This window comes from Bifidobacterium sp. UTBIF-78 (assembly GCF_006408945.1).
Classification (GTDB): domain Bacteria; phylum Actinomycetota; class Actinomycetes; order Actinomycetales; family Bifidobacteriaceae; genus Bifidobacterium; species Bifidobacterium myosotis.
Genome location: NZ_JFAO01000011.1, coordinates 1 through 57671, shown reverse-complemented (window position 1 = coordinate 57671; position 57671 = coordinate 1). Strand labels below are relative to the sequence as shown.

Sequence of the window (57671 nt, the reverse complement as noted above, 5' to 3'; positions counted from 1 at the left end):
CGCCCAGATGGGCGTCGGTGGCGACGACACCTGGGGTGCTCCGGTCCATCCCGAGTTCCAGCTGCCCTCTGACCGTCCGCTCACGCTCGACGTGACGTTGGAGTTGATCTGAGTTTTCGCGGGACGGTGCTGCAAAACAGCGGTTTTGCAGCACCGTCCCAGCCCGTTGTGATGCCGGTTTGCGCTGTCTCTGTGCGAAATCGTTGGAATCGCAGCGATTGTTGATTCTGATGAATGCCACGATATGTGGTTTTGGGGTGTAATTCAGTCATCGGGGCACGGTTGTGCGGCACGGAACGACAAAACGGCGGTTTTTGCTGTTTCGTCCCAACCCGGCGCGATGTTGGGTTTTACGTCCGCGTGTGAAATCGGCGTAATTGCAAGGGTTGCTGAGTCATGTGAATGCCACGATGCGCGATTTTGCGGTGAAATCGGGCTGTCGTGGCACGGGCGCGCGGGACGGAAATGCAAAAAGCCCGATAATCACGTTTCGTCCCGCAATTGTCTCATATGAAGAGACGAAAAAGTCCGACGCATGGAGCAGAGAGGATTCGCCCCACACGCCGGACGTGTAAGCGCCCGCGGCTGGCCTTGTGGGCTCTCGAATGCCGGCGGGCAAGTATTGAAAAAGCTGTTCTTGCTGGGAATTTGGGCTCAGAAGGCTGTGATTGGCCTTCCGAGCCGTCGGCGCCTAGCGGCACCGACGAGGAATCCCCGACGAAACAACCAGCCGTCCGGGGAGGTGCTCTCCCGCGGACGGCACTGAATCACAATCAAATCACAGCACGCCCTGGGCGACCATCGCGTCGGCCACCTTGACGAAGCCCGCGATGTTCGCGCCGGCCATGAGGTCACCCTCATCGCCGTACTCCTTGGCGGCCTTCAGCGACTCGGCGACGATGGACTCCATGATGGACTTGAGCTTGGCGTCCACCTCGTCGAAGGTCCAGGACAGACGGTAGCTGTTCTGGCTCATCTCCAGACCGGAGACGGCCACGCCGCCGGCGTTCGCGGCCTTGGCCGGGCCGTACAGGAAGCCGTTGGACTTGTAGACCTCGATGGCCTCCGGAGTGGACGGCATGTTCGCGCCCTCCACCACCACGGTGCAGCCGCCGGCGACCAGCGCCTTGGCGGACTCCTCGTCGATCTCGTTCTGGGTGGCGCACGGCAGTGCGATGTCGCACGGCACGGTCCACACGCCCTTGCAGCCCTCGTGGTACTCGGCGCCCGGCACGCGCTCGGCGTACTCCTTGATGCGGCCGCGCTCGACCTCCTTGATCTGCTTGACCACGTCGACCTTGATGCTTTCCGGATCGTAGACGTAGCCGTTGGAATCGGAGACGGTCACGACCTTGGCGCCCAGCTGCTCGGCCTTCTGCACGGCGTAGATCGCCACGTTGCCGGAGCCGGAGACCACCACGGTCTTGCCCTCGAAGGAATCATTGCGCAGCACGCGCAGCGCCTCGGCGGTGTAGTAGCACACGCCGTAGCCGGTGGCCTCGGTGCGGGCCAGCGAGCCGCCGAACTGCAGGCCCTTGCCGGTCAGCACGCCGGAGTATTCGTCGCGGATGCGCTTGTACTGGCCGAACAGGTAGCCGATCTCGCGGCCGCCCACATTGATGTCACCGGCCGGAACGTCGGTGAACTGGCCGATGTGACGGCACAGCTCGGTCATGAAGGCCTGGCAGAAGCGCATGACTTCGGCGTCGGACTTGCCCTTCGGGTTGAAGTCGGAGCCGCCCTTGCCGCCGCCCATCGGCAGCGTGGTCAGGCTGTTCTTGAGAATCTGCTCGAAGCCGAGGAACTTGATGACGCCCTCGTTGACGGTCGGGTGGAAGCGCAGGCCGCCCTTGTACGGGCCGATTGCGGAGTTGAACTGCACGCGGTAGCCGCGGTTGACCTGCACCTTGCCGGCGTCGTCCACCCAGGCCACGCGGAACTTGACCAGACGCTCGGGTTCCACCAGACGCTCCAGCACGCCGTTGGCCTCGTACTCAGGATGCTTGGCGATGACCGGCTGGAGCGTATCCAGCACCTCGTAGACGGCCTGCAGGAACTCGGGCTGGTCGCCATCGCGCTTCTCGACCTGTTCGTAGACGCGCTTGACATACTCGTTGGTGAGCATAGTGGAACTCCCCCTTGGGTTGGACTACCAAATAAGACGTTTCCGATTGTAGGCGCGTTGACGGGAAACGCTCAAGGGTTCGGTACGGGATTAGTCAACTGGTGGACATGCGCGGGTCGGTCGCATGCGACAGGCGGGCGTCGTGCCTTGTCTCGTGCCGGTTATGCACGACCGCACGCGCATCGGTCGCTCCGTGGTTCAGTGGGCGAAATAGGTCTGCAGGATCATCGTGGTTTCGGTGCTCACCGGCACTGTGCGATGAATGAGGTTGAGCAGTTCCTCCAGCGCGCCGGGGGACGCCACGCGCACCACCAGCACGAAACTGGGGGCGCCGGCCACCGAGTAGCAGGAGACGATGCCCTTGATGTTCTTCAGCTTCTCCGGAATCGACGATTCGGCGGAATAGTCGAGCGGCGTCACATTGACGAACGCGCTGATCGGCAGGCCGCGCTGCTCCTGGTCGACGATGGCCTTGTAGCCTTTGATGATTCCGCGCTTCTCCAGCTTCTGCACGCGTGACTGGGCCGCGGAGACGGACAGGCCGGTCTCCTGCGCCAGCTGCGCCAGCGTGGCGCGTCCGTCGGCCTCGAGCATGGTGAGGATGCGCTGGTCGATGTCGTCGATGCCGGTCATGGTGCCTCCGTGATTCCCGCGTTGTGTGCCGGTCCTTGGCTGTTCCTGATGCCACTGTACCCGCTGCCGGCCTTGTTGCCCATTGTCGCTGTCTGCTCTGCTGGTCGGATTGGTGGATATCCTATGAAGAGGGATGTGCGGACGCTCGCGGGCATATGCAGGCGTCCACTGCCGGCGTCCACGGAAGGTGAATGCGGCGCATCGAATGCGTGGATGTGTGGCGTGGATGCGTGGATGCACAGACGTATAGACGTACAAGGAGGCTCCCATGCCGCTGCAACTGGTCAGGCAGGATATCACGCGAATGCCGGTGGACGCCATCGTCAACGCGGCGAACACCAGGCTGCTTATGGGCGGCGGCGTGTGCGGTGCGATCTTCCGTGCGGCCGGAGCACACAGGTTGCAGAAGGCCTGCGACCGCCTCTCCCCCATCCGCACCGGTGAGGCCGTGGCGACGCCGGGCTTCGACCTGCCCGCGCGGTACGTGATTCACACGGCAGGGCCGATCTGGCAGGACGGCGGCCATGACGAGGAGAGGTTGCTGCGTGCCTGCTACCGCAATTCGCTGGCGCTGGCGGTGCGTCTGGGGTGCGAGAGCATCGCGTTCCCGCTGATTTCCAGCGGCATCTACGGGTATCCGAAGGCGGAGGCGTTGCGCGTCGCCATCGACGAGATCCGGCGGTTTCTGGAAGAGGAGCCGTGTACGCGGGGTGACGGTGCCGATACCGGTGAGGACGGTGGAACCGACGCGGTGGGCGGCGAGGGTAGTTCCGCTGGTGATGCCTCCGACGACCTCGACGTGTACCTGTGCGTGTTCGACAAGGCGGCCTTCGCGGCCGGAACCGAGCTGGATCGGCGGATTCGGGAGTATATCGACGACCATTACGTCGTCGAGCATTCCGGCAGGCCCAGCGACCGTGCGCAGGAGATGCGCGAGCTTGGATACTGGGGTGGCGTCTCCGCTGGCGATGAGATTGAAGCGGCGGGGGAGGAACCGGAGGCCGTGGAGCCTTCGGCCACGGAACCGCCGGCTGTTGGATCGCCGGTGCCCAGAGGGTTCGATGACGCCGACGAATCGGCCGTTGCTACGCCTATGGCCGCGCCCGAGCCGCGCGGTGCCCGGTCGATCAATGCGGCAGACGCGCGACGAGGCCCGGAGGACGATGTGCTCGCCGATCTGGATGAGCCGTTCAACGTCATCCTCATGCGGCTCATCGACGCCAAGGGCTACTCCGACGTGGACGTGTACAAGCGTGCCAACATCAACCGGAAGCTGTTCTCGAAGATACGCTGCGGCAACGGGTACATGCCCGGCAAGAAGACGGTGCTCGCGCTGGCGATCGCCCTGCGGCTCGATATCGACGAGACGGACGACCTGCTGGCGTGCGCCGGGTACGCGCTGTCGCACAGCGTGAAATTCGACGTGATCGTGGAGTTCTTCATCATCCATGGCGTGTTCGACGTGTTCGTCATCAACGAGACCTTGTTCCGGTACGACCAGCCGTTGCTTGGTCAGTGACTGCCGTTCGTCCGGTTGCGTTCGGAAGTGTCGCTTGCGAAGCGACCCATCGCCCGTCCACTGGTGCGATGCTCGTCTCATCACCGGCAAACCGCCGGGATGAGACGAAAGGACGCATCATGATGATGGGCAATGGAATCAACGGCGAGCGTATCGGCAATACCCGCGATGGCGAGCGTGTCGGCGGCAGCGGCCGCACCGAACTGGTGTTCGTCGTGGACCGCAGCGGCTCGATGGGAGGTCTCGAATCGGACACCATCGGCGGATTCAACGGCATGCTCGCCAAGCAGCGCGCGATTCCCGGCGACTGCTCGGTGACGACCGTGCTGTTCGACAATCGCCTCGAGACCCTGCATGACCATATCAATCTGCACGCGGTCGGCGACTTGACGCCGGACGACTACTGGGTCCGTGGCAGCACCGCCCTGCTCGACGCGATCGGATCCACCATCGACCGCGTAGTCGCCATGCAGCGTCACACCGCCGCCCCCTATCGCGCCGATCATGTGCTGTTCGTTATCATCACCGACGGGTATGAGAATGCGAGCCGCCGATATTCGCTGGCCAAGGTGCGGCGCATGATCGAGCATGAACGCGAGAAGTACCACTGGGAGTTCGTGTTCCTCGGCGCCAACATCGATGCGGTTCAGACTGCGGATGAGTTCGGGATCGCGCCCGAGTGCGCGGCTGATTTCCATGCGGATGGGCAGGGCGTCCAAGCTTCGTTCGCAGCCGTGGCGTGTGCTGCGACGGCCGTGCGTCACGGGCATGGACTCGCAACCGGGGCCGCGGCGGACGCGTTGCGCGGGGTTCGGGAGGATTACCGGTCGCGGTCGCGCCGGTGAAGCCATTGGGGCGCCGGGGTGTCGCTCGGCGCCCCGCTCGGCGCACGCGCCGTCGGCGAAGCCATTTGGGGCTTTGGGGCTTTGGGATGTTGGGGTGTTGGGTCGTGGGAGGTGTCGTGGGAGGGCCTGTTGCCGGAGAGGCGAGGGCGGAATAACTCCGGTGCGCATGGGCAAATTTCGGCATTATTCCGATGGGAGGCTTCTGGAAACGTAATGTTTACATATATGGTCGCTCTGCTGTGTAATAATTCCTATGGAAATGTTTCTGGGTCGTAATAATTCCCGTTATGGCGACTCTGGGGGTCTGTTGAGCGTAGGAGGGTGATCATGCAGCAGCAGTCCGTCGTGTCGCGGTTCGCGTCATCCGAGGCGTCCCTGTCCCGGATGTCCGCGGCGTTCGAGTTGTCCATGGTGGTTCAGTCGTCCGCGACGGTGTCCGAGCCGAAATCAGCAGTGACGCCTGGTGCGTCGCTTGGCAAGGCTTCCGGCGAGGCCTCCGATGCGCCGGCCGCTGCGGCATCCGGCGTGAATCCGCCGCTCTCCCCCGCAGCGTTGGCCATCCCGCGTTCCGGCATCCGCGACGTGTTCGATCGCGTGGAGCAGGTGCCGGACGCGATCTCCCTGACCGTCGGCGAGCCGAGCGCCACCGCTGCGCCGCACATCGTCGAAGCGGCGTGCGAGGCCGCGCGCGCCGGGCATACGCGATACACCAACGTGCTCGGCATCCCTGAATACCGTCGGGCCGTCGCTGAGTATTCCGCGCGGGTGAAAGGGATTTCCTACGATCCGGAGTGCGAGATTCAGGCCGTGGATGGGGCCACGATTGGGCTGTATCTGGCATTGGCAGCCATCGTGGCGCCCGGCGACGAGGTGATTATCCCCTCGCCGTACTTCACCTCGTATGACGCCGAGGTGATGCTCGTGGGCGGCCGTCCGGTCACGGTAGCGCTGCGTCCCGAGAACGGCATGCGCATCAATGCGGCGGACATCGAGGCGGCGATCACGCCGCGCACCCGCGCGGTGATCATCAATTCCCCAGGCAACCCGACCGGTGCGGTCACGTCGGCGGCCGAAATGGCGCGTATCGCCGAGGTCTGCACGCGGCACGGCATCTGGGCCATCGCGGACGAGGTGTATCACCCGTTCGTGTTCGGCGATGATGACGTGTGTGATGACGACGTGCGCAATGCTGATGGAAAGCCGGTGGTGGCGCCCTCCATCGCTGCGGTGCCGGGCATGAAGGAGCGCACGATCGTGGTGGAAAGCCTGTCGAAGACCTACGCAATGACCGGCTGGCGCATCGGCTATCTGCTGGCGCCTGAAAACGTCATCGAACAGACCGGCAAAATCGCCGAACTCATGCACTCATCGGTCAATTCGCTGTCCCAGTACGCCGGTGTGGCCGCGTTGACCGGTCCGCAGAATCACGTCGCCGCGATGCGCGAGGAATACCGTGCCAAGCGGCAGATTGTGCTTGACGGATTGTCTGACTGCCCGGTGCTGCGCCTCGTCAAGCCGCAGGGCGCGTTCTACGCTTTTGTGGACGTACGTCTCACGGGTCTCGATTCGGACGAATTCTCACGTCGTCTTTTGGACGGGGAACGCGTGGCCGTGGTGCCTGGCGAGGCGTTCGGCGAGGCGGGGCGCGGCTTCGTGCGCCTGTCCTATGCGGGCGACGCCGATGACCTGCGCGAGGGCATCGCGCGGCTGCTCGCTTTCGCCGAACGGGTGTGGAACCCGATCACCGGTCGCCATAGCGCGTCTTACCATCCTGTGACCGTGATGGCGTAGACGGCCGTACCGTTTGTCGGCTGGCTTCCGTTGCTGGGGAGCCAGCCAAGGGCGCGCTGACAGGGTGCGGACCGGCATATGGGGCCGGAAAAGGTCGGCCGTTCTTCGAGTTCCGGTGCTGGCGGTCGGCTATCGCATATTGCCGCGCCGTCCATGGATCACGTCAGTTCCAACGATTCGGCCACTTCGTCCACGATGGTGCGCATCGCTTCGCGGGCCTGATCGGGATTGCCGCGCCAGATGCCTTCGGCCACCGCGTCGTGAGCGTCGAGGGCATCTGGCTTGGGCTTCTGCGGGTACATATGCAATTCCACGCGGCCTTTGAGCACGATGCCGATGATGTCCGACATGGATGCGAACAGATCATTGCCGCTGCTGAGCAGGATCGAGGAGTGGAAGCGAACGTCGAGGTCGTGGAAGGTGTCGAGGTCGCCGGCCTCACCGCTTTTGCGTAGTTCGCTGGCCATGACGGGGAACAGCGCACGGGCCTCCATGGAGGCGTTGCGGGCTGCTGCCGCGGCTGCCGCGGGCTCTACCGCCAGCCGCAGCTCGGTGAGGGTCCGCAGCTGCTCCTTGCGCTTGTCGGACATCAGTTTCCAGCGGATCACCTGAGGATTGAGCGCCGACCACTCCCCTACTGGACGCGGCACCAGCCCGACGCGGCGCCGGACGGTGACCGCGCCCATCGCCTCCAGGTATTTGGCCACCTCGCGCGCCACCGTGCGGGAGGTGGAGAACCGCTCCTGAATGTCCTCCAGCGTCACGGCCTCGCCGATGGGCCAGCGGTCCTCCAGCATGGCGACGGCGAGTTCGTCGGTGATTGCCGTGTGCAGCAACGCGCTTTCGTGTGGCTCGTCGGGGGTGCGGTTGACGTGCGCGGCGGTGGGGGTCGGAGTTATGGACGGGCTGGCGGACGGATTTGAGGCTGGGCGCGTAGCCGTATGTGCGGCCCGACTGGTGACCGGGGCGGGGGGCGTCGTCGCGATGGTGTCGCTGGTGCTTTCATTCATGGCTGCTCCCTCCCTGCGTGCTGGTGTCATCGCGGCCATGTGCTCCGGGCCATGTTCGCCGATGTATCGTGTGCCTGCTGTTTCGTTATATCTCATCATAATTGTCAGAAAAGTCATGCCATTCCGAAAATAAGTAGTACTTTTAATTTGACAAGTAAGATGAATGAGATGTATGGTAATACTCATCAACCATTGTGGTTCAACAAAGCAGTTGAAAGGACAATCCAGATGAGCATTCACGTCGTAGTGATGGGCGTCGCCGGATGCGGCAAATCCACGGTCGCCGAAGCCATTCGCGACCAGCTGGGCTACGTCATGGCCGAAGGTGATGATTTCCATCCGCAGGCCAACATCGACAAGATGAGCGCCGGCATTCCACTGACCGACGAGGACCGTTGGCCGTGGCTGCGCGTCATCAACACCTGGATGGTGGCCCGCGAGGCGCTCCACCAGAACACCGTGGTGTCCAGCTCTGCGCTCAAGCGCGCCTACCGCGACCTGTTGCGCGAGAACGTCGACGTATTCTTCGTGCACCTTGCCGGCTCCCAGGAGCTGATCTACAGCCGTCTTTCGGCCCGCAAGGACCACTTCATGCCGCCGTCGCTGCTCGCCAGCCAGTTCAAGGACCTGCAGCCGCTCGAGTCGGACGAGAACGGCGTTGTCGTCTCGGTCGAGGGCACCATCGACGAGGTCGTCGCCCAGGCCGTGGAGGCCGTCCGCCAATATCAGGCGTCCAAGGTCATCGGCGACGCTACGGTATCCGCAGCGGCCTGATCGCCTACGAAGCCAGCCGCGGATTTCCGAACCTCAGACGTGGTAGCCCACGGCACGCTCCGTGGTCTGTTGCCGGTCCCGGCCGGTAGCCGGTAATCATCGGTCACCGGTAGCCGTCGGCTATACCGATGCCTTTCCGACCGACTCCCCCGAATCGCTGACCGCCCTCCGATCCTGTCTCGCATGACTGCGTTCGGGCAACAGGGCCCGATATGAGCCCGAAAACGTAACTTCAATCCTTCCAACGAATGCAAGGAATCCCATGAATCTTATTCTTGCCGCCATCATTGGCATCGCCGCCATTGTGCTGCTGATCGCCGTCGCCAAGGTCCATCCGTTCATCTCCCTCATGGTCGGTTCGTTCGTCATGGCCATCTGCGCCGGCGTGCCGTTCGACGAATCCTGGAACAGCTTCACCTCCGGCGTGGGCTCCACGGTCTCCAGTGTGGGCCTGCTCATCGCCTTCGGTTCGATCATCGGCACGCTGCTGTTCGCCTCCGGCGGCGCCGACGTGATTGTGGACACGATTATGGCCAAGACGCCACTGCAGCTGCTGCCTTGGGCGATGGCGCTGATCGCGTTCATCGTCGGCATCCCGATGTTCTTCGAGGTCGGCGTCGTGATTCTCATCCCGGTGGTGCTGTTCGCCGCACGCCGCGCCAAGATGCCGGTCATCCTGCTCGGCATCCCCGCCCTTGCCGGCCTGTCCACCCTGCACGCCTTCGTGCCGCCGCATCCCGGCCCGCTGGTGGCCATCTCCGCCCTTAACGCCAATCTCGGCGTCACGCTGGCCCTCGGTCTGCTCGTGGCCGTGCCCACCGTCATCATTTCCGGCCCGCTGATGTCGCGCATCATGGCCAAGTGGGTGCCGATCCCCGCGCCGGAGCAGGCCGCCGAGAAGGAGGCCGTCAAAGATGAATCCAAGCGTCCGTCCTTCGCCCAGGCCATGACCGTCATCCTGCTGCCCGTGGTGCTGATGCTCGCCGCATCCGTGGTCGATCTTACCGAGCAGACCGAATCCCTCTGGGGCCGTACGCTGGTCTTCCTCGGTACGCCGCTGACAGCGCTGTTCATCACCGCCGTGGTGGCCATGGTGCTGCTCGGCTTCATGCAGGGCCGCACCCGCGAGTTCATCAACGGCGAGGTCGGCAAGTCCTTCGCGTCCGTGGCCGGCATCGTGTTCATCGTGGCCGCCGGCGGTGGTTTCAAGCAGACCCTCGTGGATTCCGGCATCGGCGATGTGATCGCCAACGGCATTTCCGAATCCGCGATGAACCCGCTGATCGCCGGTTGGCTCGTGGCTGTGCTTATCCGCCTTGCCACCGGTTCCGCCACCGTGGCCACCGTGACCGCCTCCGGCATCATGGTGCCGCTCGCCACCGGCATGAGCCCGACCCATCTGGCGCTGCTCGTGCTCGCCATCGGCGCCGGTTCCGTGTTCTTCTCCCACCTCAACGACGCCGGCTTCTGGCTGGTCAAGGAATACTTCGGCATGACCGTCTCCCAGACGCTCAAAACCTGGTCGCTGATGGAGACCGTGCTGTCCGTGGTGGGCCTCGGCTGTGTGATGCTCCTCTCCCTGGTCTTGTGATTGTTCCTTCGACCTCGCCCTCAACTCCTCTTCCTTCCCCTCTCCCTCCCCCTTTCTTCCACCACTTCTCCCAACCACAACGCTGTGAAAGGAATTCGCAATGCAAATCGGAATGATCGGACTCGGTCGCATGGGTGGCAACATGGCCAAGCGCCTGGCAGCCGGCGGACATCAGGTCGTCGGCTACGACATGTCCCCCGAATCGGAGCGTGACGTTGATTCGCTGGAAGCGCTGGTCGCCGCGCTCGATGCCCCGCGCGTGGTGTGGGTCATGGTGCCGGCGGGCAAGCCCACCGACGACACCATCGACCGGCTGGCGTCGTTGCTGGCGGCCGGCGACATGATTATCGACGGCGGCAACACGCGTTACGTGGATGACGCCCGCCACGCCGCGCAACTGGCCGAGCTCGGCATCCGTTTCATGGACTGCGGCGTCTCGGGCGGCGTCTGGGGCATCGACCGCGGGTATGCGCTGATGGTTGGCGGATCGCCGGAGGACTTCGAGTTCATGCGGCCGATTTACGAGACCCTGAAGCCCGAAGGCGAGTACGGCTTGGTGCTGGCCGGACCGGTCGGCGGCGGCCATTTCGCCAAAATGGTGCACAACGGCGTGGAATACGGCATGATGCAGGCGTTTGGCGAAGGCTTCGCCACCATGGTGCGTTCCGAACTCATCGCCGACCCGGCCGCGGTGATGACCTCGTGGAAGTCCGGTTCGGTGGTCGGCTCCTGGCTGCTTGATCTGCTCGCCAACGCCTTCAAGGCCGATCCGACGTTGAAGTCCATGCCGCCGGTGGCCAACGAATCCGGTGAGGCCAAGTGGATGATTGAGGCCGCCCTTGAGCTTGGTGTGCCCACCCCGGCCACTGCGGCCGCACTCTATGCCCGGCAGACCTCGCGCGGCGGCGGCGATGATACGCTGCGCGTCGTCTCCACCATGCGCGCCCAGTTCGGTGGCCACGTCACCAAGGCGTGATTGGGGCTTTCTAGAGTCCCGCGGCGGAAATTATATTTGGCTCTGTTATACCAGAATTGACACGGACTGGTCAGGTCGGGGTTTGGCTGGGTTGATCTCCTTGGGAAATCAACCCAGCTGACTCACCTCGTATGTCAAAAGTGGTTCAACAGAGCCATTATATTTGGCTCCCCTTTGGTCGCTGGCCCACGAAGGGCGGCCTGATGGGTAGTGAATGTGTTAACGAACCTCCGAAGCGGGGACGCTAGGCATCGAATCGACTGTATGTACGCGGCTCAACGAGGGTGCCGCGTACATACAGTCCCGAACAACGCGAAAACCGACTGTAAGTTCGCGGCATATTGGTTGGGCCGCGTACATACAGTCGGTTTTCGCGGATGGATGTGTGGACGACGTTGGTCGCATCCTCTATCTGCCTTGCGTGGGGTACTATTGTCCGGTTGCGGAAAGGCATTTGCCTTCCATGGGGTACCTCAATCAAAGAAACCCGAGTATGAACGCTGCAATATCAGCGCTTATACTCGGGTTTTCCTCGTTCTGGTACCCCATGGAAGGCAGATACCTTTCCGCAAACACCTGAATGTACCTCATTCAAGCGAGTTAGTCGGTTCGCGGTCCGGGCTGCCCGGCACGGGCGGAGGTTATGCTGCGCGGGCGATGGCCTGCTCGTAATCCTTGGTGCCCTTGAAGATCTCCTGCATCCACGGATTGACGCCCTGCTTCTTGGCGCGGACGAGGATGTAGCCGAGAGCGAGCACGTTGGCCACCAGCGCGATCAGCGAAACCACGAGGTTCACGTTCGGGTTGTTCACGGACTGCGTGGAGAACACCGAGTAGTCCTGGAACATCGGGAACACCTGCGCGAACATGCACCAGATGGCCAGCGTGAACGCGCGGTTCTGAATCCAGCCGCCCTTGTTCCAGAAGAAGTTGGCCACGGTCGGGGCCAGCAGCAGCGCCAGACCGCAGTACCAGGAGTGGGTGGGCAGGCAGTTGTAGGTGTAGCAGAAGTTCCACAGGTCGTAGGCCACGATGAACACCCAGGTCATGTCCGGCCAGAGCATGTCGTCCTTCTTTTTGGAGGCGTAGATGCCGAACCAGCCGGTCATGCAGAAGATGTTGAGGATGCCGGCCACGCCGTTGAACACGTTGTGCCAGCCGCCGTACAGGGTCACGCCTTCGGTGGAGATCCAGGTGGTGCCCCAGCCGCGGATGGCGGATTCGAAGTCGGAGACCACGGCGATGAGGATGTTGATGGCCACGATCACGAACGGGAAGCACTTGAACCAGTGCGACTTGCCGATGGAGCCCCACTTGTATTTGAGCGCCATGAAGCCGATGCAGCCGATGGTGGCGGCATATAGCTTGGCGTAGTGGAACCAGCTGGTCATGTGCACGTATGTGGGGTTGTTGAGCGCCCATTCCGCGCCCATGGCGGCGGCGGTGTAGATGGTGATGAAGTAGACGGTCAGGACGGCCGGTACGACGAGGAAGGCGATGACGCCACCTGCTTTGGTGCGTCGGGCGAGCTCGTTGGCGCCGATAAGGCAGCAGAAGACGAGAATCCATCCAATCCATTGATATACGACGTTGTCGCCGTAGACCTGAAACAGCATAACGGTCCTTTCCTGTGTGCTGTGCGCCCGTCAGCCCTCATTGGTGCCGGGCTATTGGCGCTCGGTCTGAGGTATTGTGCGCTGCTATGCGCGCTGTGTTGACAAAGCGTCAATTTCTCTCGCAGCTTATTGTAGCGCTCGCTTTGACATGGTGTCAATGCGGTGTGTGATGAGATATCGCGCAGGAGGCGTTGGTTCATTGTCGTCTCGGAATAGGTGGTGTCAGGGAATAGCAACCCCATGCATCCTTAGCTCTGTCGATTTTGGTTGTTTTGAGATGAAAACAAGCAGAAAACGCAAATAGAAAAACCCTTGGAATCGTTGCAATTCCAAGGGTTTGGGAGTGGAGCTAGCCGGGTTCGAACCGGCGACCCTCTGCTTGCAAAGCAGATGCGCTACCAGCTGCGCTATAGCCCCGTGAGAAAAAAATAGCGGCATAAAGCCGCTGTTATTTTCTGTGGGCCCGGGAGGACTTGAACCTCCGACCTCATCCTTATCAGGGATGCGCTCTAACCAGCTGAGCTACGGGCCCGTCCATGCACTTCAAAAGCGCACAAGTGATTACAATACCAGTGAATGCGAGTATGTCAACGTGTGCGTGTCGTCGGCGTGTCGCGTTTCTCGAATCGTGCGGACAGGCTTGCGGTGGGCTGTATTTGTGCGGCGCATTAGTGCGGAGCTGGCGGAAGGAACGGAGAGAAACGCACGAATGGCGGTTGGCCGTCCAAGCCTTCTCGAAGTGACGTGTTGCGGCGCTGGGCCGGTGCGAAGGTTCAGACCGTACGCCCGTCTGCGGCCAAGCCGGTGTCTGGCCGCCGCCGCACAATAACCGCATGAACATTGACGGGCTGGAAGTGCAGGTGGCGCGTAAGCCCATCAAAAACATGTACATCCGCATCAAACCGCCGAACGGCGACGTGGTGATCTCCGCTCCCCGGCGTATGGCCGACCGTACGATCGTCGACTTCGTGCGAGGTCGGCGGGCGTGGATCGACGAGCATCGTCGCCGGATGATTCAGGCCCGTAATCGGGCGCTTGCGAATATGGGAGAAACAGCCGCTGGGGTCGATTCCGGCAAGGCGATGGAGACGGATGGCGGTGCTCGCGACGGGAGTTCCGCGAGATTCGCAACCGTAGGGTCTACAACTATTGGCCACGCATCTACCGGTCCCACAACCACCGGATCGGCATCCGCTAATCCGACATCCACTGACTTTCCAATACGGGCTGAAGTCACCGCGATCTGGACCGACGAACGCAAACGCGCCGCCGCGGCCTCAATCAACGCGCAGCTGCCGGCGTTGCTGGCCAAATGGGGGCCGATAATCGGCCGGACGCCCTCGCACATCACCCTGCGGCTCATGACCTCCCGCTGGGGCTCATGTACGCCGGCGACGGGACGTATCCGCCTGAACCTGCAATTGGGGCTCATGGAGCCGCGATTCCTGGAATATGTCCTGGTCCATGAGATGACACATCTGTGGGAACGAGGTCATGGCGTGGGCTTCCAACGCCGCATGACGGCTTACCTGCCGCAATGGAAGGCGTTGCGTCGCGAGCTCAACCGTCGCGTGGTGCTATAGGCGGCTGAGGGGAGTTCCTATGCCGGGATAGAGCTCCCCTCAGTCAGCTTTGCTGACAGCTCCCCTCGGAGAGGGGAGCCATGTGCAACAAGTTCATATACTTCCAACAAAAAATGGGATTTGAACTGCGTTTTCCAATCATGGAAACCGGTATTTCGTACGCTTTTCGGTCAGCTGCTACGACAATCTCGGTCATGAAATAGTGTTTGCAGTCAAGAAGTCACTCATGAAATGTTGTGGATAGTAGAAAACTCGCTCATGAAATGTGGATTTTCAAGGGAAACCCAATCATTAATACGTGTTGCCCGTGCCGGGGACTCCCCTCAGCCAGCTTTGCTGACAGCTCCCCTCAGAGAGGGGGCCATGTGCAAGCGCAGATGCATCCGATGATTGTATGGCGGCGCTTTTCATAGAGCCGTTGTGCAGAATCACTGTTTAGGGACGCTGTATAGAGTCGCTGTGTGAAGGTGCTGACCTGAATCAGCACCTTCACACAGCGACGTGCTATCGGAATACCTGTGATTACGCGGCGTCACGCGAGGTGGCTGCGCATGAACCACTGGAACTTTTCGAGCTGCTGGACGTGGTCCTGGATGACGTTGGAGCTGATGACATCCAGCTCGTCCAGCTCGGCGATGGCCTTGCGATCATCGGCGATGAAGGCGTCGTAGTACTCGATGAGCGCCTCAAGGTACTTTTCGGTGCCGACGCGGCCATCCGTATCGAACGGCTTCCAGGTACGGTTGCGCACGATGGCGTCGGCGCGACCGTCCGGCGTGCCGCCCAGCGTGGCGATGCGCTCGGCGGTCTCATCGGCCTGGGCCAGCACGGATTCAACCTCCGGGTCGAGCATCTCGTGCACGGCGATGAAGTTCGGGCCGGTCACGTTCCAGTGCGCGTGCTTGAGGACCAGAGCGGCCTCCTGTTCCTGGCTCAGACGGTTCTGCAGAATGGCGATGGCCTTTTCGCTGGTCGCCTCATCGAGACCGGGGACCACAAATGCAAGTGTCATGATTGTTTCCTTCCTTTTCGCGTTCATAGAACGGTCCCTTCAGTCTACGCGGCCGTGTTATGCGGCGTGCCGAACGGCAGAAGAACATCGGACGAACGGCGAAAGGAGGGGTTTGGCTGGGCCGGTCCTCCCAGACAAAGAGGGCCAGCCAGTAAGGAAGCTCGGAAAGCCCGAGAAACCAGAGCGATCAGGCTTTCGTCTCGGCCGATTCGGCGGGCTGCCCCTCTGCGGCGCCGGCGCGGCGGACGTCGATGGTCTCGATGCGGCGGCCGTCCACCTTGGCGACCACCATGTCGTAGCCGTCGTCGGAATGCAGCACGTCACCCACCGTGCCCATCCTGCCGGTGTGCGCGAGGAAGTAGCCGGCCACGGTCTCGTACGGGCCGTCCTCCAGTTCGATGCCGGTCAGATCGGCGAAGTCCTCGATCGTCATGCTCGCGTCGATGGTGGCCACGCCGTTGACGAACACCGTCCGGGACGTGCGCTCGCCGCCCTTTTCGGTGGGCAGGTCGTATTCGTCGCGGATGTCGCCCACGAGCTCCTCGGTCATATCCTCCAGTGTGACGATGCCGTCCGTGCCGCCGTACTCATCGATGACCACGGCCAGATGGATGCCGCGCTTACGCAACAGCTCGAGCGAGGGCAGCAGCTTGGAGGTACCGGGCAGGGAGATGCCCTCGCGCACCACGTCGCGCACGGTCTTGGCGTTCGGGTCGCGCACGTCCAGCAGGTCGCGCACATGCACGAAACCGATCACGTCGTCGAAATCCTTACCGGTCACCGGGTAGCGGGAGTACGGCTGATTGCGCACGAACGCTGCGGCGTCGGCGATGGGCTGGTCGCCCTCGATGAACACCACGTCGGCGCGGGGACGCATGACCTCGGCCACGATGGTCTCGGAGGCGTCGAACACGTCGTCCAAGATCGTGCGTTCGTCCTTCGAGAGGTTGGTGTTCGAGCTGACCAGCACGCGCAGCTCGTCGTCGGACACCTCGGATTCGGTCTGCTGAGGGTCGAATCCGAGCACGCGCACGATGCCGTTCGTGTTCTTGCCGATGAGCCAGATGATCGGGCGGCAGATCGTGGCGAACGCGTCGATGGCGGGCACCACGGCGCGTGCGATCTGCTCGGTACGCTGCATGGCGATGCGCTTGGGCACCATCTCCGAAATCACGATGGAGCAGTAGGAGATGATTAGCGTGAGCACGATGTTCACCAGACCGCCGGCGATGCCGGTCGGCACACCCCAGCCCTCCACCACGGGAATCAGATACGGGGAAATCGAGGAGGCACCGAACGAGGCGGACAGGAAGCCGCACAGCGTCACGCCGATCTGCACGGTGGACAGGAAGGTGTTCGGATCGCGCGCGATTTTCGCGACCTTGGCGCCGCGCGCATCCTCCTGCTCCATCTGTTCGATCTGCGAGCCGCGCAGCGAGACCAGCGCGAGCTCGGTGCCGGAGAACACCGAGCCGAGGAGCAGAAACACAAAGATCAGGAGGATATTCAAGCCAAGTGACATACGCCCCACTCTAGGGGAGCGGGGCGTCAATGCCGGTCACCGTAGCCTGTTGCCCGTTGCCGTCGCAGCCCGCGCCCGTCAACCTCCATCGTCGTCACGCCATCGCTACCGCGCCGGTTAGCGTTGCCCCGCGCCCGTCACCGATGCCGCAGTTTGGCGGCCGCGTTGCTCACGCACACGCGCAACACCACGGTAAACACCAGCACCATGAGCGCAAGGATGCCCAGATCGAACCAGAATTGGTCGGTCGCGTGTTCCCACAGGTCGTCCTTCTTGAAGGTCGGCACCTTGGTGGGGCCATATAGCAGGCCGTTGAGGTCGATATCCGAAGCGGCCGCGGAGAAGCCCCAGCGGCCGGGGAAGACCATGCTCACCTGTTCGAGACCGTCGCGCCCGGTCACCGGGATCATGCCGCCCGAGAAGACGAGCTGCGCCATCACCAGAATCACCAGCAGCGGCATGGTCTGCTCGCCGGACTTGACCAGCGCGGAACCCACCTCGCCCAGCATGGCCGAGGCCCACGCGGTGAGCCAGACCACCATCACCAGCTCGGGGATGCCCGAGTCGGTGAGCACGCCGTGGTCCGGATGCGGCTTGCCCAGACTGATCGCCGTGACCAGCAGCGCGGCCTGCAGCAGCGTCTGCAATCCCATGACGATGAGCTTCGAGCCGGTGTACGACGTGGGGGAGAGGCCCACCGCGCGCTCGCGGTCGTAGATTGTGCGTTCGGAGACGATATCCCTTACGGACAGCGCCGAACCCATGAAGCAGGCGCCCAGGATGATAAGCGAGAGCAGCTGGTTCGGTTCGGTGGCGGCGTCCTTGAAGTCCGGTTCACCCAGACCGTGCGAGCCGGGCACCACGAGTGAGAGCAACCCCAAGAACAGTGGCAGCAGTACCAGGAAGATGAGCAGGCCCGGGTCGGCGGCGATGAGATGCAGCTGCCGGGCCACCAGCGTTACCGTCTGCTTGATGCGGAACGGCTTGGCGGGCTTTTCGTGCTCGGGGTGCTCGCGGATGGTTCGCTTGGCCTGCTGCGTGCGTTTGCGCGGCTCGGTGATCGAATACACACGGTCGGGGTCGGACGCGACCGCGGTGAAGATATCCGCCCACTCCTGACCGTGGAAGGCCTGGCCGAGTTCGGCGACTGTGCCGAAGAACGCCGGTTTGCCGCCGGGGGCGAGCATGAGCACGTTGTCACACAGCTTGTTGATGTACGCCAGCGAATGGGTCACCACGATTACCACGCGGCCGGCGTCCGCCAACTGGCGCAGCATGGTCATCACCGTGAGGTCCAGGGCAGGGTCGAGGCCGGAGGTCGGTTCGTCGAGGATGAGCAGTTCGGGGCTGGTGAGCAGCTCGATGGCGGTGGAGACGCGCTTGCGCTGGCCGCCGGATAGTTGGTCCACGCGGTTGCCGCGTCGGCCGGTGAGTTCCAGTTCGTCCAGTACGTGGTTGATGATCTCGGTGCGTTCGGCCTTGGTGGAGCCCGGCAGACGCAGTTTGGCGGCGTATTCGAGGGCGGCGTCCACGGTGAGCTTGCGATGCACCACGTCGTCCTGCGGCACGAAACCGATACGGCTGCGCAGCAGTTCGATGTTCTGCTGCACGTCGTAGCCATCGAACAGCACATGGCCTTCGGTCGGCGCGTTGAGACCCGCCACGATGGACGTGAACGTGGTCTTGCCGGCGCCCGAGGGGCCGATCACCGCGGTCAGCGTGCCTTTGGCGAACACTGCGTTGATGCCTTTGAGCAGACGCGTGCCGTTGCCGACGGTCAGGCCCACGTTCTCGGCGATCACCGCATCCGTACCGGTCAGCGGCTCGCGGTCGCGCAGCACGCCGTCGTGCACGATGAGGTCGGTGTTACCCACCGTGACCAGATCGCCCTCCTCCAGCCAGATCTTGGCCACGCGACGCCCGTTGACGTACGTGCCGTTGGCGGAGTCGAGGTCGGTCAGCAGGATGCCGTTGCTCGTGGATGCCAGCGAGCAGTGCCGACGGGAGACGAGGTAGTCATTGATGCGGATCGTGCAGGATTCGTCGCGGCCGAGCGTGCCCTCCCGATCATGGGCCGGGTCGAATGCGCCGGTGACGCGATGCGCGGTGAGCTGTGATTCCAGATGGGCCGCCTGCGTGCTGCCCGCCAGCACGGTGCTTGGGGCGGCGCCAGACGGGGTGCTGGATTTGCTGATGGCGGTGGGCCGGGTCACATGACTGACCTGATCGGGTCGGCGATTTGCCGTTGGCTGCCTGTCGTCCGGCGGAATCGGCGGACGCACGACCGATGCCGCTGATGCGGTCGGTGTCGGTGATGATGCCGGTCGGGCCGGAATCGACGGTTTCGGCCCGGCGACAGGCACCTGCTTGGCTGGTGCGGCGGGCGCCTGTGCGGCTGGCGTTTGTGCGGTTTGCGGCTGTGTTATGCGTACCTGCGTCGCCTGCGCCTGTACCGCATGTGCCTGTACCGTCTGCGCCTGCGCAACGGGCGCCGCAGACGGCATCTGCGCCGCCGCCGGTGCCGGGTCGCCCACCACACAGGTGAGCGTGGCGTTGCGGGCCAGCATCACGGTGGTGGTCGAGGTCAGCAGTACCGAGCGGGTATGCATGCCGCGGATGGACAGGCCGTTGGCGCTGCCCATATCCTCAAGCAGCCATCCGTCCTCGGTCCAAGTGATGCGCGCATGATGATGCGAGACGTACGGATTGGGAATCACCAGATCGCAATCGGATGCGCGTCCGATGATAACGGTGTGTTTCGGGCTGGCGACGTATCTGGTCGAGCCATAGTAGACGGTAAGCGCAGGTGGCATGATGCGGCTTCTTCCGATGGTCTTCTCTCGATACTCACCATCATCCCCGCATTATCGACCCGGTGCAAGGCAGCGGTGCCCATAGGTGTTCCGCCGGGCCACGCTGCCCTTGTGCATGCGCATATCGCCTGGCCGCAGCATCGCCTTGGCATAGCCCCGGTTTCGCTCCGGCACTCTCGTCTCGGCTCCCACCTCACCGGGTAGGAAGCCGCATCGGAAGCCGGAGCGGGGGAGCCGTGCCGGACAGCATCATGCCTCAGAAGCTCAGCACCTCGACCTTGCCGGACTCCAGCTCGTACCGTGCGCCCACGATCATCAGACGCTCCTCGGCGAGGGCCTGCTGAATCGCGGGGGAGCGGTCCACCAGCATTTCGATGGTGCGCGCCACATGCACGCGCTCGAAATCCTCGGCGCACTCCAGTTCGGCCTCGCGGGCCTGCCACACGGACATGCCGGCCTGCCGCATCACGATGGAATCCGAGTTGGCGATCTGCTCATCGAAGTCGTCGATGGCGTCCGCAGTGGCCAACGAGTCGTCGGCGTTGGCGGTGATCGAGTGCATGAGCTCGTCAAGCTCGCGGTCCGCGGTCTCCAGCGCGCCGCAGCGGGCGTGGCCGAGCACGCAGAGGAGACTCACATGCAGCTTGTTGACCGCGTATTCCAGCGATGCCACCACCGCGTCGTCGATGATCTGGCCGGCGGTGCGCACGGTGAACAGGTCGCCCAGACCCTGATCGAAGATGATTTCGGGGGGAACGCGTGAATCCGCGCAGGCCAGCACGGCCGCATCCGGATTCTGCCCGTCGGTGAGCATGTGACGGGTCTCCTTGTCCTGCCAGGGATGCTCCGCCTTGCCCGTATAAAAACGACGGTTGCCCTGCAACATGCGGCTCCACGTCGCGTTCGCGGTGGCCTCCGCCAGGGAATCTGCCTGAGCCATGACACCTCCATGATCAATGGTTCGTACGGTTCCATCTTACTTGGAACGGGGTCATCACCCGGGCTCGTTCGCTGATGGGGGCGGCTGTGGGCGGCTGTGGGGCGGGTGTGAGCAAAGAGCAGGCCGGGTGATTCGCGGCCAAAGGAGCGGGACGGCTGTGACGAGGGTCATAGGCCGATTTCGCCCGAACCGGGAGCGGTCAGGTTACGATGGAGTCGGTAACGGTACTCAGTCAGTACTTAGTCAGGAAAGGACCGAATATGACTCTTCTGCAGCACGAGCTCACCGATTTCAAGGTGAACGCCTTCCAGAACAACGAATTCCACGAGGTGACCAAGGCGGACGTGCTCGGCCACTGGTCCCTGTTCTTCTTCTACCCGGCCGACTTCACCTTCGTGTGCCCCACCGAGCTCGAAGACCTCGCCAAGAACTACGAGAAGTTCAAGGAGATCGGCTGCGAAATCTACTCCGTCTCCACCGACACCCACTTCGTGCACAAGGCGTGGCATGACGCCAACGAGAAGATCGCCAAGATCCAGTACCCGATGCTCGCCGACCCCACCGCCGTGCTGGCCAAGGACCTCGACACCTACAACGAGGCCGACGGCATGGCCGAGCGTGGCGATTTCATCGTGAACCCGGAGGGCAAGGTCGTGGCCTACGAGGTCATCTCCTCCAACGTGGGCCGCAACGCCGAGGAGCTGCTGCGCCGCGTGCAGGCCTCCCAGTTCGTCTACGCGCACGGCGATCAGGTCTGCCCCGCCAACTGGACCCCGGGCGAGGAGACCATCGAGCCCAGCCTCGACCTCGTCGGCCAGCTCTGATCTGCGCTGAATAGGTAACTTTGGCTCCCCTCTCTAAGGGGGAGCTGTCGCGGAAAGCGACTAAGGGGAGTGCTCGCGAAAGCTAGCTCAATCCAATATGCTCCCCTCAGTCTCACTGCGTTCGACAGCTCCCTTCAGAGAGGGGAGCCGCTGTATGTATGTAAGGAGTTTCGATCATGACTCAGACCAACAATCTCTACGACGTCGTGGTCATCGGCGGCGGTCCTGCGGGCCTCACCGCCGGTCTGTACCTCGCCCGCGCCCGCTACCGTGTGCTCGTCCTCGAAAAGGACGATTTCGGCGGGCAGATCACCATCACCAACGAGGTCGTGAACTATCCGGGCGTCGGTCGCACCACCGGCCGCGCGCTCACCCAGACCATGCGTCAGCAGGCCCAGGACTTCGGCGCCGAGTTCCTGTCCGCCGAGGCCACCGGTCTTGACGTCGACGGCGATGTCAAGACCGTGCACACCTCGCGCGGCGACCTGAAGACCTTCGGCATCCTCATCGCCACCGGTGCCTCCCCGCGCAAGCTCGGCTTCGAGGGCGAGGCCGAGTATGCCGGTCGCGGCGTGGCCTATTGCGCCACCTGCGACGGCGAGTTCTTCACCGGCAAGGAGGTGCTGGTCATCGGCGGCGGGTTCGCCGCAGCCGAGGAGTCGGTGTTCCTCACCAAGTACGCCTCCAAGGTCACCGTGCTCGTGCGCGAGGACGACTTCACCTGCGACGCTTCCGTCGCCGCCGAGGCCAAGAACAACCCCAAGATCGACGTGCGCTACGGCGTCGAGCTCAAGGGTGTCACGGCCGGTCAGGGCGGCCTGCGCGAGGCGGCGATCCTCGATCGGGCCACCGGCGAGACCGAGACGTGGAAGCCCGCCGATGGCGGCACCTTCGGCGTGTTCGTCTTCGCCGGATATGTGCCCGCCACCCAGCTCGTGCGCGGCGTGGTCGAGCTCGACGACCACGGCTATGTGGTCACGCACGGTTATCTTGAGACCTCCGTGCCCGGCGTGTATGCGGCCGGCGACCTGCGCGTCAAGAACTTGCGTCAGGTGGTCACCGCCACCGCCGACGGTGCGATCGCGGCCGTGGAGCTGGAACGGTATGCCAAGCAGCTGAGCGAGAAGACCGGTCTGGTGCCGCCGCGCCCCACCGCCTCCGCGTACGAGAAGGCCGAGGCGGCGTCCGACGCCTCCGCCGCGCCAGGCACCACGCCGGCCCCGGCCCCCGCCAAGCGCAGCGCTGATGCCGCCGCGGCCGCCGCACAGACGGCGAAGCAGCCCGGCGAACTGTTCTCCGCCGCCATCAAGCAGCAGCTGGGTGTGGTATTCGGTCGCATGACGCGCCCGATCACGCTGGCCCTTGAGCTGGATGACACCCCGCTTTCCGCGGAATTGCAGGGATTCGTGGGCGAGATGGTCGCACTGTCCGGCGGTAAGCTGAATTCCGTGGCCGTGGACGCCGCAGGACTGGTCACCGCGATCGACGGCTCGTCCGCGCCGGCCGGTCTGGTGGTCGGCGAGCCGCTGGAGGTCGTGCTTCCGGGCGCTGGCGCCGACTCCGGTGACTCCGGTGACGGTGCCGTGTCGCTGCCGCTGTACGGTTCGTTGGACGATTCCGGTCGTGCCGAGTTCGACCCGGCCGGCGTGCTGCCGCTCGCCCGCCCGGTCGTGCGTCTGTGCGTCGCGGCCGAAGGCGATGGCGCCGACAAGAGCGTCCTGACTTTCACTGGTCTCGCCTTCCACGGCGTGCCCTCGGGCCACGAGTTCAACTCGTTCGTGCTGGGCCTGTACAACGCGGCCGGCCCCGGCCAGCCGCTTGGCGATGACCTCAAGGAGCGCGCGGCGGCGATCAAGGAGCCGACCGACATCATGATTCTCGTCTCCCTGACCTGCACGATGTGCCCGGAGACCGTGCTGTCCGCGCAGCGCATCGCATCGCTGAACCCGGCCGTGCGTGCCGAGGCCTACGATGTCTCGCACTTCCCGGAGCTCAAGGACCAGTACGGTGCGATGAGCGTGCCCTGCATCGTCATCAACCGGCCTGACGGCGCCCAGACGGTCGAATTCGGCAAGAAGAGCATCCCCCAGATGCTCGAGCTCGTCGGCGCCTAGATTTTCGGGCTTTCTGGGATTCCCGGAATTCCCGAAAACCTGCCTTGCGGTCCTCGCAATCCCGAGACTGGTCCTCATCACAGTCGCACATGCCCGGAATTCGGATGCAACGGATTCCGGGCATTGTCATGTGCGATGCGCAGGGTTTCATCCCCCGGAGTATGGCGTCGAATCCCGAACGCCGGCATCTTTCACTTTCCTTTCAATAATTCTTTCATGTAAGAACTTGAATTCTTACATGTTAGAATTATTGAAAGAGTGGTGAAATGGGAAAGGACCGCGGCGATGATTCCCGACAAGGAAAGCCTGACCGTAGAGTTCAAAAGCGAGCAACGCAGACCGCAGACCGATGACGAAATTGTGGATAATGTGGTGGCGCTGGCTAACACGCAAGGTGGCGTCCTGTACCTTGGCGTGGAGGATGACGGAATCGTGACCGGTGTGGACAAGCATCACCGGAATATCAATGGGCTGGCGGCTTTCATTTTCAATAAAACAGTGCCGCAGCTTTCCGTGCGTGTTGCGTTATTGCAGGAAAACGGCAAACCTGTAGTGAGCATTGAAGTGGACAATAGCCAACAGATTGTATCCACCAGTCAGGGAAAGACGCTGCAGCGCCGTCTTAAAGCAGACGGAACACCGGAAGTCGTTCCGTTGTTCGTTGCGCAATTCATCAGCCGTCTATCCCAGCAGCGCTCCTATGATTTCAGTGCGCAGCCGGCTCCGGAAGCGCAGCTGAGCGATTTGAGTTCTGAGTCGCGGAACAAGTTGAGAAGTCATATTCGCAGCGCCAACGCTCATAATTCATTGCTGTCTTTTGACGACGAGGATTTCGATCGGGCGCTCGAGTTAGTGGTTGACGGCCCCTATGGGCTGCAGCCGTCCGTTGCTGGTTTGTTGACCATCGGATCCATCGATGCTATTCGCCGATCGGTCCCCGCTGCATCTGCGGTGTTTCAGGTGATGAAAGGTCTGGTTCCCAAGGTCAACACGGATCCATTCATATTGCCGTTGGTGGATATGTTTGATCGTATCGGTGAACTGATGGAGCCATGGAACCCCAGTCATGAAATCATGAGTGGTCTTATCCGCGTCGATTTACCTGATTTCGACCATGGGGCGTTCCGCGAAGCGATGATCAACGCGTTTTGCCATCGCGATTATGCGCGGATGGGTTCGGTGAGATTTCTGGTTGACGATGAAGGATTGACCATAGCCAATCCCGGGGGATTTATCGAGGGAGTCTCCGAGGCTAATCTGCTCACTGCACAACCTCGTTCGCGCAATCCGCAGCTTGCCCTGATTCTCAAAGCTGCTGGATATGTTGAGCGGACCGGTCGAGGGGTGGACACCATTTATGCGGGATCGCTCGCGTCGGGTGGCGCGTTCCCTGATTATTCGCAGTCCAGCGCCGAAGAGGTTGTTCTGTTCTTACGCCGTATGGTACCGGATAAGGCGTTCGTGGCAATGATCGGTGACGAGGAGCGACGACGTGGCGCTCCGCTGCCGGTTTGGTCGTTGATTGTGCTTTCGCTATTGAAGGAGCACCGCAGATTGACGTTGTCCCAGCTTGGTGAGTTCTCTCATCTGGAGCACCGTCGTATCACTTCCGCTGTTGAAAGCCTGGTGGAGTCGGGCCTTGTGGAGGGGGTCGGAAACGGTGGTACGCGAGCGTATATGCTGAGTGCGCAGGTGTATAAGCGTTCTGATGGCATGACGTCCTATGTGCGGCAGCGCACTATTGATGCCACGCGTCGTAAGGGTCTTATTCTGGAGTTCGCCGAGAAAAATGGAGGCACCGTTGCCACGGCAGATGTCATGGATTTGTTTGGGCTGAGTTATATCAGCGCGTATAGGTTGCTGAAGCAACTGGAGGACGGTAATAAACTGCGGCGCGAGGGGAGCGGACCGTCATCGCGTTATGTATTGGTGTGACCGGTATGAGCAGGCGTGCATATCGCATATCCTTTCACTCTCCTTTCAATAATTCTTTCATGTAAGAATTCGAGTTCTTACATGAAAGAATTATTGAAAGGATTTGAGTCTTTGCCGGGAATCGAATAGCCGGCAAAGGAGGTTTTCCGCTCCTGGGGGTGCGGGCGCAGCTCGGCGATGAATGACTTGGGTGAGCTCTGGCGGCTGACGGTGCCGATTGGGATGAGAACCAGGGGGATGCGGGGTTCTCAAATGCGGTGATTATATGTGCGGCTTAGCCTTCGGGGCTCTTCGTATGCCGATTTTCGTGCGGCATAAAAACGGGGAAGCCCCGCTCTGGTGAGCGGGGCTTCCCGAGGATAGGTGTCGATGCCGAAAATCAGCCCGTGTTCTGCAGGCCTGCGGCGACGCCCGAAACGGTGCAGAGGATGAGATAGATGAACCCGGCCTGCTGGCTGTGGCTGAGTTCTTCCTTGTCCACCTTCTTGCGCAGCGAACGCAGGGCGAGCACCTGGGTGAGCGACAGGGCGTCCACATACGGAGAGCGAATGCGGATGGCCTGGCCGAGCACATGACGGTGCTGGAGCGGCCACTTGTCGCCGACGATGTCGAGCACCCACTTGCGGGTGAGTTCCATCTCGCTGAGCACCTTATCGTTGAGATCCTCACGGTCGCCGAGGGCGAGGTACATCTTGGCGATGCGCTCGTCCGTCTTGGCGATGGACATCTCGATGTTGTCGATGAAGGTGGAGAACAGCGGCCATTCCTCGTACGCCTCGCGCAGCGTCTGCAGATCGCCGAATTTCTCGCACGCGGTTCCCAGACCGTACCAGGCGGCCAGGTTGATGCGGGCCTGAGCCCAAGAGAAGATCCACGGAATCGTGCGCAGGTCGTCCAGCGACTTCGCGCCGAGGCCACGCTTGGCCGGGCGGGAGCCGATCGGCAGCAGACCGATCTCGGTCAGCGGCGTCACGGTGGAGAACCACTGGGCGAAGTCCGGCGTGTGCAGCAAGTCGAGGAAGCGCTCGTGAGCGGCCTCATCCAGCTGGTTGGCCATGTCCGCGTACTTGACGGTCATATCCGTGTTGCGCTTCTCCACGCTCGGGGCGGACTGCAGCAGGGTCGCCGCGGCCACGGACTCGACGTGGCGGATGGCCAGCACCGGGTTGCCGTAGCGGGCGAAGATGACCTCGCCCTGTTCGGTGAGCTTGAAGCGGCACTTGACGGAACCGACCGGCTGGGCGAGCACCGCGCGGTTGGCCGGGCCGCCGCCACGACCGACGGCGCCGCCGCGGCCATGGAACAGGGTCAGGTCGATGTTGTGCGATTCGGCCCACTTGGCGATGCGCTCCTGGGCGGAGTGCAGGGCCAGCGTGGCGGAGGTCGGGCCGGCGTCCTTCGAGGAGTCGGAGTAGCCGAGCATGACCTCGAGCTTGTTGCCGGTGGCCTTCAGGCGCGCCTGGACCTCGGGGATCTTAATCATTTCCTCGAGCACGTCCACCGAGTTCTGCAGATCCTCGAGCTGCTCGAACAGCGGGATCACGTCGATGGTCGGCACGTCCTCCGGATGGGCGAAGGCGAGACGGTTGAGCTCGTAGACATCCTTGATGTTCTGGGCGCTCTTCGTGAAGGAGATGATGTAGCGGCGCGCGGCCTTGAGGCCGTTGCGCTTCTGAATCGAGCCGAGGGCGCGGAAGGTGTCGAGCACCTCGTGGGTCATCGGCTGCAGTTCGCCGCGTTCGCCGTGCAGGCCGTGCTCGCGGATGTCCGCGAGGGCACGGGAATGCACCACGGAATGCTGACGGAACTCCATCTCGACCATGTGGAAGCCGAAGGTCTCGGCCTGCCAGATGAGGTCCTGCAGCGGGCCGTAGGCGGAGCGCTTGGCGCCCGCGTCGGCCAGCGACTGCTGGACGGTCTTGAGGTCGGCGATGAAATCGTCGCAGGTGTGGTACATCAGGTCGGCGTCACGCTCGATGGTGTAGTGCAGGCGATCGGCGATCACCGGCATCACGGCGCGGTGCAGCTCCTTGGTGGAGATCAGCGCGGCCTTGTCGGTCAGGCGCTCGCTCATCTCCTTCTGATGGCTCCACAGGCTCTTGAGCGCGGCGCTCGGCGGGGTGGTCTCGGCCTCCATCGTGAGGTTCTTGCCCACGGTGCGGGTGGACTCCTCAAGCGCGGCCAGCACATGGTCGGAGAACTTGCGGGCCACCTGACGGCTCACCTTGGCGGTGACGTTCGGGTTGCCGTCGCGGTCGGAGCCGATCCAGCTGCCGGGATGGAAGAACGCGGGGCAGACGGGCGGCACCAGACCGGCCTTGTCGCCCAGCACCCAATCGTCGAAGCGACGGTAGACGGCCGGAATCGTGTGGAAGAGCGTGTTGTCGAAGATGTCGAGAATCGTATCCGCCTCTTCGACAGGGGTCGGCTTCTTCAGTGCGATCGGCGAGGTGCGGAAGAGCGCGTCGATCTCGTTGTAGAGACGGCGCAGGTTCTCCTTCTTGTCCGATCCGCCCAGACGCTTGTGCGCTTCGAGCAGTTCGGAGATACGGCGAATCTTGCCTTCCACGGCCTTGCGGCGGGCCTCGGTGGGGTGCGCCGTGAAGACGGGGTGGAATTCGAGGCGATCGAGCAGTTCCTTGGCCTTGGCCGGGCCCATCTCATTGATGAGCTGGTGGTAGGCCACGGTGAGCTCGTTGATCGGATCGACCGCCTGGTCCTCGGACACCTTGTTCTCACGGCTGTGCAGCACGGAGACGCGGTAGTTCTCCTCGGACAGGTTCGCCAGATGGAAGTAGGTGGCGAATGCGCGGGCGAGCAACTGGGCATCATGCAGGGTCATGTTGTCGATGACGTCCACGGCCGCCTTTAGGCCGTCATGTCCCGGATTCGGGTCCTCCATGCCGCCGAAGTGCTCCGCGCTGGCCTCCACCGCGTAGTTGCGCACGGTGTCGAACGTGGAAAGCAGTTCGGGGTTGTATTCACCCAGTACGTCACGCAGGATTCGCAGACACAAATCCATGTCGTACTTGAGGTTTTCGGGAAGATCATGCTCCTCCGGACCCTTCTTGCCGGTTCCGGTGGTGACGATGGCGGCGTCAGCTGGAGTGATCTGTTCTGCTTCTTCTGATGCCAATATAACCTCCTTTGCCGAATATCAGGTTGCTCGGTCTACTGGTCGTCCGCGGCTCCTCCGCGGTTGTTGAGGCCAGTCGTTGCAAGCCCACAGCCCGTATTCAACGTGGTTGTCGTGTGGGCAACAGTGTATCCCCGCATAATCGCCACTTACGTTACGAAGTCCACTGTTCGATTGATGTTGTGCCGCCGTCAGCCTGCCGTCTCATATGGCGTTCGGAAAATGTCCGTAATATGAAATTGCTGCGTGGGCGCGTATCTGGCCGGGGAGGGGCGCGGGGTACGTTGAATTGCTGGCGGGCCATGAGTGTTCTGACGCGCGATGCATTCGTGCATGCCATGCGTGACGTCGCGAGACAGGTATGACCAGGCCGAAACGAGCCGGTATTCCTGTACGTATGCACACAGGAATCCATGGCGGTGGACGCTTTGCAATCCGCCGTGGAAGCGGCAATACAACAGTCACGCAAACTACAACAGTCAAAAGTCGAGAAATCAGCAGGAACCGGGGAATCGCATGCAGCAGCAGACGGACCACATCGAGCACCCGCAGGCGCATCAGGAACACCGCAAACCCAACGAACACGGCGCCATCGCCGTGCAGCACTTCCACACCCATTCCATCCCTCTGGATATGGAGGACATCGAGCGCGACTGGGACAAGCCCATCGCCGAGGCGGGCATCGCGGCCAAGGCGAGCGTGATTGTGCGCGTCGGCCTGCTGGATCTGTCGGCCGGCACCGGTTCGTTCCGCGTGCGCGAGATGATGCATCGCATCGCCTATCCGCTCGGCGTGCATGTGCGCGCGGACGTCAACCTCACGGACATCGAAGCCGCCTGCACGGACGGCAAGGACCGCATCACCGAAGTCATCGATTTGCCGACCACCGGCGTCAACACCGAGCGCATCTGGCTGCTTGAGCACTTCGCCGACTGGTTCAGCGTGAACCTCGGCGAGGAGTCGATGTACCACAAAACCTCGGAGGTGTCGCGCGGACTGATGCGTCACCTTGACGTCAAAGACGCCTCGCAGCTTTCCGCCGACCTGTCCAAGCGGATTCGGGAGGAACAGAAGGAGCGTCAGGCCGAGGCCCAGGAAGCCGAGGTACGGCATGACCAAGCCGGGTCTGCCGCGCAGGAAGGCCAGGATGCCGTGCTCGATGCGCTCGAGGAAGCCAGCCGGCACACCGATCCCGGGCAGCCCCTCGCCGAACAGCTCGATGTGCATGAGACGGACTGGTCCCAGTCCGCGATGACCGAGTCGTTGGCCGCGCGCGCCGAGGTCGCCGAGCGCGAGGAGCAGGAGATCGCCGAGCAGCGTCATCGCCATGGTGCCGAGGGCGGCCAATCGGATTCCGAAGTCATGGGCGTCGACTTCACCGAACTGAGCGATCGCCTCAGTGACGAGCATGGCCGCGAAGCCGAACGTGATGCTTCTTCGGCGGCGGCGCGCCGGAGCGACGACCACGACATCCACGGTGGCCACGGCCATGCGGGCCGCCACGGCGCCGCACCGGACGACGGCTTCATCTCGTCTGCTGCGACCGATCGGCGAGGCCATGCCCACAAGCCCCCGAAGGGTGAATACGCCGCGCACTTCGACCACGTCGGCAAGTCGCCGGTCTCCGGTCGCCCGGGCATCACCGTGCGGCAGGCCCACCAGCGTCTCGATATGATCGAACGCCGCAAGCCGCTCTATTCCCCGGCCTTCGCCGGACTCGCCTCGGCCATCGCCTGCGCATCCTTCGTGTTCCTGCTCGGCGGCGGTCCGTACGACATGATTGGCGCGTTCGTCGGCGCCGGCCTCGGGCACTGGCTGCGTCGCCGGCTGTTCAAGCACCACCTCAACCAGTTCTTCGTCACCTTCGTGTGCGTGGCGGTGGCGGCGCTCGCATGCACCGGCACGCTGCGCCTCATCGGCCTGTTCGACCCGGTGGCGCTGCAGCATGACACCGCCTACATCGGCGCCATGCTGTTCGTCATTCCTGGCTTCCCGCTGATCACCAGCGGATTGGACATGGCCAAAATCGACTTCCCGTCCGGTATCCAACGCCTGATGTACTTCCTGTGCATCGTGCTGATGGCCACGCTCGCAGGCTGGATGGTCGCCACCATCGTGCATCTGAACCCCACCGGGTTCGAGCCATTGGGCCTGAATGTCTGGGTGAACGGGGTGTTGCGCTTCGTGTTCGCGTTCCTCGGCGTGTGGGGCTTCTCCATCATGTTCAATTCGCCGCAGCGCATGTGCCTGGTCGCCGCGCTCATCGGCGCCATCACCGACACGTTGCGACTGGAACTCGTCGAGTTGCTGAACGTGCCGCCTGAAGCCGGTGCGTTTATCGGCGCATTGCTCGCAGGGCTGCTCGCCTCTGCGTGGCGTTCGTCCGTACGCAAGGGTTGGCTGCCGCCGCATCTGGGATATCCGCGCATCTGTCTGACCGTGCCCTCCATCGTGATCATGGTTCCGGGCCTGTATATGTACCGTGCCATGTGGTACCTCGGCAGCTTCGACACATTGAATGCGCTGGACTGGGCGTTCCGTGCGTTCATGGTGATTATCTGTCTGCCGATTGGTCTGGCCATGGCCCGCGTGATCACGGATAAATCCTGGCGATACGACATCTGAGGCGTCTGAAGCATTTGCAGCGTCTCAAGCGCATGAAGCGCGCGGCGGCGTGTCTCAGCATGGTGACGGCGCAAGACGCATAGGGGGCCGTATCCGCTACCATCATGCGAACGACGGCAATCGCCGCTCTGACCCGCATCGCAATCGGCAATTTCGATCATCACCGGCGATTCGCGGGCGTCAATAGAGAGAGGAACACAGTTGGCGAACGATTTCTGGATCCTGCTGGCCATGGTCATCTATTTCGCGGCCATGTTGTCGATCGGATTCATCTACTCCAAACGGTCCAACTCCTCCTCCAAGGAGTACTTCGCCGGCGGACGCGGCGTGGGGCCGTGGCTGACCGCCCTGAGCGCCGAGGCCTCCGACATGTCCGGCTGGCTGCTCATGGGCCTGCCGGGTCTGGCCTATTTCACCGGCGCGGCCGACCCGATGTGGACCTCGATCGGTCTGGCATTGGGCACCTATCTCAACTGGAAGCTGGTGGCCCGCCGACTGCGCCGCTACTCGGTGGTGGCGGGCGACGCCATCACCATCCCCGACTTCTTCGCCAAACGGTTCCATGACCGGCGCGGCGTCATCTCCACTCTTGCGGCGATCATTATTCTGGTGTTCTTCTGCGTATACGTGGGCAGCTGCTTCGTCACCGTCGGCAAGCTCTTCAACGCGCTCTTCGGCTTCGACTATCACGTCATGATGATCGTCGGCGCGCTGGTGGTGTTCGTCTACACCATCGTCGGCGGATACCTGTCCGTGGTGATGACCGATTTCATCCAAGGCATGCTCATGTTCTTCGCCCTTGCCGTGGTGTTCATCGGCACGGTGGCCTCCGCCGGTGGCATCGGCAACACCGTCGCGTTCCTGCAGTCCATCCCCGGCTTCCTTTCGGGTACGCAGGTGGCTGCGCCGCAGCTTGATCCGGTCACCGGTCAGCAGCTCGTGGAGACCGGGCGTGCGATGTTCGGCGCGCCCTCCGACTACGGCGTCATCACCATCGTGTCGATGCTGGCATGGGGTCTCGGCTACTTCGGCATGCCGCAGGTGCTGGTGCGGTTCCTGTCGATCCGCAGCGTCGAAGAGGTGCGCAAGTCCCGCATCATCGCCACCTCGTGGTGCGTGCTGTCGCTGGCCAGCGCCGTGTGCATCGGTCTGGTCGGCCGCGCGATGATGCCCACGCACCTGCTCACCGCAGCCTCCGCCGAGACGATCTTCATCGTGCTGGCGCAGACCCTGCTGCCGAGCTTCGTGTGCGGTGTGGTGGTGTCCGGCATCTTCGCGGCCTCCATGAGCTCCAGCTCGTCGTACATGATCATCGGCGCCTCCGCGATGGGCGAGAACATCTTCCGCGGCCTGTTCCACAAGCAGGCGACGGACCGTCAGGTCATGATCGTGGCCCGTTTGACGCTGGTCGTCATGTTCCTGTTCGGCATTCTGGTGGCCTTTGATCAGAACTCCTCGATCTTCCAGGTGGTGTCCTACGCGTGGGCCGGGCTGGGGGCCTCATTCGGCCCGCTCATGCTCAGCGCGCTGTACTGGCGGCGTACCAACAAGGCGGGCGCCGTCGCCGGCATGTTGTCCGGCACGGTCACGGTGCTGGTTTGGCATAACTTCGTCAAGCCGCTTGGCGGTGTGTTCGCCATCTATGAGCTGCTGCCGGCGTTCATCGTTTCGTTGCTGTTCATTGTGGTGGTTTCGCTGCTGACCAAGCGTCCCGACGAGCGCATGCTCTATGAATTCGACCACTACATGGACGACCCGTTGCCCGGCACCCTGCCCAACGGTTCCGTGCTGGTCGACGAACCCCTGAAAGCCATGGAGTCCGAGGTTCGCGGCGGCAAGTGAATCTGCTGCCGGCGCGGCGTGGTGTGTGTGCCTGCGCAGCCACCCCTTAGCAATGGGCGAGCGGGGCACATAGGTTGAGGGTTTCTGCTTTGTGAGGGGTACATTTGCCCCATTGCAGACAGCTATCTGCTTTGCAAGGGGTACCTAATTGATGGTATTCCGAGTATGCGCGTTGCAATTTCAACATGCATACTCGCATTGTTGCCGATTAGGTACCCCTTGCAAAGCAGATAGCTTTCCGAGACAAGGCAAATGTACCCCTTACAACGCAGAAAGCTCATAACGCCGGGAGTCTCATAGTGCAGAGCTTCCGTTGTCTAGTAAACGCGGTTGCCGTTCACCAACGTCATCACGACATGATTCGGCATGGCGCGCATGGCTTCAGGTGTGGACACGGCATACGGATTGGCGTCCAGCAGCACCACATCGGCCGGATCGCCCGTGCAAAGATGATCGCGACCCGTGGCCGTGGAAGCGGCCAGCGACATATGTGCGGTAAGCCGTTGCTCCGGTTGGAACGGCTCACGATCGGAACTCTCGGTTGCGAAGACGGCTGCGGAGATAGCCAGCCATGGGTCAAGCGGAGCAACCGGCGCATCCGATCCCATGCGCAACCGCGCAAGACCGTATCGGCTGCCATGCGGCGCAGCCTTCGCAGCTGTATCGCGGTGCGCTTCCGCATCCTTCCTGGCCTCTGCCATGGTGTCGGCCAGTGCGCGGAACGGATAGGGGACGCCGGCAGGATGGGCCCAGAAGCGGGCGATTACGTCGCGATCGTCCATTGCATGCTGAGGCTGGATGCTTGCGTCGAGTCCCAGCGCCGCCAGACGCGGGATATCCCGGGGCTTGAGCATTTGCGCGTGCTCAATTGAACCGTGGGCGTGGGCGGCCTTCGCCGCGTTCAACACAATGGTGTTCGCCTCGTCGCCGATGGCATGGCATGCGATGTCGAAGCCGTGCTCGGTGGCCAGACGCATGTAATCCTCAATTTGCTGCGGCGTGTAGCTCAGGACGCCGTAGGTCGGCGGTTCGATGCCGGAATACGGCGTGGAGCAATACGCGGAACGTGTGTTGAGCGAGCCGTCCGCGATGAGCTTCATGGCGCCGACGCGCCCCAGGCCGTGGCTGCCGGGTAGCGGGTCGCCAGTATGCCAGCCTGCGTCGATCGCCTCCCGCAGTCGTTCGGGATAGACGCCGGCATCCACGCGCAAGCCGTCGATGCCGGCCGAGAAACGGGCGATCCATGTGTTGATGTTCTCGGCCATTTCGTAGTCTCGGATGCCGACGATGCCCTTGCCGGCAGCGTCCTTCTCCGCCTCGCGCAACAACCGGTCGGTCTCCTCGGCGGCACCCGGGGCCGAATCGAATTGCGTGTACGCGTTGAACCACTCGAGCTCGCCCACCAGACCGGTCTGTTCGTCGGGGTGGACGCCGAGTCGTCTGGCTGCGGCCGAATTCACCCATCCGCAGTGCATGTCCGCACTGGAAAGCGCCACCGGCTGCTCGCCGGACGCGGCGTCGATGGCCGCCAGCGTGGGCTGCTCGTCGTCGGCCCACAGCGAATGACGGAAACGCATGCCCACCACGAACGCATCAGGGTTGAGGGTCCCGGCCGCGCGTCGTTCATCCAGATGCGCGCGCAGCATGGACATCGCTTCGGCGGCGGAGCGGGCGTCGATCAGGTCAAGGCGTCCGAGCGTCTTGGCCCATTGCGTGAAATGCGTGTGGCAGTCCCACAGACCGGGAATGACCCACAGCCCATCAGCGTCGATGGTGGTGACGTCCGCCGTCTGTTCGGAGGCATCGTCGGGATTCATGCCGTGCGGCATGGTATGCGGCAAGCCGGCCAATGGGCTATCGGCACCCCGACCGGCCGAATCTCCGGTGGCTGTGGATGAGGTTGTGGAGGTGGTTGTGGCTGTGGAGGTGAAGGTGGACGCGGACGTCGGTTTCACATCAACGACGGTTCCATCGCCCAGCACGATATCCACACGCCGATCGGAGCCGGGCACACCGGCATTGATGATACGCACCAAATTGCTCATATCCGTCATCATGCCACGGTTATGTGAATGCCGAAGGGATTCGCCCGGTCTCCATATTTCGTACTCTGATTTGGAATCTGTTGCGCGTGAAGGTTCGTCCACCTCGCAGTAGCTGATGACGGTACGCCGGAACTTCATTGTCGGCATCGGCAAACCATGAATATGTCTTCACTATAGAGTCTTCACTATAGAGTTATCCACATACTTGTCCACATTTATCCACCGAAAAATTGAGGCGGTGGACGGGACCTTGCGAATCGTTTACGCTCAAGGCATTGGGGCACGCATTACGAAGGGGTAGGCATCATGGCCGATTCGCTTGCATTGACGGAATTGACGGAACTGAAGTATCAGCGCATGAAAACGTGTGAGGAGATTCAACGACGCAGTGGTTGGCGTCCGCCGTATGCCCTGACGACCGCGTTGGAACTCCAAGCCATCGAGATGCCTCGCTTGTCCGCGAAGTGCGGACGATTGCGGACCGGTACCGTGGTTGCCGTTTCAGATGCGAATAAGAAGTACCGGGTGAAAGAGGTTACGGCGGTGGTATGGCCTTACCCGATCGATACGGTCATGGTCGAACGGCAATTTCGCTGTGTCTCCCCGGCCTGTACGTGGGCGATGTTCTCCTCGTATTTGGAACTGGAGGAGCTCATCGTACTGGCCGATTCCATGATGCGTCGAAACCGGCGATTGCGCAGGGCCGAGATGGATGAGCTGATTGCCTATTTGGATGTCGCGGAAGCGCATGTCCGTACGATTCGCGAGGAAGGCCGAAGAGCGAAGCTGTTCCAGGGTTTCGACAATTGCCGCCGTGCATTGCTGGTGGCCCGAGCCGGGACGGATTCCTCGATGGAGACCAGAACGAGACTGGCGGTGATGAAATACGGTTTGGACTGCCCTCAAGTGAATTATCCATTCCTCGATAGGAAGAACGGACGGTCATGGTATCTTGATCTCGCCTATCCCGAATTCAAGGTCTGCATTGAATACGATGGTTCCCACCATGCTGGTCGGTGGCTCGACGATGTGCGAAGACGACAGGCCATCGAGGATGAGGGGTGGAGGTACATTCAGGTCACCAACCTTGATATCGGCGATGACGAGGGCGAAGCGGCTCTTGCGCAAAGAATCGCAAAACAGATACAGGAAGTTACGGGCAAGCAGGTGCCGCTTACGTCGCGTAAGACCATATTGCAGGTATGCGATGCCAGGACGCTTCGGCGTAAGCCGATGCATGAACAGCTTCGTTTTGAGCCATTGCTGCTAGTCGATGGCGCCTTCAACGATGTCTGACGACTGCGGGCATCGGCGTTGACGTTAGCGGCGCGGCGCGTGAAGTAATTAATGAATTAATGAAGTAATTCATTAATTCATTAATTAAATATTTCAATACTGCGTCATTCGCTCGCAATGAACGCAATACCGCGGACGTGTGAGGCTTTCTCCTTTGCAAGGGGTACATCCGAGGCTCTGCAGACAACTATCTGCGTTGCAAGGGGTACGTGCAGCCGCGAATCACTTGTAGCGTCCGCGCAATATCGGCGAGTATAAACCCGTTTGCGAGGAGTAGGTACCCCTTGCAAAGCAGATAGCTGTCCGGAGAAGGCCGGATGTACCCCTTGCAAGCAAGATACATCAATTTCCGGGGTGGCGGCGCCTTACGGCCGATGCCCAATGCGATGTCGAGCCGTGAAAAGCCTGAATGGGCCTCCAAGCCGTGCAGCCGCATATGCGTGGAACCTTGATGACTGCCTGTCCCCTCGTTACAGCGTTTTCGGGCGTTGCGCATCGCCGCAAATGCCGGCAAATACAACGGTTCCCTGCTCCTCGCCACAGCGATAAGCAGGGAACCGCGCGCGAATGCCGAAAACGCGTGAAAAATCAGTACTTCATGCCCATGGCCTCGCGCACTTGGTCGAGGGTCTCCTCGGCGATGATGTTGGCGCGCTTGTTGCCGTCCTCGAGCACGTCGCGGATGTAGTCCATGTCCTTGGCCAGCTCGGCGCGGCGCTCACGGTGCGGAGCCAGGAAGTTGTTCACGGACTCGATCACGTACGCCTTGAGGGTGCCGGCACCTGCATCGCCGATCTCCTCGGCGATGTCCTTCGGGTCGCGGCCGGTCACCAGGCCAGCGGTGGTCAGCAGCGCGGAGACCTGCGGGCGGGCAATCGGGTCGAAGGTGATGCGACGCTCGGAATCGGTCGGGCTCTTCTTGATGAGCTTGGCGGTCTCCTCGGCCGTGGCGCCCAGCATGATGGAGTTGCCGTACGACTTGCTCATCTTGCGGCCGTCGAGACCCGGAATCTCCGGCGCGTCGGACAGGATAGCCGCCGGCTCCGGGAACACCGGGTGCTTCTTGGCATAGCGCTCGTTGAAACGACGGGCGATGGTGCGGGTGATTTCGATGTGCGGTAGGTTGTCCTTGCCGATCGGCACCACATTGGCCTTGCAGAACAGGATGTCGCACGCCTGATGCACCGGGTAGGTGAGCAGCAGGCCGGTCAGCGCGTGGCCGGAGGCCTCCATCTCGGACTTCACGGTGGGGTTGCGGTGCAGCTCGGCCTCGGTGACCAGCGACAGGAACGGCAGCAGCAGCTGGTTTTCGGCCGGCACGGCGGAGTGCGCGTAGATCATGGTCTTCTTCGGGTCGATGCCGGCGGCCATGTAGTCGAGCACCAGATTGAGCACGTTGTCCTGAATGTGCTCGGTGGTGTCGCGGTCGGTGATCACCTGATAGTCGGCGATGATGATGTTCGAGTGCACGCCCTTGTTCTGCATGGCCACGCGCTCCTTGATGGAGCCGAAGTAGTGGCCCAGGTGCAGGCGGCCGGTCGGCCTGTCGCCGGTGAGCATCGTGAACTTGCCGGGCTCGGCTTCCAGCTTGGCGAGCGTTTCGTCCGAACGCTTCTTCGCGGCGAGGAAACTCGCGCTCATTTCATTGCCAGCCGCTGTCAATTGCTGCTCGTCGGTCATGCGAAATCCTTTGAATAGCCCTCAAATAAACGCTTTTTATGGTAAAAGTGTGAGCCGACAACGAACAAGCCGCAAACAAGTGGTACTCTCGTATGTTGATGAATCGAACAGCATAGTAATCGCAGGGGGTCGCATGGGCCGCGGACGTCAGAAAGCCAAGCAGCAGAAAATTGCCCGTAAGCTCAAGTATTTGACTACCGATACCGATTATGACGAGCTGGCAAAGGAATTGAGCGAGCAAGAGCCGGGGGCGGGCTCGCCCGATCCGTTCGCCGATATCGAAGCCAAGTACACTGCTCACGATGCGGACGGCGATCATGAACCGTCCGTGACGGATGATCATCAGGAACCGGCTTCTCCGGCAGCCGATGACGATCTTGACGAATACGCCAAGTGGGCCGCCGAGGCCGCCGCGAAGGCGACCAGTGGCGAGTTCCCGAAGACCACGGCCAAGCCGGCGGTGCCGCATCGTCCAATTCCGATGCCGATGCCGTCCGCGCTCAAGCCGAAGAAGTGAGACATCCGGTCTCGTCCGGGATTCGGGATGATTTCCGATGATTTCAGGCGTCCGCAATAGGCGGGCGCCTTTTTCATAGGTTCATTAGGTGACTTGCTGTGCTGTGGCTTACCGTGCAGGGACCTACCGTGCAGGACCGACCAGCGGCAGCAGCCCGCTCAGGTCATCCCGTTCGCCGACCGCACTGATACGGCCCGCTTCCTTCTCCTCGGCCCACGCGGTGATGCCGCAGGCCAGCCGCAGCCAGACGTCCGGGTCCAGCTCGATCACGTCGGGCGGGGTGAGATTGTGCGGGTCCGATTCGGGGCCGTCCAAGATTTTGACCGCGCCCCACGGCGCCACGCGCACCTCCACCCCGGGCCCGGGGACGCGCCGTTCCAGCAGGAACAGCGAATAGCGCACGGCCATCGCCCATACCGGACGCGGCAGCTTCGGGGAAACGGCAAGGCGTTGCGTAGGATCGGACGCCGCCGCGGCCACCTCCTGCGCCGCCTCGTACCATTGGTGCAACGCCTCGCGCCCGCGGGGCAGATCCTTCTCCAAAATCACAGCCATGATTCCATCTTCGCATGACTGATAGTGTTCCGTGCCTCCCATGTCCGGAGGTTCGCCGGTTCTGTGTCTCGGCAGGTGCCGGCTCCGGCTGCGAGGTGTCGGCGGACCGCTCCGGGGCGGTGGGGCACGGCGTGCCGGTTCGGCGTGCCGTGTCGCCGGTTCCGCCTGCAGCCCGAGTATGGCCATCCGTTGTGCCCATTGCAAACTGGCTGGTGCAAACGATGACATACCAAGATGCGTAAACTACGTAGCGGTGCTACGCTATGAAATGAGAACGTATGCATAGCGGTCCTCGCCGACGCCGTTACGGAGAGTTCATGCATACGTTCATGTGGCGCTACCTATTGCGCGGCATAATGAAAACGGGCAATTATCCCGGAAGGAAAGTCAGAATGACCGAAATCACCGCACCCAAGTCTCCCGTTACGGCGGAGCAGTTCGCCGACGAGATTCGTGAACAACTCAAGTACACCCAGAACGTCACCCCCGAGCAGGCCACTGCCGCCGACGTGTACGTCGCCGCTTCCAAGGCCGTGCGTAACCACCTCGCCGACGCCTGGTTCAAGACCCAGGCTGACACCGTCAACGGCGACACCAAGGCCGTCGGCTACCTGTCCGCCGAGTTCCTCATGGGCAAGCAGCTCGAGAACGCGCTGCTCAACGCCGGCCTGACCGAGCAGTTCGACGCCGCCGTCGAAGCCCTCGGCTTCCAGCCGAAGGACATCGTTGACGCCGAATACGAGCCGGGCCTCGGCAACGGTGGCCTTGGTCGTCTGGCCGCCTGCTTCATCGACTCCCTCGCCTCGCTGGGCGTGCCGGCCTTCGGCTACGGCATCCAGTACAAGTACGGCATCTTCAAGCAGACGTTCGACGAGAACGGCAAGCAGGTGGAGACCCCGGACTACTGGCTGACCAACGAGGAGCCGTGGGGCCACATCGACTACAACCGTGACCAGAAGGTCTCCTTCGGCGGCGAGGTCGTCGAGGAGAACGGCAAGAAGGTCTGGAAGCCGGCGTGGTCCGTGCGCGCCGTGCCGGTCGACTACCTCGTGCCGGGCTACAAGTCCCAGCGCGTGAACACCCTTCGTCTGTGGACCGCCAAGTCCTACGACGAGTTCGACCTGCTCGCCTTCAACAAGAGCGAGTACCTGGACGCCGTCAAGCCGCAGGTCAAGGCCGAGAACATCTCCAAGATCCTCTACCCGGAGGACTCCACCAAGGTCGGCAAGGAGCTGCGCCTCGAGCAGCAGTACTTCTTCGTGTCCGCCTCCCTGCACGACGCCATCCGCGTCTTCTACCCGGGCGAGGCCAAGCCGGATCTCACCACCTTCCCGAACAAGATCACGTTCCAGCTCAACGACACCCACCCGGTGATTGGCATTCCGGAGCTCATGCGCATCCTCATCGATGAGTACGACTACGACTGGGACACCGCTTGGGGCATCACCCAGAAGACCTTCAACTACACCTGCCACACCCTGCTGCCGGAGGCCCTCGAGGTCTGGCCGGCCAGCCTGATCGGCGAGCTGCTGCCGCGTCATCTTGAGATCATCAAGAAGATCAACGAGCAGTTCGAGGACGAGCTCAAGGACAAGGGCGTCGCCGACGAGACCATCGAGCGCATGCGCATCTACACCGGTGACGCGGTCCGCATGGCCTACCTGGCCACCTACGGCGGCTCCCACGTCAACGGCGTGGCCGAGCTGCACTCCCAGCTCCTCAAGGACGTCACCCTCAAGGACTTCTCCGACGCCTACCCGGACAAGTTCACCAACGTGACCAACGGCGTCACCCCGCGTCGCTTCATCAAGCTCGCCAACCCGGGCCTGTCCGACCTCATCACCGAGGGCCTGGGCACCGACAAGTGGCTCTCCGACCTCGACCTGCTCCAGGGCCTGGTCCCGCTGGCCAAGGACGACGAGTTCGTCAAGAAGTTCGCCGCCGTCAAGCAGGCCAACAAGCACTCCTTCGTGGCCTTCGCCAAGCAGCACTACGGCATCGACGTGGACGAGAACACCCTGTTCAACACCATGGTCAAGCGTCTGCACGAGTACAAGCGCCAGAGCCTGAAGATCCTGCTGGTCATCTCGCAGTACGCCGCCCTCAAGAAGGGTGAGGTCTCCGCCGAGGAGATCCTGCCGCGCACCGTGTTCTTCGGCGCCAAGGCCGCCCCGGGCTACTACCTGGCCAAGCTGACCATCGAGCTGATCAACAACGTCTCCCGCGTCGTCAACAACGACCCGGACGTCAAGGGCAAGCTCGCCGTCCACATGCTCCCGAACTACAACATCGAGATGGCCCAGAACCTCATCCCGGCCACCGAGCTCGACGAGCAGATCTCCCAGGCCGGCAAGGAAGCCTCCGGCACCGGCAACATGAAGTTCGCCCTCAACGGCGCCCTGACCGTGGGCACCCTCGATGGCGCGAACGTCGAGATCCGCGAGAAGGTCGGCGCCGAGAACTTCTTCCTCTTCGGCATGACCGTCGATGAGGTCGAGAAGCTCTACGCCGACGGCTACGATCCGGCCAAGTACTACGAGGCCGATCCTCGCCTGAAGCAGGCCATCGAGCTCGTCGCCAACGGCACCTTCTCCAACGGCGACCGCAACGCCTACGCCCCGCTCGTCGCCGACTGGCTGACCAAGGACTGGTTCATGGCCCTCGCCGACTTCTCCTCCTACGCCGACATTCAGGCCCAGATCGAGAAGCTCTACCGCGACCCGCTCGAGTGGAACCGCAAGGCCCTGCTCAACGTCGCGAACTCCGGCTACTTCAGCTCCGATCGCTCGATGGAGGATTATTTGGAGCGCATCTGGCACACCGGTCCGCTCGCCGACTGACGGAGCGTATGCCGCCTTTCCTCAGCCTCGACCTACCTTATGTAGGCCTTCGGCTTCGGACGGCGGCCTCCGCACGCGTCATTCGACTCGCTCCGCTCGCCTGACGGCTCGGGACCGGCGCGCCAGATGCGCGCTGGTCCCTGCCTCACGACTGTTGAATGGTTGACGTCTAGGAACGGAGGCGGAGGGGTGGGGAGTGTGCATCCCGACCGTAGGCTTGGCCGAACGGCCTTGAGTGTGTCGGGATGCACACTCCCCACCCCTCCGGCGGTCAACTGACTATTCGGCGGCGAGCTGGCATTCGGCGAGCTGGCGTCCGGTCAGCTGGTATCCGGCAGCCAAACTGGCTTATGGATATGAGTAAGCCGTGCGCTACCGGTCTCAAACTCCGTTTGCGAGCACAAACAAGAAATCCCCTGCACCATTCAGGTTGCAGGGGATTTTCTTTATGACTTGGATAAGCAAAAACTCAGGCCTCAGCCGGAGCCGCCTCGCCTTCGGCTTCACCGTCGCCTTCGGCCTTGTCCTCGGCCTTGTTCAGGCCCAGGTCCACCGGCGAGGAGCTGTTCTCCCACGGCTCCTCCCACGGATCGTAATCCGGGTTCTGCTGCTTGTAGATGTACAGACCAACCACCGCTGCAAGCAATGCGCCGAACAGCAGTGCGAAGAACTTCCAACCGTTAGAAGACTTGTTCTCCATGACGGCTCCTTTCCCTGGGGATCGTCTGGTCGGCATGCCCATTCAGACCGACTCTGCTCCCTATTCTAGGCCCGTGTTTGTGTCGATTGGGTGGAATGACATGCGCCGGCGATTTACATAACCGTTCATACGACCGGCCGGTAGCCTAGACCCACAGCGGATTCCGACATTGGCGTTCGACGCGATTCGATACAGTGGAATGCATGCGTATGCCTACCAAACAGCAGATTCGATACCAATGGGAACGCGGCGGTCCGGTGGTGACTTGGGTGCTCATCGCCGTGTGCGTGGCGATATGGCTGGTGGAGGTGCTGGCGGGATTCCTCTCTCCGGTGCTCCAGAACCTGCTGATCGTGCGGGGTATGGTCGCCCCGGCCACGATGGTGCGCGAGCCGTGGACCATCGTCACGTCGATGTTCCTGCACGCGCCGAACTCGATTCTGCACATCCTGTTCAACATGCTCTCGTTGTACTCTGTGGGACCTGTGCTGGAACGGCTGATGGGCCACTGGCGGTTCCTCGGCCTGTACATGATCTCCGGCCTCGGCGGTGCCCTCGGACTGATGGTCTGGGGTGTGTTCGCTCCCGGCGGGCAAGGCTGGCAGTCGGCCGCATACGGCGCCTCTGGCGCGCTGTTCGGCCTGTTCGCGGCCCTATTGGTGGTCTACAGGCGCATCGGTGCGGACATCGGCTCGATGATGGTGTGGATGGTGGTGAACTTCGCGCTGCCGTTCATGGTGGGCGGCGTGGCCTGGCAGGCCCATGTGGGCGGATTCGTGGTCGGTGGCCTGCTTACGTGGCTGTTGACGACCGGGCTCAAGCCGTGGCGCGGCAAGAGCCTGGCTTGGCGCATGCAGGTGTACGGCTGGTTCGTGACGATTCTCGTCGTGGCGCTGATTCTGCTATGCGACACCGCCAATCCCTATGGATGGCTGCGGTTCGGCTACTTGTTCCAGTGATTGCAGCGTTGTGTGGATAACCGAATGCCGGGCATTGTGGATAACACAGTGTCCGGCATTCTGGTATTTGTGGCCGCTTGAATCTTGAGAGGGCGCGAATCTTGAGGGGTGCGAATCCGGAGATCAGTACGCCCTCGAGTTATGCACAGGAGTAAGCGTAGTGATTCCGCGGGCTACGTTGTTAAGTTGTGCACAGTTGTGCACAATAGTGGATAAGAATGTGGATAACTTGGTATGCAGTGGGATGTACACCGGGCGATGGTGCATAACTGTGGATAGCGAAATCGACGATGACGGTGGATAACTGCGGTATCCACTGTTGATTTCACGCGGTTGACACCCTTGCAGAATGCGTCAAATACCGCAATGCACACGGTTGTACACCGCTTATTCACCGGAAATCCCGTGTTGTCCACCACTTATCCACGAGTTATCCACACGGTTGTCCACATTCGGTGGATAACTGCTCGCGGAACTACAAGCGTGTAATTCATCCACATAGAGTGGATAATCCTGTGGATAACTCGTGGATAAGTGGTGGACAACAGGTGGGTAACTACATCCAGGCAAACAAAAACCGGTCCCGTTAGGGGACCGGTTCAATCACAGGTATTGCGGACCGACACCAAGTGGATGCCGTCAGGCGCGCAAGGTTCAGCGCCAACCCATCGTCATCAGGAATCCAATCATGATCAGCGCGAAGCCGATTGCAAGATTCCACGCACCGATGTTCGGAATCGGCCATGCGCCGGCCGGGGACAGGTAATACACCACGCACCAGATCAGACCGATGATCATGAAGGCGCAGAACACCGGCACGAACCAGCGCGGGTTGGACTTGGTGCCCTTGATGGTCTCCTCCACGCGGCGGGTGTTCTCCTCCTGACGGCTCATCATGCGCTGCATCTGCGGGGTCATCGTGGACTTGTCCGCAGTGGAGTTCAGGACGGCCTGAACCTGATCCATATCGACGCCGTAATTCTCGTCCTCAGCGGCCTCGGTGCCGTCAGTGGTCTTGTCGCCGTCAGTGTCCTTGGCGGTCACCTCGTCCTGCCAGTCCTTCTGGTCGTTCGAGTCGGTTTCGTGCAGCTCTTCGTTTGCCATCAGCTTAGTCTCCATTCAATAGGCTAAAAGTCATAATAGTGGTTACACTCGAAACCAGCGAACACGCCGAGGAAAAGACGGGCATTTATGGTCAGACAAGTGGGTAAGCATGGTGTGAGACGCTCGCTTGCGGCCGGTGTGGCGGCATTTGTCGTCATCGCGCTCAGTGGGTTCCTGTTGAGCACCAACGTGCGTGTGAACAAGACCGCCACGGTGAACAACGACACTGCCGACCTTATCGAGCACAGCGTGGACGAGGTGGCGGATCTGCAGAAGGACGTCACCGAATTGCAGTCACAGGTGACCACCCTGACCGACGTGCTCGGCAAGAAACCGTCACAGGGGAGCGGCACCGATACGTCGGCCGGTGACGGCTCCTCGGCGTCCGACGATTCCGGTTCCGGCCTTATGCTGCCCGAGCTCGAAGGACGGGGCGTGACCGTCACCCTCGACGACTCCCCGTTGTGGGAGAACGCCGTGAACAACAACGGTTCGACCTCGAACATCGATGATTACGTGATTCACCAGCAGGACGTGGAATCGGTGGTGAACGCGCTGTGGGCCGGCGGCGCGCAGGCCATGATGATCATGGACCAGCGCGTGCTGTTCAACTCCGCCGTGATCTGTTCGGGCAACGTGCTGTCCCTGCACGGCAAGAAATACGCGCCGCCGTTCACCATCTCCGCCATCGGCGACCCGCAGGGCATGCGCAAGGCCCTCAACGATTCCAAGGCCATCACCATCCTCAAACAGTACGTGACCGCGTTCGGCATCGGATACAAGGTGGACAACCGGGATGACCTCAAGTTCCCGGCTACCACGGCCCTGTTGCAGCAGCTCAAGTACGCCACGGTGGATACGTCCAAGGTCAAGGACGAGGAGGACGGGCAATGAGCCGCGGCCGGCACGCTGGCGGCCCCGTCCGCAGCGGTAGGGATGGCGGCAGGGGCGACAGCAGGAGTGGCGGTGACGCGATTCCCGGGGGCGACGCGTTCCCCGCAGCGTCGCCCCGGATTCTGGCATCCCAAACTTCAACGTCCCCAGCCGCAGCATCCCGGATTCCAGCCCCCCGACCCTCGACGCCACAAGCCTCGGCTCCCCAAACGCGGCGAGGTCCGCTATGGCAGGCGCTCGGCATTCTGGCCGAACTGCTGATTACCGTGGCCGCAATCTGCGCGTTGTACATCCTCTGGCAGATGTGGTGGACCGGCGTGGAGGCCGAGCAGACCCAGAACCAGACGCTGCAATCGGTGTCATGGGGCGATCCGGCCGGCACGGACGGCGATGGGGGCACCAGCATCGCCAAGGCCCAGGAGGGCGATCCGCCCATCGAACCGGAGGACCCGCAGTACGGCGACCTCATCGCACAGGTGTACATCCCGCGATTCGGCTCGGGCTGGCATCGCAATCTGGTGGAGGGTACCACGCTCGAACAGCTCAACCGCCACGGTCTCGGCCGGTACCAGACCAGCCAGCTGCCCGGTCAGGTGGGCAACTTCGCGTTCGCGGGCCACCGCAACGGCTACGGACAGCCGCTCGGCGACGTGGACAAGCTCCAGACCGGCGACCCGATCATCATCCGCACCAAGGATTACTGGTACGTGTACCACTACACGCGCTATCAGATCGTGCTGCCGACCGACACCTATGTGATCTCCGCCAACCCCGAGAACCCGGACGCGGCCCCGACCAAGCGCATGGTCACCATGACCACCTGCGAGCCGAAGTACTCCACACCCACCCACCGGTGGATCAGCTACGGCGAATTCGCCTACTGGGCCAAGGTGTCCGACGGCGTGCCCGAGGAGCTGGCCACCACCGACTCGTCCGGCGCGGTGAAATTCGCGGTGACCGAGACGCCGTCCGTGGCCTCGCGCATCGGGTCGATGGAGCGCGTGGCAATCTGGGCGTTGGTGGCATGGGCGATCGTGTTCATCGCAGCCGCCGTGGCCTGGCGATGGCCGGTGCTGCGTGCGATCCGCATGGGGGAGCGCCGTCGCCCCGACGCCAGCATCTACGGGACCGTGCTGCGGCTGCAGCCCGGCGTGCTGCCTATCCGATGGCTACTGCTCGCGCTGCTGCTCGTGGCCGCGTCCGCCGCGCTGTTCCAGTGGGGCTTCCCGTGGGCCGCCGCCCACATCCCCTTCCTCCAGCAGATGTCCAATTACGTGGCCGTGCCACAGTGACGTGGCGCGCGGACTGAGTAGTATGGCTTGCAAGACCCGCCTTTTGGACAGCAATCAGGGGAGCAAGCATGACTGATTCCGCGCATATTCTGGTGGTGGACAACTACGATTCGTTCGTCTACACCATCGTCGGATACCTGAAAACCCTCGGCGCCACCGTTGACGTGGTGCGCAACGACGCCATCGATCCCGCCAAGCCCGGTGTGCTGGACGGCTACGATGGCGTGCTGATCTCCCCCGGCCCCGGCGCCCCGGCCGATTCCGGCGCCAGCGAGGGCGTGATTCGCCTCGCCGCCGAGACCGGCACGCCGATGTTCGGCGTATGCCTTGGTCTGCAGGCGCTCGCCGAGGTCTACGGTTGCACGGTGGACCACGCACCCACGATCATGCATGGCAAGACCAGCCTCGTGGAACACATCGATGACGAGATCTTCGAGGGCGTGGCCAATCCGATGACCGCCACCCGCTACCATTCTCTGGCCGTCGAACCCGACTCCGTGCCGGATACGCTTGAGGTGACCGCATGGACGCAGGGCGACCATATCATCCAAGGCATCCGCGTCAAGGGCAAGCCCATGTACGCCGTGCAGTTCCACCCCGAATCGGTGATGACGCAGGACGGCTACCGTCTGCTCGCCAACTGGCTCAAGGTCTGCGGTCAGGACAGCGCCGTCGCCAAGTCCGCCGGACTCCAGCCCAAGGTCACGAAGTAGGGCCAATACGCTGACTGCCGCCTTCCGATTGGCCGGACGGAGTTCATGCCGAGTCTGTTATACAGAGTGAACGGTTCCTTGGGATGGTATGACTACATAGGCCGGTTGGATGGGCTTATCTGAGCTTACCGTCGCGTGGTTGAGGGGCATATCTCACGACACACTCAAGGCCGTTCGGCCAAGCTTACGGTCGTGAGATATGCCCCTCAACCACGCGACTTGCGTGCTTTGGAGTTCGGCCAGCTGAGTATATGCTGGCGGCTACTCCTCCGGGGTGGTGGGCTTGGTCTCGCCGCTGTTGCCGTTGCCATTGCCGCCGGTCGTGCCGCCGCCGGGGGTGACGGTGCCTGAGCTGCCATCGCGGGTGGTGACGGTGACCGTCGAGCCCGCATCGGCTTCCGAGCCACCGGCCGGGCTGATGCTCACCACCACTGCGGAGGCGTCCGTGGGCCCGTTGGCGACCACGGCGAAGCCCTTCGCCTCAAGCATGAGCTTGGCGGTCACATAGCTGGTGCCGGCCGCAATCGAAGGCACGGTGGCCTTCTGTTTGCCGGTGGACACCCAGATGGTGATGGTGCCGCCCTGCTGGATGTCGGACCCCGAGCTGGGGTTCATCCGCGTGATCGAGCCCTCCGGCACCGTGTCCGATTCCTCGGATTCCACGATGAAGTTGAACTTGCCCGGGCCGGTGCCGCTGTACTGCGAAAGCACGCTGTCCTTGGTCTGGCCGACCAGATCCGGCACCTTGGTCATGCCGTTGGAGACGTAGATTGTGATGGTGGTGCCCTTGGGCTGCGACTGGCCCGCCGCCGGGTCGGTGCGCGTCACCAGATCGGCCTCCACCGTGCTGCTGGGCTCGCTCTTGACCGAGGAGCTCACCTTGAATCCGGCGGCCTCCAGCTCGCTGCGGGCCTCGTCCTGCGACTTGCCCTTCACGTCGGGCACCTTCGTGCTCTGCGGGCCGTCCGAGAACCAGACCTCCACCTGGGTGCCCTTGGCCACCTTGGAACCCGCCTCCGGCGACATCTTGGTGCAGGTGCCGGCCGGTTCGGTGGACTCGGTGTCGTGCTTCTCCACCATGGTCAGGCCCAGCGCCTTGAGCTTGGCGTCGATGCCGTCCTTCGAGATGTTGGCGGTGCAGGTGGGCACAGTGACCGTGTCCGCGGCGGTCGTACTCGGTTCGCGCAGCATGAACACCACGCCGAACACGATGGCGACGACCGCGATCACGCCGATGATCGTGCTGACGATGATGGTCTTGCGCTTCTTGGCCTTGGCCGCGGCCGCACGTTGCGCCGCGCGGGACTGCACCGAGGCGAAGCTGCCGCTGGGAGGCATGATCTGCTCGAACTGGCCGGTGGCCGGGTTGTAGGCCTGCGTGGGCTGTGTGCCGGTCGCCGGCGGCACCGGACCCATCGGCATGGTGCCCTTGGTGGTCTCCGCGTTCTTGCGGGCCTGCACGTTGGCCATGTCGCTTAGCGGGTTGAACGCGGCCGCCACCGGCATGCCGCCGTTCATGAAGGTCAGGATGTCGTTGCGGAACTCGGCGGCCGTGGCGTACCGGTTCTGGCGGTCTTTGGCCATGGCCTTGGCGCAGATCGCGTCCCAGATCTTCGGCAGACCGGGCACGATGGCGGACGGCGGCGTGGCCACCTCGGACACATGCTGGTAGGCGATGGCCACCGCGGAATCGCCGGTGAACGGCGGTCGGCCGGTGAGCATCTCATACAGGACGCATCCGGCCGAATACAGGTCGGAGCGCATGTCCACGGTCTCGCCGCGCGCCTGCTCGGGGGAGAGGTACTGCGCGGTGCCGACCACGCCCTGCGACTGGGTCATCGTGGCGGCCGAATCGTCCAGCGCGCGGGCGATGCCGAAGTCCATGACCTTGACCACGCCCTGCTCGGAGATCATGATGTTGCCGGGCTTGATGTCACGGTGGATGATGCCCATGCGATGCGAATAATCAAGCGCCGAAAGCACGCCGAGCATCACCTGCTCGCAGTCGCGCTGGCTCAGCGAGCCGTTCACCTTGAGGATGTCGCGCAGGGTCTGGCCCTTGACGTACTCCATGACCAGATACGGCAGCAGCTCGGTCTGGCCGCCCTCGGTGGGTACGGTCTCCTCGCCGGAGTCGTAGATGTTGACGATGTTCGGGTTGTTCATCTGCGCCACGGCGTGCGCCTCGCGGCGGAAGCGGGCGAGGAAGATGTCGTCGTTGGCCAGGTCGGCGCGCATGATCTTGATGGCCACCGTGCGCCCCAGACGGGTGTCGAGGGCCACATGGACCTCGGCCATGCCGCCACGGCCGATGAGCTGGCCAAGCTGGTATCGGCCACCGGCCAATGCAGTAGGCATGTTGCTCATTGCTTATCCCTTCCAATCCTCGAGATCATCGACACCGGGGTGTCCAATACGATGCGCGGAGTACTGGTGACCCTGCGCGGCAATCGGCCGCCGGTCGCCACCGTCATGGTCCGGTCGTTCATTTCGGTCTGCTGGTCCAGCAGCCTCCGTTCGATGCGCGCCAGCGTACGGGAGACCACCAGCGCGTCCTTCGGACGGTCCAGCGGGTCCTTGGCCAGCATCGACATCACGAACTCGCGCAGCTGTACGTCCACCGAATCAGGCAACGGCGGCACCGGATCGTTCACATGCGCGGCAGCGATGTCCACCGGCGTGGCACCGGTGAACGGGCGGTGGCCGGCCAGTCCCTCGTAGGCCACCACGCCGAGCGAATAGATGTCCGATTGCGGCGTGGCCTGCTGGCCCTGCGCCTGTTCGGGGGAGATGTACTGGGCGGTGCCCACCACCATGCCGTCCTGGGTAATCTGGCCCTGACCGGTGGAGTAGCTCACGCCGAAGTCCGTGATTTTGACCTGGCCGGAATCGGAGACCATGATGTTCGCCGGCTTGACGTCGCGGTGGATCACGCCGTGGGAGTGCGCGACGAATAGGCCGCGCGCGGTCTGGATGAGAATCGGCAGCAGCTCGGTGGCCTCCATCGCGCCCTGCTCGTGGAACAGGTCGGCCAGCGACTTGGAGGGCACGTATTCCATGATGAGGAACCCGATGCCATCGTGTTCGTAGTATTCGAACAGCGCGGCGATGTTCGGATGTGCCAGATTGGCGGAATTATGGGCCTCGGCGCGCAGTCTGCGCAGTTTGGCCTCGGCGTTGGTCACGTCCGAGCGCAGGGCCTTGATGGCCACCTCGCGCCCGAGCTGGATGTCGTAGCCCTTCCAGACCTCGCCCATGCCGCCTTGCGCCAGACGGGAGTCCAGACGGTATCGGCGGTGGATCAGCTGTCCTTCGACCAGTCTCATTGCTGCAGAGCCTCCTCAATCATCGCGCGCATGATCGGGCCAGCGGCGAACGAACCATACAAATCAGTGTTATGCACCATCACGGCCACGGCGATCTGCGGATCGTCGGCCGGAGCGAAGCCGATCACCCAGCCGTCGATGCTGGTGTTGCCCACGCCGATCTGGGCGGTGCCCGTCTTGGCGGCCACCTGGATGCCGTCGATGCTCAGCTGCGGATTGGCCTTGGTGACCACCTGCTCCATCATCGAGGTGAGCTTGTCCGCCGAATCCTTGCTGAAGGCGTTCGCCATCACCTGCGGTTTGGTCTGGGAGAGCACGGTCAGGTCGGAGGCGCGCACGCGGTCGACGATCGTGGGGTGCATGAGTTTGCCGTCATTGGCGATCGCCTGGGCCACCATCGCCATCTGCAATGGCGTGGCCGTGGTATCGCCTTGGCCGATGGAGGCCAGCGCGAGCCGGTCCGGAGTGGGATCGCTGGGGAAGGTCGAGGCGGTCGCCTTCATCGGCGTGCCGGTCGAATCCGAGCCGTCAATGGTGATAGTGCTGCCGAAGCCGAGTTTGGTGGCCATGTCGCTGACCGTATCCGCCCCAAGCGCGACGCCCAGCTGGGCGAACGCGGTGTTCGACGACCACGCGATGGCGTCCTGCAGGGTGATTTGGCCGTTTGTGCCGTCCGCCTGCGATTCGGCGTTCGGCAGCTGGGTGGCCGTGCCGGGCAGCGTGTAGGCCGCGCCGGCGGGAATCTGCGTGTCCGGCTGGTATTTGCCGGTCTCGAGCGCCGCCGACGCCACGATGGTCTTGAACGTGGACCCGGGCGGGTAGAGCTGCGAGGTGACACGGTTGATCAGCGGGCTGTCCTCCTGGCCGGCGAGGTCCTGATACGCCTTGCTGGCGGCTGCGGCGTCATGCGAGGCCAATGTGTTCGGATCGTAGCTCGGCGTGCTCACCATGGCCAGAATGCGGCCGGTCTTCACCTCGATGGCCACGGCGGCGCCGTCGCGCGAACCCAGCTGGTCGTAGGCCACCTGCTGGAGCTTGGGGTCGATGGACGTTTCGATCGAGGCGCCCTGATTCGACCCGCCGGTGAGCATGGCCTTGGCGCGCTGCCAGACCAACGAATCGGCCTCGCCATTGAGCAGCATGCTGCGTGAGGCCTCAAGGCCGCGGTCGGCCGTCTGCGAGATGGAGAAGAAGCCGGTGACGGGCGCATACAGCGGGCCGTTGGAGTAGACGCGCTGGTACTTGAAGGCGTCGTTGACCGGTTCGGATTTGGCCATCACCGTGCCGTCCGAGGCGAGGATGGCACCACGGTCGGCACCGAGCTGGTGGTACAGCGACCGGGCGTTGCGCGAATCGTTGTTGAGCTCGTTGGCGCGGATGGCCATGAGAATCGTCGAAGACAGGCCCAGCACCACAAACAGCGCCACCACGGCGGTGAACAGCTGGCGCAGATACTTGTTCATGCGCGGTCACCTCCATTGATGGTCGGGGCGCTTGGTGCAGTCGGAACGGTTGGTGTGGCTGGAACGGTTGGAATGGTCGGAATGGGCGGCACCGGCGGCAGGGAAGCCGTGCGGGTCGACGGCTCCGGGATGTCGAACCGGGAGGGGTCCTGCTTGGTGATATCGATGATCGGCTCGTCGTCGTCCAGCGGCTCGTCGCGGTATGGGCGGTACCCGGGCTCGTCGGTGGAGCGGGCGCCGTGGGCGGCGGAAGGCACGGTGTGCGGGGCACGCGCGGCGTGGGCCGCGTGCGAGCCGTGCGGTTCCTCGATCGTCTCGATCTGCGCTGATTCGGGCGCGTCAGGCTCGCCGAACTCCCCGGTTTCCCCCGACTCATACGGTTCGTTGGGCGCCGCCGAGGAGACGGCGGAGGCGCTGCGCGGACGGACGATTTCCTCGGTGGCTTTGGCGCGCGCCTTGAGCTCCTTGTCGCGCAGCACGGCCAGCGCCTCGTACTGGAAGGTGTCGGAGGTGAGCTCCGGCTCCGGCGCGTTCGCCGCGTTGGAGATGATCACCAGCAGGGCCGCGAGGATGTAGTTGGCGATGAGGCTGGAACCGCCGGCCGCCATGTACGGCAGGGTCAGACCCGTGAGTGGGATGACCAGCGTGATGCCGCCCACCACGGTGAACACCTGGAACGCCATCGTGAACACCAGTCCGGAGGCCAGCAGCTTGCCGAAGCCGTCCTTGACCTTCATGGCGGTGATGAATCCGGAGGCGATGATGATCAGGTACATCATGAGGATGGCCAGCAGGCCCACGAGGCCCAGCTCCTCACCCAGCGAGGCGTAGATGAAGTCCGAGTTGGCGAAGGTGGTGAGCGCCGGATGGCCCTGGCCCAGACCGGTGCCCAGCAGGCCGCCGGAGGCGAGGCCGAAGATGCCGGTGACCAGCTGCCACGAGCCGCCGTACGGCTTGTTGTATTCCTCCGCGCTGAACGGGTGGAGCCAGGCGTCCACGCGCTGTCCCACATGGCTGAAGAGGCCTGCGGCCAGCACCGCGCCCGCCGCGAAGGCGATCAGGCCGATGATGATCCAGCTCTTCCGCCCGGTGGACACGTACAGCATGGCCACGAACATGGCGAAGAACATGAGCGAGGTGCCCAGATCGTGCTGCATGATGAGCACGCCCATCGAGGCGAACCACACCACGATGATCGGGCCGAGGTCCTTGATGCGCGGCAGTTGCAGGCCGAGCACCTTCTTACCGCCCACGGCCAGCTGGTCGCGATGGTCGAACAGATAGGCGGCGAAGAAGAACGCGAGGAACAGTTTGGCGAATTCGCCGGGCTGGAACTGGCCCAGACCGGGGAGCTTGACCCAGATGCGCGCGCCGTTGACCTCCTGGCCGAGCACCGGCAGCATCGGCGAAAGCAGCAGCACCAGGCCCACCACCATCGACACGTACGAGAAGCGCCGCAGCACGCGGTAGTCCTTCAGGAAGATGATGAGTGGCGCCACGATCACCAACGCCAGACACAGCCACATCAGCTGGCGCATCGCCGCGGCCTTGCCCAGACTTTGGTCGATGCGGGCGATCATCGTCACACCTGTGGCCGTCAGCAGCAGCACGCATGGGATGATCGATTGGCTGGCGTACGGCTGGAATTTGACTGTCAGCCCCCACAGCACGAGGAACAGCGCCACCACGACACCCAGCATGATGAGGTATTCGCGGGGGAACGAGCCGGTGGTCCGCTGGAACATCTGCACGAAGGCCAGCGCACCCACCCCTATCGAGAACAGCAGCAGGAAGATTTGGCGCAGGCGGGTCGCGATCATTGCGCACCCCCCGTGGCGGCGTCGTCCGCCGCGCCGATGCCGGACTGGTTGGACGAGCCGGAGTCGGCACCGGATGAGCCCGAGCCGGAGCTGGACGAGCCAGACGAGCCGGCGGACGAATCAGCCTTCGCCTTATCCGTGCTCTTGGCCAGCGCCTTGGCCTTTTCGGCCTCGGCACGCTTCTGCTGCTCCTCGAGCTTGGCCATCTCGCTGCGGATGATGTTCACATGCGATTGCGCCTCGGCCATCGAATCCACCGTGATGCCCTGCGACAGCTGGTCGCGCCATGTGGCCGGCAGATCGGAGGCGGCGATGTCCGTACGCTCCACCTCGTGGGACAGCTCAAGTCCGAACAGGTTGGTCGGAATGCCCTGATAGATGGTCACGTTGCCGCTGGCGCTGCCCACGTAATACCGGGTCTGGCTCCAGGCGTACGCGCCCCAGCCGGCACCGGCCAGAGCCGCCACCACCAGTACGCAGGTGATGATGGTGGCGATCATGTTGCGGCGCCTTCTGCCGCGCTTGGCCTTCTTCTGCTCGGCCTGCTCGGCGTGGATGGCCTTGGCCACCTCGGGGTCGTTCGGATCGGCCGAAAGCCGGCCGTCGGGCTTGCGGACCACCGGGATTTCGCCGGTGTCGGGATTGGTGCGCTCGCCGGTCTCCTCGCGGACGGTGGACGGTTGCGCCACGCGTATGGTGCCGGCTTCGGCCGCGGCGCCGTCCTTGGTGTCGTCGTGGGCGTCGGCCGGCTGGATGAGCGCGGCCGCACGCTGGGCCGGGGAATCGTCCTCTTTGAGCGCGGGGGCGGTGGCCACCGGTTCGTTGATGATGTCGGCGATGGGCTCGAGATTGCCGCTCGCCGCGCCGCCGATGAGCGGCGTCTGGTGGGGCAGGTCGAAGGCGCTGGCGTCCAGGGCCAGCGTGGCGTCCGCGATTACGGCGGTCACGTTGTCGGTGCTGCCGGCGCGCAGGGCCATCTGCACGAGTTGCTGCGCGCATTCGCCCTGATCGGACAGCGCGGTCATGGTCTCCTCGATGGTCGAGTCCTCGAGCACGCCGCACAGGCCGTCGGAGCACAGCAGCCAGCGGTCGGCCGGATGGGCCTTGCGGATGGAGATGTCCGGGTGCGGGTCGATGTCGAAATCGCCGAGCACGCGCATCACCACGTTGCGCTGGGGATGGTTCTTCGCTTCGGCGGGAGTGATGCGGCCGGTGTCGATGAGGTGCTGGACGTAGCTGTGATCGCAGGTGACGCGGCTCAGATGGCCGTCGCGGAGCAGATAGGCTCGCGAGTCGCCGATATGCGCGATGACCCAGTACCCGGCGACCAGCGCCACGGCGGTCACGGTGGTGCCCATGCCGGCGAGCTTGCGTTCGCGCTTGGCCTTGCCGACGATGGCGTCGTGCGCGGCCATGATGGAGGTCTCCATCATGCGAGAGATGGCTTCGATGTCGCCGCCGGTGTCGTCCTGTTCGATGTGCGCCAGCGACCGGATGGCGATCGAGGATGCCGTGTCGCCGCCGGCGTGACCGCCCATGCCGTCGCAGATGGCGATGAGATGCTCGCCCGCGAAGGATGAGTCCTGGTTGTTCGCGCGCACCGTGCCCACGTCGGACACGGTGGTGGAGTACAGGAACAACGGTTGCGAAACGGCGGAATTGGGCATGCGGCTACCTCAGTTCGAAGGTGGTGGCGCCGATGCGCACGGGAACGCGGGCGGGCAGGATGGTCGGGCGGTTGATGCGCTGCATATTGACGACGGTGCCGTTGGTGGAGCTCAGATCCTCGATGACCCACTGGCCGGAACGGGGATCCTTGTAGACGCGGGCATGGTGGGAGGAGACGAACTCGTCATCCAGCACCACGGTGTTCGAGGCGGCGCGTCCCAGCGTGATCTCGGCACCGTTCAGCGGCACGGAGCTGCCCGCCAGCGGGCCGTCGATGATGACCAGCAGGGTAGGCTCCGCCTGCGGTCCGGCGGCCTGGGGATGCCGTGAACGGATCGGTGCCTGCGGTGCGGCCCCCTCGGTCTTATGGGCTTCGCGTTCACGCTCGCGACGGCGGCGTGCTCGCGACGGCTTCGGGCTGAACGTTGCGATGTCCCGATGCAGCGAACGTATGCACAGCCACACGAAGACCCACAGCAGGACCAGTAATCCGTACTTGAGAAGGGCGAATGTCAGTTCGGTCATGTGATGCCGACTTTCGGGCGTTGCGCTCGGTTACTCCTGGGCTTGCGCCGAGGCCCAGTAGAGGATGCGCGTGCGGCCGATGGTGATGGTGTTGCCGTCCAGCAGCGTGGCGGCGGGCACCTGATGGCCCTCGACGTAGGTGCCGTTCGTGGAGCCGAGGTCGCGCGCAATCACGCCGTTGTCGGTGATGTCGATCTCCAGATGCTTGCGGGAGATGCCCGGATCGTCGATGACGATGTCACAGCCGGAGCCGCGGCCGATCACGGTCTTGTCCTTGGTGAGCAGGTACTGGTTGCCGTTCACCTCGAGCACCGGGCTGTCCTCGGTCTGGGCGTCCGTGGTGACGGGCACGGCGTTGCCCTGCACGGATTCGGAAGTGAGGTTGAAGTTGCCCTTGGACAGGTCCAGATCCTCCTCGAAGATCACGACCACGGGCCCAACGAAGGCGTAATGCTGGCTCTTCGCGTACTCGGTGAGGTTGTCCGCGAGCTCATTGGCCAGCGTTTCGCTGCCCCAGGCCTCGATGCGGTCGAAGTCCGGCGTGCTCAGCTTGAAGCGGTATTCGTTCGGGGCGACCGTGCGGTCGCGGCCCACCGGCATGGCTTCGGCGTCGATCTCGCGCTCCAGGGCGCTGGAAAGGTCGACAGGTTGCAGGTCCTTGGAGCCGAATTTGGCGAATACTCCGTTGACCGCACCCTCCACGCTTTTTTCAAAACGGTCGAGAACGCTCATAGTCCTCCCTTTCTAATCTTCACCCATCCTACGCGGCCATGGGAATTTGGCGCAAAAAACGGGGCCCGTGTGTGGTGATGGGTGCAAAATTTCCAAAAATTAGACATTCCTATGGGCCTTCCATGGGCGTGGCGCACCACTTTGCGCCACGGTGCGGTGCTGCGCCGGCGAGGCTGTCGCTCGTCTGGGAGACACGTTCCGTGGAGCCGGAAAGTGGGCGCTGCGCCGGCGAGGCTGCCGCGCCGTAAGATCGCCGATTATGTTTTGGCTCCCATTCGAGTGGGACGGAGTGGGACGGAAATGCAGATTCGCTGAT

General features: G+C 62.9%; 41 protein-coding genes and 2 tRNA genes (1 of these 43 running past the window's edge). 20 read left to right on the top strand and 23 right to left on the bottom strand.

Features of this window, described 5'->3' with window-relative positions:
- Positions 1–112 carry the 3' end of a glycoside hydrolase family 2 TIM barrel-domain containing protein gene (locus tag BG22_RS03165; protein WP_258186178.1) on the top strand. The gene continues 3272 nt to the left of window position 1, outside the view, so 112 of the gene's 3384 nt are visible here — the last part of the coding sequence; the start codon falls outside the window, past its left edge; its stop codon occupies positions 110–112.
- Positions 113–778: 666 nt separating this feature from the next.
- Here the strand turns inward: BG22_RS03165 and gdhA are convergent.
- Both gdhA and BG22_RS03155 read right to left on the bottom strand, forming a co-directional pair.
- Positions 779–2125 carry an NADP-specific glutamate dehydrogenase gene (gene gdhA / locus BG22_RS03160; protein WP_140493123.1) on the bottom strand — a complete coding sequence of 449 codons (1347 nt, stop codon included), beginning with the start codon at positions 2123–2125 and terminating at the stop codon, positions 779–781.
- A gap of 198 nt (positions 2126–2323) precedes the next feature.
- A complete protein-coding gene (locus tag BG22_RS03155) occupies positions 2324–2758 on the bottom strand; it encodes an Lrp/AsnC family transcriptional regulator (RefSeq protein ID WP_094667424.1) in 435 nt (144 codons plus the stop codon).
- Between the two features lie 268 nt (positions 2759–3026).
- Here BG22_RS03155 and BG22_RS03150 point away from each other — a divergent pair, with 268 nt between their 5' ends.
- From BG22_RS03150 to BG22_RS03140, 3 genes are all read left to right on the top strand, one after another.
- The gene (locus tag BG22_RS03150) at positions 3027–4277 is read left to right on the top strand and encodes a macro domain-containing protein (protein WP_140493120.1); all 1251 of its coding nucleotides are present in this window, start codon (positions 3027–3029) and stop codon (positions 4275–4277) included.
- Positions 4278–4396: 119 nt separating this feature from the next.
- On the top strand, positions 4397–5122 hold the full coding sequence (locus BG22_RS03145; RefSeq protein WP_258186177.1) for a vWA domain-containing protein: 726 nt from the start codon (positions 4397–4399) through the stop codon (positions 5120–5122).
- Positions 5123–5530: 408 nt separating this feature from the next.
- On the top strand, positions 5531–6913 hold the full coding sequence (locus BG22_RS03140; protein ID WP_140493185.1) for a pyridoxal phosphate-dependent aminotransferase: 1383 nt from the start codon (positions 5531–5533) through the stop codon (positions 6911–6913).
- A 158-nt stretch (positions 6914–7071) separates the two neighbouring features.
- Here BG22_RS03140 and BG22_RS03135 read toward each other — a convergent pair whose 3' ends face one another.
- Positions 7072–7923 carry a FadR/GntR family transcriptional regulator gene (locus tag BG22_RS03135; protein ID WP_140493117.1) on the bottom strand — a complete coding sequence of 284 codons (852 nt, stop codon included), beginning with the start codon at positions 7921–7923 and terminating at the stop codon, positions 7072–7074.
- A gap of 228 nt (positions 7924–8151) precedes the next feature.
- On the opposite strand from BG22_RS03135, the gene BG22_RS03130 reads away from it, so the two are divergent.
- The 3 genes from BG22_RS03130 (at position 8152) to gnd (ending at position 11264) form a co-directional block, all read left to right on the top strand.
- Positions 8152–8697 carry a gluconokinase gene (locus tag BG22_RS03130; RefSeq protein ID WP_094667421.1) on the top strand — a complete coding sequence of 182 codons (546 nt, stop codon included), beginning with the start codon at positions 8152–8154 and terminating at the stop codon, positions 8695–8697.
- Between the two features lie 262 nt (positions 8698–8959).
- On the top strand, positions 8960–10288 hold the full coding sequence (locus BG22_RS03125; RefSeq protein WP_094667420.1) for a GntP family permease: 1329 nt from the start codon (positions 8960–8962) through the stop codon (positions 10286–10288).
- Positions 10289–10388: 100 nt separating this feature from the next.
- Positions 10389–11264 (top strand): phosphogluconate dehydrogenase (NAD(+)-dependent, decarboxylating), encoded by an 876-nt coding sequence (gnd, locus tag BG22_RS03120; protein WP_140493114.1) that lies wholly within the window; start codon positions 10389–10391, stop codon positions 11262–11264.
- 641 nt (positions 11265–11905) lie between these two features.
- Here the strand turns inward: gnd and BG22_RS03115 are convergent.
- From BG22_RS03115 to BG22_RS03105, 3 genes are all read right to left on the bottom strand, one after another.
- A complete protein-coding gene (locus BG22_RS03115; RefSeq protein WP_140493111.1) occupies positions 11906–12880 on the bottom strand; it encodes a DUF5692 family protein in 975 nt (324 codons plus the stop codon).
- Positions 12881–13224: 344 nt separating this feature from the next.
- Positions 13225–13297 (bottom strand) — tRNA-Ala (locus BG22_RS03110).
- 41 nt (positions 13298–13338) lie between these two features.
- Positions 13339–13412 (bottom strand) — tRNA-Ile (locus tag BG22_RS03105).
- A gap of 301 nt (positions 13413–13713) precedes the next feature.
- On the opposite strand from BG22_RS03105, the gene BG22_RS03100 reads away from it, so the two are divergent.
- Positions 13714–14463, top strand: coding sequence for a SprT family zinc-dependent metalloprotease (locus tag BG22_RS03100; protein ID WP_140493108.1), 750 nt, complete (start codon positions 13714–13716; stop codon positions 14461–14463).
- A 532-nt stretch (positions 14464–14995) separates the two neighbouring features.
- Here the strand turns inward: BG22_RS03100 and BG22_RS03095 are convergent.
- The 4 genes from BG22_RS03095 to BG22_RS03080 form a co-directional block, all read right to left on the bottom strand.
- On the bottom strand, positions 14996–15475 hold the full coding sequence (locus tag BG22_RS03095; protein WP_094667416.1) for a Dps family protein: 480 nt from the start codon (positions 15473–15475) through the stop codon (positions 14996–14998).
- A 187-nt stretch (positions 15476–15662) separates the two neighbouring features.
- Positions 15663–16997, bottom strand: coding sequence for a hemolysin family protein (locus tag BG22_RS03090; RefSeq protein WP_140493105.1), 1335 nt, complete (start codon positions 16995–16997; stop codon positions 15663–15665).
- Positions 16998–17134: 137 nt separating this feature from the next.
- Entirely contained in the window at positions 17135–19810 is a 2676-nt protein-coding gene (locus BG22_RS03085; RefSeq protein ID WP_140493102.1) for an FHA domain-containing protein, read from the bottom strand.
- A 256-nt stretch (positions 19811–20066) separates the two neighbouring features.
- Positions 20067–20750 (bottom strand): carbonic anhydrase, encoded by a 684-nt coding sequence (locus tag BG22_RS03080; protein ID WP_140493099.1) that lies wholly within the window; start codon positions 20748–20750, stop codon positions 20067–20069.
- Positions 20751–21010: 260 nt separating this feature from the next.
- Between BG22_RS03080 and ahpC the strand changes: the two genes are divergently transcribed.
- From ahpC to BG22_RS03065, 3 genes are all read left to right on the top strand, one after another.
- Positions 21011–21574 (top strand): alkyl hydroperoxide reductase subunit C, encoded by a 564-nt coding sequence (gene ahpC / locus BG22_RS03075; protein WP_094667412.1) that lies wholly within the window; start codon positions 21011–21013, stop codon positions 21572–21574.
- Between the two features lie 176 nt (positions 21575–21750).
- On the top strand, positions 21751–23688 hold the full coding sequence (locus BG22_RS03070) for an FAD-dependent oxidoreductase (RefSeq protein WP_140493096.1): 1938 nt from the start codon (positions 21751–21753) through the stop codon (positions 23686–23688).
- A gap of 285 nt (positions 23689–23973) precedes the next feature.
- A complete protein-coding gene (locus BG22_RS03065; protein ID WP_140493093.1) occupies positions 23974–25623 on the top strand; it encodes an RNA-binding domain-containing protein in 1650 nt (549 codons plus the stop codon).
- Between the two features lie 379 nt (positions 25624–26002).
- On the opposite strand, the gene BG22_RS03060 is transcribed toward BG22_RS03065, so the two are convergent.
- Positions 26003–28759, bottom strand: coding sequence for a phosphoenolpyruvate carboxylase (locus BG22_RS03060; RefSeq protein ID WP_140493090.1), 2757 nt, complete (start codon positions 28757–28759; stop codon positions 26003–26005).
- Between the two features lie 633 nt (positions 28760–29392).
- Between BG22_RS03060 and BG22_RS03055 the strand changes: the two genes are divergently transcribed.
- Together BG22_RS03055 and BG22_RS03050 are read left to right on the top strand one after the other, a co-directional pair.
- Positions 29393–31384: a threonine/serine exporter family protein gene (locus BG22_RS03055; RefSeq protein WP_223852140.1), complete on the top strand. Its 1992-nt coding sequence runs from the start codon at positions 29393–29395 to the stop codon at positions 31382–31384.
- Between the two features lie 201 nt (positions 31385–31585).
- Complete coding sequence (locus BG22_RS03050) at positions 31586–33226, top strand: sodium/proline symporter (protein WP_140493084.1); 1641 nt, start codon at positions 31586–31588, stop codon at positions 33224–33226.
- A gap of 317 nt (positions 33227–33543) precedes the next feature.
- On the opposite strand, the gene BG22_RS03045 is transcribed toward BG22_RS03050, so the two are convergent.
- On the bottom strand, positions 33544–35055 hold the full coding sequence (locus BG22_RS03045; protein ID WP_375137686.1) for an amidohydrolase: 1512 nt from the start codon (positions 35053–35055) through the stop codon (positions 33544–33546).
- Positions 35056–35577: 522 nt separating this feature from the next.
- On the opposite strand from BG22_RS03045, the gene BG22_RS03040 reads away from it, so the two are divergent.
- The gene (locus BG22_RS03040) at positions 35578–36567 is read left to right on the top strand and encodes a DUF559 domain-containing protein (RefSeq protein ID WP_140493078.1); all 990 of its coding nucleotides are present in this window, start codon (positions 35578–35580) and stop codon (positions 36565–36567) included.
- 588 nt (positions 36568–37155) lie between these two features.
- Here BG22_RS03040 and trpS read toward each other — a convergent pair.
- Positions 37156–38247 (bottom strand): tryptophan--tRNA ligase, encoded by a 1092-nt coding sequence (trpS, locus tag BG22_RS03035; protein WP_094667271.1) that lies wholly within the window; start codon positions 38245–38247, stop codon positions 37156–37158.
- A 133-nt stretch (positions 38248–38380) separates the two neighbouring features.
- Between trpS and BG22_RS03030 the strand changes: the two genes are divergently transcribed.
- Complete coding sequence (locus BG22_RS03030) at positions 38381–38764, top strand: DUF3073 domain-containing protein (RefSeq protein ID WP_094667270.1); 384 nt, start codon at positions 38381–38383, stop codon at positions 38762–38764.
- Between the two features lie 123 nt (positions 38765–38887).
- Here BG22_RS03030 and BG22_RS03025 read toward each other — a convergent pair whose 3' ends face one another.
- Entirely contained in the window at positions 38888–39319 is a 432-nt protein-coding gene (locus tag BG22_RS03025) for a sterol carrier family protein (RefSeq protein WP_094667269.1), read from the bottom strand.
- A 392-nt stretch (positions 39320–39711) separates the two neighbouring features.
- Between BG22_RS03025 and BG22_RS03020 the strand changes: the two genes are divergently transcribed.
- On the top strand, positions 39712–42159 hold the full coding sequence (locus tag BG22_RS03020; protein WP_181163349.1) for a glycogen/starch/alpha-glucan phosphorylase: 2448 nt from the start codon (positions 39712–39714) through the stop codon (positions 42157–42159).
- A 469-nt stretch (positions 42160–42628) separates the two neighbouring features.
- Here the strand turns inward: BG22_RS03020 and BG22_RS03015 are convergent, their stop codons facing one another.
- Positions 42629–42859, bottom strand: a complete 231-nt coding sequence (locus BG22_RS03015) for a hypothetical protein (RefSeq protein WP_181163348.1) — start codon at positions 42857–42859, stop codon at positions 42629–42631.
- A gap of 203 nt (positions 42860–43062) precedes the next feature.
- Here BG22_RS03015 and BG22_RS03010 point away from each other — a divergent pair, with 203 nt between their 5' ends.
- On the top strand, positions 43063–43818 hold the full coding sequence (locus BG22_RS03010) for a rhomboid family intramembrane serine protease (RefSeq protein ID WP_140493069.1): 756 nt from the start codon (positions 43063–43065) through the stop codon (positions 43816–43818).
- A 654-nt stretch (positions 43819–44472) separates the two neighbouring features.
- Here BG22_RS03010 and crgA read toward each other — a convergent pair.
- Positions 44473–44922, bottom strand: a complete 450-nt coding sequence (gene crgA / locus BG22_RS03000) for a cell division protein CrgA (protein WP_094667904.1) — start codon at positions 44920–44922, stop codon at positions 44473–44475.
- 87 nt (positions 44923–45009) lie between these two features.
- Between crgA and BG22_RS02995 the strand changes: the two genes are divergently transcribed.
- From BG22_RS02995 to BG22_RS02985, 3 genes are all read left to right on the top strand, one after another.
- The gene (locus BG22_RS02995) at positions 45010–45816 is read left to right on the top strand and encodes a DUF881 domain-containing protein (RefSeq protein ID WP_140493066.1); all 807 of its coding nucleotides are present in this window, start codon (positions 45010–45012) and stop codon (positions 45814–45816) included.
- Between the two features lie 119 nt (positions 45817–45935).
- Positions 45936–47108, top strand: a complete 1173-nt coding sequence (locus BG22_RS02990) for a class E sortase (RefSeq protein ID WP_375137685.1) — start codon at positions 45936–45938, stop codon at positions 47106–47108.
- Between the two features lie 68 nt (positions 47109–47176).
- A complete protein-coding gene (locus BG22_RS02985) occupies positions 47177–47821 on the top strand; it encodes an aminodeoxychorismate/anthranilate synthase component II (protein WP_094667907.1) in 645 nt (214 codons plus the stop codon).
- Positions 47822–48082: 261 nt separating this feature from the next.
- Here BG22_RS02985 and pknB read toward each other — a convergent pair whose 3' ends face one another.
- Genes pknB through BG22_RS02950 form a run of 7 tightly spaced genes read right to left on the bottom strand, consistent with a single transcriptional unit; the run spans position 48083 to position 57355 of the window.
- Entirely contained in the window at positions 48083–50179 is a 2097-nt protein-coding gene (gene pknB / locus BG22_RS02980) for a Stk1 family PASTA domain-containing Ser/Thr kinase (protein ID WP_094667985.1), read from the bottom strand.
- Positions 50180–50184: 5 nt separating this feature from the next.
- On the bottom strand, positions 50185–51147 hold the full coding sequence (locus BG22_RS02975) for a serine/threonine-protein kinase (RefSeq protein WP_094667908.1): 963 nt from the start codon (positions 51145–51147) through the stop codon (positions 50185–50187).
- Positions 51144–52610: a penicillin-binding protein 2 gene (locus tag BG22_RS02970; RefSeq protein ID WP_140493061.1), complete on the bottom strand. Its 1467-nt coding sequence runs from the start codon at positions 52608–52610 to the stop codon at positions 51144–51146. Before BG22_RS02970 ends, BG22_RS02975 begins: the two co-directional genes overlap by 4 nt.
- Positions 52607–54430: an FtsW/RodA/SpoVE family cell cycle protein gene (locus BG22_RS02965; RefSeq protein WP_140493058.1), complete on the bottom strand. Its 1824-nt coding sequence runs from the start codon at positions 54428–54430 to the stop codon at positions 52607–52609. Before BG22_RS02965 ends, BG22_RS02970 begins: the two co-directional genes overlap by 4 nt.
- The gene (locus BG22_RS02960; RefSeq protein ID WP_140493054.1) at positions 54427–56097 is read right to left on the bottom strand and encodes a PP2C family serine/threonine-protein phosphatase; all 1671 of its coding nucleotides are present in this window, start codon (positions 56095–56097) and stop codon (positions 54427–54429) included. The genes BG22_RS02965 and BG22_RS02960 overlap by 4 nt, the downstream gene beginning before the upstream one ends.
- Positions 56098–56101: 4 nt before the next feature.
- Entirely contained in the window at positions 56102–56623 is a 522-nt protein-coding gene (locus tag BG22_RS02955; RefSeq protein ID WP_140493049.1) for an FHA domain-containing protein, read from the bottom strand.
- 30 nt (positions 56624–56653) lie between these two features.
- Positions 56654–57355 (bottom strand): DUF3662 and FHA domain-containing protein, encoded by a 702-nt coding sequence (locus BG22_RS02950; RefSeq protein WP_094667912.1) that lies wholly within the window; start codon positions 57353–57355, stop codon positions 56654–56656.
- Between the last annotated feature and the right edge of the window lie 316 nt (positions 57356–57671).

What these genes read in the sequence shown, in the direction of transcription:
- BG22_RS02985 (WP_094667907.1), top strand. Translation starts at nt 47,177, where the DNA reads ATGACTGATTCCGCGCATATTCTGGTGGTGGACAACTACGATTCGTTC.
- BG22_RS03095 (WP_094667416.1), bottom strand. Translation starts at nt 15,475, where the DNA reads ATGACACTTGCATTTGTGGTCCCCGGTCTCGATGAGGCGACCAGCGAA.
- BG22_RS03020 (WP_181163349.1), top strand. Translation starts at nt 39,712, where the DNA reads ATGACCGAAATCACCGCACCCAAGTCTCCCGTTACGGCGGAGCAGTTC.
- BG22_RS03135 (WP_140493117.1), bottom strand. Translation starts at nt 7,923, where the DNA reads ATGAATGAAAGCACCAGCGACACCATCGCGACGACGCCCCCCGCCCCG.
- BG22_RS03150 (WP_140493120.1), top strand. Translation starts at nt 3,027, where the DNA reads ATGCCGCTGCAACTGGTCAGGCAGGATATCACGCGAATGCCGGTGGAC.
- BG22_RS03010 (WP_140493069.1), top strand. Translation starts at nt 43,063, where the DNA reads ATGCGTATGCCTACCAAACAGCAGATTCGATACCAATGGGAACGCGGC.
- gdhA (WP_140493123.1), bottom strand. Translation starts at nt 2,125, where the DNA reads ATGCTCACCAACGAGTATGTCAAGCGCGTCTACGAACAGGTCGAGAAG.
- BG22_RS02975 (WP_094667908.1), bottom strand. Translation starts at nt 51,147, where the DNA reads ATGAGACTGGTCGAAGGACAGCTGATCCACCGCCGATACCGTCTGGAC.
- BG22_RS03055 (WP_223852140.1), top strand. Translation starts at nt 29,393, where the DNA reads ATGGAGGACATCGAGCGCGACTGGGACAAGCCCATCGCCGAGGCGGGC.
- BG22_RS02995 (WP_140493066.1), top strand. Translation starts at nt 45,010, where the DNA reads ATGGTCAGACAAGTGGGTAAGCATGGTGTGAGACGCTCGCTTGCGGCC.
- crgA (WP_094667904.1), bottom strand. Translation starts at nt 44,922, where the DNA reads ATGGCAAACGAAGAGCTGCACGAAACCGACTCGAACGACCAGAAGGAC.
- BG22_RS02950 (WP_094667912.1), bottom strand. Translation starts at nt 57,355, where the DNA reads ATGAGCGTTCTCGACCGTTTTGAAAAAAGCGTGGAGGGTGCGGTCAAC.
- BG22_RS03070 (WP_140493096.1), top strand. Translation starts at nt 21,751, where the DNA reads ATGACTCAGACCAACAATCTCTACGACGTCGTGGTCATCGGCGGCGGT.
- BG22_RS03080 (WP_140493099.1), bottom strand. Translation starts at nt 20,750, where the DNA reads ATGGCTCAGGCAGATTCCCTGGCGGAGGCCACCGCGAACGCGACGTGG.
- BG22_RS03040 (WP_140493078.1), top strand. Translation starts at nt 35,578, where the DNA reads ATGGCCGATTCGCTTGCATTGACGGAATTGACGGAACTGAAGTATCAG.
- BG22_RS03065 (WP_140493093.1), top strand. Translation starts at nt 23,974, where the DNA reads ATGATTCCCGACAAGGAAAGCCTGACCGTAGAGTTCAAAAGCGAGCAA.
- trpS (WP_094667271.1), bottom strand. Translation starts at nt 38,247, where the DNA reads ATGACCGACGAGCAGCAATTGACAGCGGCTGGCAATGAAATGAGCGCG.
- BG22_RS03090 (WP_140493105.1), bottom strand. Translation starts at nt 16,997, where the DNA reads ATGTCACTTGGCTTGAATATCCTCCTGATCTTTGTGTTTCTGCTCCTC.
- BG22_RS02960 (WP_140493054.1), bottom strand. Translation starts at nt 56,097, where the DNA reads ATGCCCAATTCCGCCGTTTCGCAACCGTTGTTCCTGTACTCCACCACC.
- BG22_RS03030 (WP_094667270.1), top strand. Translation starts at nt 38,381, where the DNA reads ATGGGCCGCGGACGTCAGAAAGCCAAGCAGCAGAAAATTGCCCGTAAG.
- BG22_RS03100 (WP_140493108.1), top strand. Translation starts at nt 13,714, where the DNA reads ATGAACATTGACGGGCTGGAAGTGCAGGTGGCGCGTAAGCCCATCAAA.
- BG22_RS02965 (WP_140493058.1), bottom strand. Translation starts at nt 54,430, where the DNA reads ATGATCGCGACCCGCCTGCGCCAAATCTTCCTGCTGCTGTTCTCGATA.
- BG22_RS02955 (WP_140493049.1), bottom strand. Translation starts at nt 56,623, where the DNA reads ATGACCGAACTGACATTCGCCCTTCTCAAGTACGGATTACTGGTCCTG.
- BG22_RS03045 (WP_375137686.1), bottom strand. Translation starts at nt 35,055, where the DNA reads ATGCCGCACGGCATGAATCCCGACGATGCCTCCGAACAGACGGCGGAC.
- BG22_RS03130 (WP_094667421.1), top strand. Translation starts at nt 8,152, where the DNA reads ATGAGCATTCACGTCGTAGTGATGGGCGTCGCCGGATGCGGCAAATCC.
- BG22_RS03140 (WP_140493185.1), top strand. Translation starts at nt 5,531, where the DNA reads ATGGTGGTTCAGTCGTCCGCGACGGTGTCCGAGCCGAAATCAGCAGTG.
- pknB (WP_094667985.1), bottom strand. Translation starts at nt 50,179, where the DNA reads ATGCCTACTGCATTGGCCGGTGGCCGATACCAGCTTGGCCAGCTCATC.
- BG22_RS03025 (WP_094667269.1), bottom strand. Translation starts at nt 39,319, where the DNA reads ATGGCTGTGATTTTGGAGAAGGATCTGCCCCGCGGGCGCGAGGCGTTG.
- BG22_RS03145 (WP_258186177.1), top strand. Translation starts at nt 4,397, where the DNA reads ATGATGATGGGCAATGGAATCAACGGCGAGCGTATCGGCAATACCCGC.
- BG22_RS03115 (WP_140493111.1), bottom strand. Translation starts at nt 12,880, where the DNA reads ATGCTGTTTCAGGTCTACGGCGACAACGTCGTATATCAATGGATTGGA.
- BG22_RS02970 (WP_140493061.1), bottom strand. Translation starts at nt 52,610, where the DNA reads ATGAACAAGTATCTGCGCCAGCTGTTCACCGCCGTGGTGGCGCTGTTT.
- ahpC (WP_094667412.1), top strand. Translation starts at nt 21,011, where the DNA reads ATGACTCTTCTGCAGCACGAGCTCACCGATTTCAAGGTGAACGCCTTC.
- BG22_RS03015 (WP_181163348.1), bottom strand. Translation starts at nt 42,859, where the DNA reads ATGGAGAACAAGTCTTCTAACGGTTGGAAGTTCTTCGCACTGCTGTTC.
- gnd (WP_140493114.1), top strand. Translation starts at nt 10,389, where the DNA reads ATGCAAATCGGAATGATCGGACTCGGTCGCATGGGTGGCAACATGGCC.
- BG22_RS03155 (WP_094667424.1), bottom strand. Translation starts at nt 2,758, where the DNA reads ATGACCGGCATCGACGACATCGACCAGCGCATCCTCACCATGCTCGAG.
- BG22_RS03125 (WP_094667420.1), top strand. Translation starts at nt 8,960, where the DNA reads ATGAATCTTATTCTTGCCGCCATCATTGGCATCGCCGCCATTGTGCTG.
- BG22_RS03085 (WP_140493102.1), bottom strand. Translation starts at nt 19,810, where the DNA reads ATGCCACCTGCGCTTACCGTCTACTATGGCTCGACCAGATACGTCGCC.